This is a genomic window from Streptomyces sp. NPDC030814 (assembly GCF_055572155.1).
On sequence record NZ_JBVIDX010000016.1, the window covers coordinates 57,672 to 114,692 of the forward strand.

Annotated in this window: 51 protein-coding genes and 3 pseudogenes (1 of these 54 cut by a window edge); 15 read left to right on the forward strand and 39 right to left on the reverse strand. The window is 70.5% G+C overall.

Going from position 1 to position 57,021, the window contains the following annotated elements; all coding sequences use genetic code 11:
- A pseudogene (locus ACZ43N_RS28660) lies at window positions 1-113 on the forward strand (sugar phosphate isomerase/epimerase); its annotated part reaches 58 nt to the left of the window's first position; the annotation flags it as partial.
- Window positions 114-122: 9 nt separating this feature from the next.
- On the opposite strand, the gene ACZ43N_RS28665 reads toward ACZ43N_RS28660, so the two are convergent.
- Window positions 123-515: a nuclear transport factor 2 family protein gene (locus ACZ43N_RS28665; RefSeq protein ID WP_468101578.1), complete on the reverse strand. Its 393-nt coding sequence runs from the start codon at window positions 513-515 to the stop codon at window positions 123-125.
- Between the two features lie 144 nt (window positions 516-659).
- Between ACZ43N_RS28665 and ACZ43N_RS28670 the strand changes: the two genes are divergently transcribed.
- Window positions 660-1,235 (forward strand): PadR family transcriptional regulator, encoded by a 576-nt coding sequence (locus ACZ43N_RS28670; protein WP_468101580.1) that lies wholly within the window; start codon window positions 660-662, stop codon window positions 1,233-1,235.
- 62 nt (window positions 1,236-1,297) lie between these two features.
- Here the strand turns inward: ACZ43N_RS28670 and ACZ43N_RS28675 are convergent, their stop codons facing one another.
- Entirely contained in the window at window positions 1,298-2,086 is a 789-nt protein-coding gene (locus ACZ43N_RS28675) for an SGNH/GDSL hydrolase family protein (protein WP_468101581.1), read from the reverse strand.
- Between the two features lie 270 nt (window positions 2,087-2,356).
- Complete coding sequence (locus ACZ43N_RS28680; RefSeq protein ID WP_468101582.1) at window positions 2,357-3,550, reverse strand: PucR family transcriptional regulator; 1,194 nt, start codon at window positions 3,548-3,550, stop codon at window positions 2,357-2,359.
- A gap of 149 nt (window positions 3,551-3,699) precedes the next feature.
- On the opposite strand from ACZ43N_RS28680, the gene ACZ43N_RS28685 reads away from it, so the two are divergent.
- A complete protein-coding gene (locus ACZ43N_RS28685; RefSeq protein WP_468101584.1) occupies window positions 3,700-5,187 on the forward strand; it encodes a long-chain-fatty-acid--CoA ligase in 1,488 nt (495 codons plus the stop codon).
- Between the two features lie 525 nt (window positions 5,188-5,712).
- Here the strand turns inward: ACZ43N_RS28685 and ACZ43N_RS28690 are convergent.
- On the reverse strand, window positions 5,713-6,129 hold the full coding sequence (locus tag ACZ43N_RS28690) for a MarR family winged helix-turn-helix transcriptional regulator (protein ID WP_468101585.1): 417 nt from the start codon (window positions 6,127-6,129) through the stop codon (window positions 5,713-5,715).
- A 182-nt stretch (window positions 6,130-6,311) separates the two neighbouring features.
- Here ACZ43N_RS28690 and ACZ43N_RS28695 point away from each other — a divergent pair, with 182 nt between their 5' ends.
- Both ACZ43N_RS28695 and ACZ43N_RS28700 read left to right on the forward strand, forming a co-directional pair.
- Window positions 6,312-7,820 carry an MFS transporter gene (locus ACZ43N_RS28695; RefSeq protein ID WP_468101587.1) on the forward strand — a complete coding sequence of 503 codons (1,509 nt, stop codon included), beginning with the start codon at window positions 6,312-6,314 and terminating at the stop codon, window positions 7,818-7,820.
- A 202-nt stretch (window positions 7,821-8,022) separates the two neighbouring features.
- Window positions 8,023-8,195: pseudogene (locus ACZ43N_RS28700) on the forward strand (PNPOx family protein); the annotation flags it as partial.
- Between the two features lie 201 nt (window positions 8,196-8,396).
- On the opposite strand, the gene ACZ43N_RS28705 reads toward ACZ43N_RS28700, so the two are convergent.
- Window positions 8,397-9,833, reverse strand: coding sequence for a gamma-aminobutyraldehyde dehydrogenase (locus ACZ43N_RS28705; protein ID WP_468101752.1), 1,437 nt, complete (start codon window positions 9,831-9,833; stop codon window positions 8,397-8,399).
- 178 nt (window positions 9,834-10,011) lie between these two features.
- Here ACZ43N_RS28705 and ACZ43N_RS28710 point away from each other — a divergent pair, with 178 nt between their 5' ends.
- The 7 genes and pseudogenes from ACZ43N_RS28710 (at window position 10,012) to ACZ43N_RS28740 (ending at window position 17,080) form a co-directional block, all read left to right on the forward strand.
- Window positions 10,012-10,548, forward strand: a complete 537-nt coding sequence (locus ACZ43N_RS28710) for an Lrp/AsnC family transcriptional regulator (protein ID WP_468101588.1) — start codon at window positions 10,012-10,014, stop codon at window positions 10,546-10,548.
- A gap of 19 nt (window positions 10,549-10,567) precedes the next feature.
- Window positions 10,568-11,932 carry an aspartate aminotransferase family protein gene (locus tag ACZ43N_RS28715; RefSeq protein ID WP_468101590.1) on the forward strand — a complete coding sequence of 455 codons (1,365 nt, stop codon included), beginning with the start codon at window positions 10,568-10,570 and terminating at the stop codon, window positions 11,930-11,932.
- A gap of 190 nt (window positions 11,933-12,122) precedes the next feature.
- A pseudogene (locus tag ACZ43N_RS28720) lies at window positions 12,123-12,842 on the forward strand (ABC transporter ATP-binding protein); the annotation flags it as partial.
- Between the two features lie 260 nt (window positions 12,843-13,102).
- Window positions 13,103-14,398, forward strand: coding sequence for a hypothetical protein (locus tag ACZ43N_RS28725; protein WP_468101592.1), 1,296 nt, complete (start codon window positions 13,103-13,105; stop codon window positions 14,396-14,398).
- Between the two features lie 151 nt (window positions 14,399-14,549).
- Window positions 14,550-14,957: a VOC family protein gene (locus tag ACZ43N_RS28730; RefSeq protein WP_468101594.1), complete on the forward strand. Its 408-nt coding sequence runs from the start codon at window positions 14,550-14,552 to the stop codon at window positions 14,955-14,957.
- A gap of 91 nt (window positions 14,958-15,048) precedes the next feature.
- Window positions 15,049-16,173 (forward strand): LOG family protein, encoded by a 1,125-nt coding sequence (locus ACZ43N_RS28735; protein WP_468101595.1) that lies wholly within the window; start codon window positions 15,049-15,051, stop codon window positions 16,171-16,173.
- 190 nt (window positions 16,174-16,363) lie between these two features.
- On the forward strand, window positions 16,364-17,080 hold the full coding sequence (locus ACZ43N_RS28740) for an LAETG motif-containing sortase-dependent surface protein (RefSeq protein ID WP_468101597.1): 717 nt from the start codon (window positions 16,364-16,366) through the stop codon (window positions 17,078-17,080).
- A gap of 86 nt (window positions 17,081-17,166) precedes the next feature.
- Here the strand turns inward: ACZ43N_RS28740 and ACZ43N_RS28745 are convergent, their stop codons facing one another.
- From ACZ43N_RS28745 to rlmN, 5 genes are all read right to left on the reverse strand, one after another.
- The gene (locus tag ACZ43N_RS28745; RefSeq protein WP_468101599.1) at window positions 17,167-17,982 is read right to left on the reverse strand and encodes a maleylpyruvate isomerase family mycothiol-dependent enzyme; all 816 of its coding nucleotides are present in this window, start codon (window positions 17,980-17,982) and stop codon (window positions 17,167-17,169) included.
- An 11-nt stretch (window positions 17,983-17,993) separates the two neighbouring features.
- Entirely contained in the window at window positions 17,994-19,028 is a 1,035-nt protein-coding gene (locus tag ACZ43N_RS28750; protein ID WP_468101600.1) for an ABC transporter ATP-binding protein, read from the reverse strand.
- Entirely contained in the window at window positions 19,028-20,770 is a 1,743-nt protein-coding gene (locus ACZ43N_RS28755; RefSeq protein ID WP_468101602.1) for an ABC transporter permease, read from the reverse strand. Before ACZ43N_RS28755 ends, ACZ43N_RS28750 begins: the two co-directional genes overlap by 1 nt.
- Window positions 20,746-21,822 (reverse strand): thiamine ABC transporter substrate-binding protein, encoded by a 1,077-nt coding sequence (locus ACZ43N_RS28760; RefSeq protein WP_468101603.1) that lies wholly within the window; start codon window positions 21,820-21,822, stop codon window positions 20,746-20,748. Before ACZ43N_RS28760 ends, ACZ43N_RS28755 begins: the two co-directional genes overlap by 25 nt.
- Window positions 21,823-22,124: 302 nt before the next feature.
- A complete protein-coding gene (rlmN, locus tag ACZ43N_RS28765) occupies window positions 22,125-23,231 on the reverse strand; it encodes a dual-specificity RNA methyltransferase RlmN (RefSeq protein ID WP_468101605.1) in 1,107 nt (368 codons plus the stop codon).
- 194 nt (window positions 23,232-23,425) lie between these two features.
- On the opposite strand from rlmN, the gene ACZ43N_RS28770 reads away from it, so the two are divergent.
- Entirely contained in the window at window positions 23,426-26,782 is a 3,357-nt protein-coding gene (locus ACZ43N_RS28770) for a S8 family serine peptidase (RefSeq protein ID WP_468101606.1), read from the forward strand.
- 90 nt (window positions 26,783-26,872) lie between these two features.
- Here the strand turns inward: ACZ43N_RS28770 and ACZ43N_RS28775 are convergent, their stop codons facing one another.
- The 6 genes from ACZ43N_RS28775 to rpsB all read right to left on the reverse strand — a co-directional run bounded on the left by ACZ43N_RS28775 (window position 26,873) and on the right by rpsB (window position 32,241).
- Window positions 26,873-27,322, reverse strand: a complete 450-nt coding sequence (locus tag ACZ43N_RS28775) for an SRPBCC family protein (RefSeq protein ID WP_468101608.1) — start codon at window positions 27,320-27,322, stop codon at window positions 26,873-26,875.
- A 231-nt stretch (window positions 27,323-27,553) separates the two neighbouring features.
- Window positions 27,554-28,681, reverse strand: a complete 1,128-nt coding sequence (locus ACZ43N_RS28780) for a phosphatidate cytidylyltransferase (RefSeq protein WP_468101610.1) — start codon at window positions 28,679-28,681, stop codon at window positions 27,554-27,556.
- Complete coding sequence (gene frr / locus ACZ43N_RS28785; protein WP_055517210.1) at window positions 28,681-29,238, reverse strand: ribosome recycling factor; 558 nt, start codon at window positions 29,236-29,238, stop codon at window positions 28,681-28,683. Before frr ends, ACZ43N_RS28780 begins: the two co-directional genes overlap by 1 nt.
- Before the next feature lie 155 nt (window positions 29,239-29,393).
- Window positions 29,394-30,152, reverse strand: coding sequence for a UMP kinase (pyrH, locus tag ACZ43N_RS28790; RefSeq protein WP_055517171.1), 759 nt, complete (start codon window positions 30,150-30,152; stop codon window positions 29,394-29,396).
- Between the two features lie 190 nt (window positions 30,153-30,342).
- On the reverse strand, window positions 30,343-31,179 hold the full coding sequence (gene tsf / locus ACZ43N_RS28795) for a translation elongation factor Ts (RefSeq protein ID WP_468101612.1): 837 nt from the start codon (window positions 31,177-31,179) through the stop codon (window positions 30,343-30,345).
- 180 nt (window positions 31,180-31,359) lie between these two features.
- Entirely contained in the window at window positions 31,360-32,241 is an 882-nt protein-coding gene (gene rpsB, locus ACZ43N_RS28800) for a 30S ribosomal protein S2 (protein WP_468101613.1), read from the reverse strand.
- A gap of 612 nt (window positions 32,242-32,853) precedes the next feature.
- Between rpsB and ACZ43N_RS28805 the strand changes: the two genes are divergently transcribed.
- Complete coding sequence (locus ACZ43N_RS28805; protein ID WP_468101754.1) at window positions 32,854-33,384, forward strand: M23 family metallopeptidase; 531 nt, start codon at window positions 32,854-32,856, stop codon at window positions 33,382-33,384.
- A 275-nt stretch (window positions 33,385-33,659) separates the two neighbouring features.
- Here ACZ43N_RS28805 and ACZ43N_RS28810 read toward each other — a convergent pair whose 3' ends face one another.
- The 18 genes from ACZ43N_RS28810 to proS form a co-directional block, all read right to left on the reverse strand.
- Complete coding sequence (locus ACZ43N_RS28810; RefSeq protein WP_468101756.1) at window positions 33,660-34,217, reverse strand: TetR/AcrR family transcriptional regulator; 558 nt, start codon at window positions 34,215-34,217, stop codon at window positions 33,660-33,662.
- A 111-nt stretch (window positions 34,218-34,328) separates the two neighbouring features.
- Entirely contained in the window at window positions 34,329-35,165 is an 837-nt protein-coding gene (gene whiG, locus ACZ43N_RS28815) for an RNA polymerase sigma factor WhiG (RefSeq protein WP_055541821.1), read from the reverse strand.
- A gap of 272 nt (window positions 35,166-35,437) precedes the next feature.
- The gene (gene dprA / locus ACZ43N_RS28820) at window positions 35,438-36,598 is read right to left on the reverse strand and encodes a DNA-processing protein DprA (protein WP_468101615.1); all 1,161 of its coding nucleotides are present in this window, start codon (window positions 36,596-36,598) and stop codon (window positions 35,438-35,440) included.
- Window positions 36,599-36,632: 34 nt separating this feature from the next.
- A complete protein-coding gene (locus tag ACZ43N_RS28825) occupies window positions 36,633-38,255 on the reverse strand; it encodes a YifB family Mg chelatase-like AAA ATPase (protein WP_468101617.1) in 1,623 nt (540 codons plus the stop codon).
- Window positions 38,255-38,620, reverse strand: a complete 366-nt coding sequence (locus tag ACZ43N_RS28830; RefSeq protein WP_468101619.1) for a YraN family protein — start codon at window positions 38,618-38,620, stop codon at window positions 38,255-38,257. Before ACZ43N_RS28830 ends, ACZ43N_RS28825 begins: the two co-directional genes overlap by 1 nt.
- Before the next feature lie 175 nt (window positions 38,621-38,795).
- Window positions 38,796-39,104, reverse strand: coding sequence for a DUF2469 domain-containing protein (locus tag ACZ43N_RS28835; RefSeq protein ID WP_005311352.1), 309 nt, complete (start codon window positions 39,102-39,104; stop codon window positions 38,796-38,798).
- A 56-nt stretch (window positions 39,105-39,160) separates the two neighbouring features.
- Window positions 39,161-39,637: an NUDIX hydrolase gene (locus ACZ43N_RS28840; RefSeq protein WP_468101758.1), complete on the reverse strand. Its 477-nt coding sequence runs from the start codon at window positions 39,635-39,637 to the stop codon at window positions 39,161-39,163.
- 154 nt (window positions 39,638-39,791) lie between these two features.
- Window positions 39,792-40,535: a signal peptidase I gene (gene lepB, locus ACZ43N_RS28845; RefSeq protein WP_468101621.1), complete on the reverse strand. Its 744-nt coding sequence runs from the start codon at window positions 40,533-40,535 to the stop codon at window positions 39,792-39,794.
- Window positions 40,536-40,616: 81 nt separating this feature from the next.
- Window positions 40,617-41,489 carry a signal peptidase I gene (lepB, locus tag ACZ43N_RS28850; protein ID WP_468101623.1) on the reverse strand — a complete coding sequence of 291 codons (873 nt, stop codon included), beginning with the start codon at window positions 41,487-41,489 and terminating at the stop codon, window positions 40,617-40,619.
- On the reverse strand, window positions 41,473-42,585 hold the full coding sequence (gene lepB / locus ACZ43N_RS28855; RefSeq protein WP_468101625.1) for a signal peptidase I: 1,113 nt from the start codon (window positions 42,583-42,585) through the stop codon (window positions 41,473-41,475). The genes lepB (ACZ43N_RS28850) and lepB (ACZ43N_RS28855) overlap by 17 nt, the downstream gene beginning before the upstream one ends.
- Entirely contained in the window at window positions 42,578-43,324 is a 747-nt protein-coding gene (gene lepB, locus ACZ43N_RS28860; RefSeq protein ID WP_468101627.1) for a signal peptidase I, read from the reverse strand. Before lepB (ACZ43N_RS28860) ends, lepB (ACZ43N_RS28855) begins: the two co-directional genes overlap by 8 nt.
- 46 nt (window positions 43,325-43,370) lie before the next feature.
- Window positions 43,371-43,721 (reverse strand): 50S ribosomal protein L19, encoded by a 351-nt coding sequence (gene rplS / locus ACZ43N_RS28865; RefSeq protein ID WP_053848457.1) that lies wholly within the window; start codon window positions 43,719-43,721, stop codon window positions 43,371-43,373.
- A 134-nt stretch (window positions 43,722-43,855) separates the two neighbouring features.
- Window positions 43,856-44,689: a tRNA (guanosine(37)-N1)-methyltransferase TrmD gene (trmD, locus tag ACZ43N_RS28870; protein ID WP_468101629.1), complete on the reverse strand. Its 834-nt coding sequence runs from the start codon at window positions 44,687-44,689 to the stop codon at window positions 43,856-43,858.
- Window positions 44,689-45,231, reverse strand: a complete 543-nt coding sequence (rimM, locus tag ACZ43N_RS28875; protein WP_468101631.1) for a ribosome maturation factor RimM — start codon at window positions 45,229-45,231, stop codon at window positions 44,689-44,691. The genes trmD and rimM overlap by 1 nt, the downstream gene beginning before the upstream one ends.
- 102 nt (window positions 45,232-45,333) lie before the next feature.
- A complete protein-coding gene (locus ACZ43N_RS28880) occupies window positions 45,334-45,573 on the reverse strand; it encodes an RNA-binding protein (protein ID WP_003973401.1) in 240 nt (79 codons plus the stop codon).
- A 2-nt stretch (window positions 45,574-45,575) separates the two neighbouring features.
- Window positions 45,576-46,004 carry a 30S ribosomal protein S16 gene (gene rpsP, locus ACZ43N_RS28885; protein ID WP_468078786.1) on the reverse strand — a complete coding sequence of 143 codons (429 nt, stop codon included), beginning with the start codon at window positions 46,002-46,004 and terminating at the stop codon, window positions 45,576-45,578.
- 346 nt (window positions 46,005-46,350) lie between these two features.
- Entirely contained in the window at window positions 46,351-46,947 is a 597-nt protein-coding gene (locus ACZ43N_RS28890) for a hypothetical protein (RefSeq protein WP_055517136.1), read from the reverse strand.
- 315 nt (window positions 46,948-47,262) lie between these two features.
- Window positions 47,263-48,678 (reverse strand): proline--tRNA ligase, encoded by a 1,416-nt coding sequence (gene proS / locus ACZ43N_RS28895; RefSeq protein WP_468101633.1) that lies wholly within the window; start codon window positions 48,676-48,678, stop codon window positions 47,263-47,265.
- Between the two features lie 202 nt (window positions 48,679-48,880).
- On the opposite strand from proS, the gene ACZ43N_RS28900 reads away from it, so the two are divergent.
- On the forward strand, window positions 48,881-49,741 hold the full coding sequence (locus ACZ43N_RS28900; RefSeq protein ID WP_468101635.1) for an SAM-dependent methyltransferase: 861 nt from the start codon (window positions 48,881-48,883) through the stop codon (window positions 49,739-49,741).
- 363 nt (window positions 49,742-50,104) lie between these two features.
- Here the strand turns inward: ACZ43N_RS28900 and ffh are convergent, their stop codons facing one another.
- The 5 genes from ffh to ACZ43N_RS28925 all read right to left on the reverse strand — a co-directional run bounded on the left by ffh (window position 50,105) and on the right by ACZ43N_RS28925 (window position 56,905).
- Window positions 50,105-51,667: a signal recognition particle protein gene (ffh, locus tag ACZ43N_RS28905; protein ID WP_468101637.1), complete on the reverse strand. Its 1,563-nt coding sequence runs from the start codon at window positions 51,665-51,667 to the stop codon at window positions 50,105-50,107.
- A gap of 142 nt (window positions 51,668-51,809) precedes the next feature.
- The gene (locus ACZ43N_RS28910) at window positions 51,810-54,269 is read right to left on the reverse strand and encodes a [protein-PII] uridylyltransferase (protein WP_468101639.1); all 2,460 of its coding nucleotides are present in this window, start codon (window positions 54,267-54,269) and stop codon (window positions 51,810-51,812) included.
- Window positions 54,270-54,295: 26 nt separating this feature from the next.
- A complete protein-coding gene (locus tag ACZ43N_RS28915; protein WP_003997576.1) occupies window positions 54,296-54,634 on the reverse strand; it encodes a P-II family nitrogen regulator in 339 nt (112 codons plus the stop codon).
- A complete protein-coding gene (locus ACZ43N_RS28920; RefSeq protein WP_468101640.1) occupies window positions 54,631-55,923 on the reverse strand; it encodes an ammonium transporter in 1,293 nt (430 codons plus the stop codon). Before ACZ43N_RS28920 ends, ACZ43N_RS28915 begins: the two co-directional genes overlap by 4 nt.
- A 340-nt stretch (window positions 55,924-56,263) precedes the next feature.
- On the reverse strand, window positions 56,264-56,905 hold the full coding sequence (locus tag ACZ43N_RS28925) for a hypothetical protein (protein WP_468101642.1): 642 nt from the start codon (window positions 56,903-56,905) through the stop codon (window positions 56,264-56,266).
- Window positions 56,906-57,021: the final 116 nt, after the last annotated feature.

Below are 57,021 nucleotides of genomic sequence, written 5' to 3' on the forward strand. Positions count from 1 at the left end.
CCGCGACCTGACTCGACGGCGTCGTCACGGCGTGCGTCTTGACCTGGGAGGAACATGCCAGGGAGTCCTCGGCGTTCCGGCTGGACCGCAACGCCAAGGAGCTCGCCCGCTGATCCCTCCGGTCACCCCTCGGCGGCCTCGCGGGCGATCCGCTCGAACTGGGCGCCCATGGCCTCGGAGAGCGCCTGGGCGGCGGAGAGCGGTCGCACCATCACCGTGAACTCGTCGATCCTGCCGTGCTCGTCGAAGTGCAGGAAGTCGCAGCCCTGGAGCTGCTTGCCGGCCACGGTGGCGGTGAAGACGAGGGCGTGGTCCCGGCCGTCGGGGTTGGCGATCTCGCGGACGTAGGTGAAGTCCTCGAAGACCCGGGACACGGCGCGCAGGATCGCGGCAGTGATGGCCTTGCCCGGGTACGGCTTGAAGGCGACGGGGCTGGTGAAGACGACCTCGTCGGCCAGCAGGGCGGCGACGGCGTCCATGTCACCGCTCTCGACGGCCTTGCGGAAGGGATGCATGAAGCCAGCCTTTCATATTCAAAAAATTGACTACCTGAAGGGAGGCTAGAGGGTGCGTTCCACCTCTGTCTACAGAGTGTCTACGGGGCGAGAGCGGTAAATGGTCACCTCGTTGAGTACTCACAGCGGTGTTAGCGTGGGTCCATGGCTTTGCGGAACGCGGTGATGGCCGCGCTGCTGGAGGGCGAGGCGTCCGGGTACGACCTCGCGAAGGCGTTTGACGCGTCGGTCGCGAACTTCTGGATGTCGACCCCCCAGCAGCTCTACCGGGAGCTGGAGCGCATGGAGACCGAAGGGCTGGTCGCGGCCCGCGTCATCGAGCAGGAACGCCGCCCCAACAAGCGGCTGTTCTCTCTGACGGAGGCCGGGCGCGCGGCCGTGCACGCCTACACCGTCGAGCCCCTGGGCAAACCGTCGGTGATCCGGGACGAGTTGATGGTCAAGGTGCAGTGCGTGGACGCGGGCGACATCGAGGCCGTACGCAAGGCCGTCGCCGAGCGCATGGAGTGGGCCACGGCCAAGTTGGCCCGTTACGAACGACTTCGCCGGCGCCTGCTCGACGGGCGCTCGGAGGAGGCGTACTTCGCCGAGGCCGAGCGCGTCGGCCCGTACCTCACCCTGCTGCGCGGCATGTCCTTCGAGCGGGAGAACCTCCAGTGGGGCGACATGGCGCTCCGCCGTCTCGACCAGCGCGCGAACGCGCTCCGCGGCGAGGGCTGACCACGAAGGTCCCACCCGGCCGACGACGCCCTACGCACGCTGGTACTCAACAAGGTGAGTGCTCACGGGGTGGCGGCAGTCACCGGCAGCAGGTCGGGGCGCTTGGGTCGGCGGCCGTCGCCGGAGGACCGGCCGCGGAGTCGACGGACGAGCCAGGGGCCGAGGAAGGTGCCGGCCCAGTGCAGCTCGGTGCCCACGGCCCGCAGTCCCGAGGCCGCCGCCCCGTCGACCGGCAGCGGCAGCGTCCATCGGTCGTCGCTGCCGGGCAGGCCGAGCGCGTAGGCGACGGCGTCCGCGATGCGGGCGTGGCCGAGCGGACCGGCGTGCAGCCGGTCGGCGCTCCACAACCGCGGGTCGGTCACCACCGGGTGCGCGGCCGTCTCCGCCACCACCACCTGGTGCCGTGCGGCGGCCGCCCGGATGCGCTCGTTGAGGGCGAGGACCCGGTGGCCGAGCGGGCGGGCCACCGGAGTGATGCGCCCGACGTCGGGAAACATGAGCGTCGCGACGGTGGCGCCCTGTGCGGTGAGCGCGGCGAACATCGCCTCCAGATGACCGGCCACCTCGTCGAGGTCACAGCTCGGGCGCAGCACGTCGTTGACACCGGCCACCACGGTGGCGAGGTCGGGGCGCATCGCGAGCGCCGGGGCGAGCTGCTCCGCCCGCACCTGGCCCGCCTTGCGTCCGCGCACGGCGAGGTTGGCGTAGAGCAGGCCGGGGCTGCGCTGGGCGACCCGCTCGGCCAGCCGGTCCGCCCACCCGCGAAGCCCGTGCACGTCGTCGCCGTCCCCGACCCCCTCGGTGTGGCTGTCCCCCAGGGCGACGTACCGCAGATACGCACCGCTCGACATGGGCCGACCGCCTCCTTGTCCAAGCCGCCCTCAAAGGCGGCGCCCCGTCGGCCTGATACCCAACTATCGACCTAGGTGCATTGTTGACTATGACGATAGCGTCGAGCCAGGCGCCCCCACAACCAGCGCCGAACGGTCGCGGGCCGTCGCGGGGGCGCCGGCCGTCGCGGGCCGTCACCGGCCGTCGTGGGGGGGGCGGGCCGTCGCGGGGGGGCGCGGGCCGTCGCGGGCCCTCGTCACCGGACACGGCCGGGGCGGCAGCAGAAGTGCTCAGTCGAGTCGGTGAACGACGTCGCTGGATGACGCGTTCGTCCGGCGGACCGCCAGGAGCGCCGCGCCGATGTCCGCGGCCGCTCGCGGATCGGACAGGGAGCGGGCCGTGAGCTGCTCGACGCGGCGCAGCCGGTAGCGGACGGTGTTGGGGTGGACGAACAGGCTCCGCGCCGCGTCGGTGGCGGACCCCGCGGCGGCATACCAGTGCTCCAGGGTTTCCAGGAGTCGAGCGCGCTCCGCGACCGGGAGGTCGAGCAGGGGCTGGAGGACCACCTCCACGAGGTGCGCCGCCTCGGCGGGGGCCGCGGCGACGACCATCGCCAGCGGGGCGTCGTCGAACCGCGCGACGCCGGGACCGGTTCCCTGCAGGCCGGCCAGAGCCAGGCGGGCGAAGCGCAGGGCCCGGGTGGTGTCCCGCAGCGAGTGGAAGCACGGGCTGACACCGACGCGGGCACCCGCTCGGCGCAGGATGCGCAGGCAGGTGCTCTCCAGCGCCGCAGAGGGCAGGGCGGCCAGGCCGATCTGCTGGTCGGGCAGCAGCCGCCAGACGAAGTGGACCTGGGCCTGGCGCAGCGCCGCTTCCACCCCCGCCAGCGGCTCCTCACCGGGAGCCTCGGCCGCCGCGGCGGCGACGACATAGGGACCGCGGTCGGGCAGACCCAGCTCGCGGGCGGCCTCCCACAGCGTGCGATCGGCGATGACACCGGTGAACAGCGCGTCCATCAGCGCCGAGCGACGCGCCTGACGACGCGCGGTCAGCTCGGCGCTCGTCTCACGGTAGGCCGCCGCCACGGCCTCCGCGTAGCGGCCGAAGAGGGCCCAGATCTCAGCGGACTGGGACACCAGTTGGGCGTCGTCGACCTCGGGATGAGTGCGCGCCTCGGCAAGGATCTCCGTCCATACGAGCTCGAAGCCGATCCGGTACGCGTGCAGGGTGTCCGCCAGCGGCACGCCCTGCTCGGCGCGGACACGGCCGGTCTCCCGCGCCGGGCTCGGGGCCTGCGCGTCCGCGTGGCCGAGCTGGTTCAGCAGCAGCTCCGCGTTGGCGGTGCACGAACGGCGCAGCGAGTCGAAGGGGATCAGTGACTCGTTCTGGTAGGCGTCGACATCCGAGCGGATGCGCTGCGCCACCCGTTCGCCCAGTTCCGGCAGTCTCGCCTGAAGCGCCGAGACCACCCCTGAGACCTTCATTCCCGCAGCGTAACGCGCCCGCTTTGTTCCTGGGAACAAGCCGGGAGGGCGGACGCTGTCCTACCGCACATAGGCCGTCGCCACGGAGATCTGCACGATGTCGTCAACGTGAACAGCGGATTTCAACGGTGACTTTCGTGGAGGCGATCATGGCCAATCTGGCTCAGTTCCTGGTGGAGACGGCACAGCGGCAGCCGGAGCGCCCCGCGCTGCGACTCGGGGACCGGGTCACCAGCTACGCGGAGCTCGACGAGCGCAGCGCTCGCGCCGCCGCGCTGCTGCGGGCGAAGGGCGTACGACCGGGAGACCGGGTCGCTCTGATGCTGCCCAACGTTCCCGAGTTCGTCGCCCTCTACTACGGCGTGCTGCGCGCCGGAGCGGTCGTCGTCCCGCTGAACCCGCTGCTGAAGACCCGCGAGACCGAGTACCACCTGCGGGACTCCGGCGCGGTGCTGCTCTTCGAGTGGCACCAGGCGCCCGGCGAGGGCGCACAGGGCGCGGCCGCCGCCGGCGTGCGGCACATGGCCGTCGAGCCCGCCGCCTTCGCGGACCTGCTGGCCGGACACGAGCCGCTGCCCGGGGTGAGCGCGCCGGACGGCGAGGACGTGGCGGTGCTGCTGTACACCTCCGGCACCACCGGCCGACCCAAGGGCGCCACCCTCACGCACGCCGGACTGCGGCACAACACCGAGGTCAACGCGGTCTACGTGCAGCAGATGACGGCGGACGACGTGGTCGTGGGCTGCCTGCCGCTGTTCCACATCTTCGGCCAGATCTGCACGATGAGCGTGACTGTCCGCGCCGGTGCCTCGCTCACCCTGATCCCCCGCTTCGATCCGCAGACCGTCCTGGACGCCATCGCCCGGGACGGGGCGACGATCTTCGAGGGCGTGCCGACCATGTACGCCGCACTGCTCCAGCACCCGTCGGAAGCCGATGTGTCCACACTGCGGATGTGTGTCTCCGGCGGAGCCTCCCTGCCGGTGGAGATCCTGCACGGCTTCGAGCGGCGCTTCGGTTGCATGGTGCTGGAGGGCTTCGGCATGTCCGAGACCAGTCCCGTCGTCACCTTCAATCACCCCGACCGGCCGCGCAAGGCCGGATCCATCGGCACCCCGATCAAGGACGTCGAGGTGCGGCTCGTCGACGACAAGGGTCAGGACGTGGCTCCCGGCGAGGTCGGCGAACTGGCCGTCCGCGGGCCGAACGTGATGAAGGGTTACTGGAACCGCCCGGAGGAGACGGCCGCCACCATCCCGGACGGCTGGCTGCGCAGCGGCGATCTCGCACGCCGGGACGAGGACGGCCACCTCTACATCGTCGACCGCAAGAAAGACATGATCATCCGCGGCGGCTACAACGTCTATCCGCGCGAGATCGAGGAGGTACTCCACGAGCACCCGGCCGTCGCGCTGGCCGCGGTGGTGGGCGTGCCCGACGCGCATCTGGGCGAGGAGATCGCGGCCGCGGTGGTGCTGCGCCCGAAGGCCGAGGCCACGCCCGAAGAGCTCCAGCGGTTCGTCAAGGAGCGCGTGGCAGCGTACAAGTACCCGCGCCAGGTGTGGCTCGTGGACACACTGCCGACCGGCCCCAGCGGCAAGATCCTCAAGAGAGAGATCACCGCGCCGGCAGGCTGAACGCCGACGGCTGAAGCGAACGGCCCCTGGCCGGGCGGCTCGATGAGACGGCCTCACCGAAGGGGCACCCGGATGTCCCTTCGGTGAGGCCGCCCCGCGCCTCGGCATCCGCGCGCCACCTCAGCGTCACCTTTCAGCGAATCGCTGCGCCAGGAACTGGCACGTCCGCACGGCCGCGTGTCCGTCGTCGAACCGGGCAGCGTCGACACCGTCGGCCGCATCGTCACCCGTCCCCGGCATACCGCCGCCACCGAACCCGACGGCCGACACCATCGTCCGCGCCTGTGACGGCAGCGACGCTCCACCGTCAGGGAGCGTCTGAGGCACCGGCGGGCAGTCCGACCTGCGCCGCCGCGTCCGGCATCCCGCACCGTCCCCGCCGCACACCTGCCCGTCCGCAAACGGCCGACGTACCGCGAGTCCGCTTTCACCACCGTCCGCCTGCGCCCGAAGATCACTCGCGGAACCTCCGTCGGCCTGGTCACCGCCCGATCCTCCGGCGGGCCAACACCCGCACAGCATGCGTCAGCGCGGGAAGACGACCGTCAGCAGGCGGAAGAGTTCGGCGCGCTCCTCGTCGGACAGCTGGTCCAGGCCGGTCTGCGTCTGCTCCATCCGCTCACGGATCGCGTCGATCGCCTTCTCGCCCCCCTCGGTGAGGGCGACGTTCTTCACACGGCGGTCGGTGGCGCTGACCTCGCGGCGGACCAGGTCGCGCTTTTCGAGCCGGTCGATGATCCCGGTCATGTTCGACGCGTCACAGGCGAGGGTGTGCGCCAGCGACCGCATCGAGGCGGGTGCGCGACGCAGCACCGTGAGGGTCTTCGCCTGGCTGGAGGTCAGGCCCATGTCAGCGGCGGCTGACGTGAAGTCGGCGTAGTGCGTACCGACCGAATGGGCGAGCAACTCCATGAGCTGCGCCTTGGACGGGATGGGGGACATACGTCGAGGGTACCGCGAAAAGCTTGAACCTCCCAACCTTTGACATCCACCAGCTCTTATTATTTGATGCCTTCAAGCATCGAGTACCTCAATGGTTTGACTCCTCGACCATCGATGCACCCATCCTTCGGGCTCCCCTTCCCTTCCCTTCCCTTCCCTTCCCTTCCACAGGAAAGAACACCGTGAAGTCCTCTGCTGCCACCGCCCCGGAGCACCGCACCGGCCGCCTCAGCCTCGTGCTGGTCCTGGGCCTCGCCGCCATGGTCGTGTCGATGATGCAGACCCTGGTCATCCCGATCCTCGGCATCATCCAGAACGACCTCGGCGCCACCACTGCCCAGGTCAGCTGGGTCACCACCGCCACGCTGCTGTCGGCCGCGGTCTTCACCCCGCTGCTCGGCCGCTTCGGCGACCAGCACGGCACGAAGCCGACCCTGCTCGGCGTGCTGGTGGTGATGGTCGCGGGATCCGTACTCGCGGCGACCACGAGTTCCCTGCTGTGGCTCATCGTGGCCCGCGTGATGCAGGGCGCCGCCACCGCGATCTTCCCGCTTGCGCTGTCCGTGCTGCGGACAGAGGTCGAGCCGTCGCGGCTGCCCGGCGCCATGGCCCTGGTCAGCGGAACGCTCGGGTTCGGCAGCGGCCTCGCCCTGGTGAGCGCCGGGCTTCTCTCCCAGGGTGCCGACCCCGACTACCACCAGGTCTTCTGGCTGGCCGCCGCGCTCGCCACCGCAGCACTCATCGCGGTCGCGGTCGCCGTCCCCGCGCCCCGCATCCGGACAGGCGGGCGCACGGACTGGCTCGGCGCGGCCGGTCTCGCCCTGGTGCTCGTCCTGCTCCTGCTGCCCATTTCGCAGGGCCACACCTGGGGCTGGACCTCGCCCCGCACGCTCGCCCTCTTCGCGGGCGCCGTCGTCATGACCGTCATCTGGGTCCTCGTCGAACGCGGGGTCCGCGACCCCCTGGTGGACATGAAGATGTTCGTCCACCGCCCGGTGCTGTTCACCAACGTCGCCGGAGTCCTCGTCGGATTCGCCATGTTCGCGCAGTTCATCGGTGTCTCCTACCTCGTCCAGACGCCCGCTGACATCGCCGGCTACGGCTTCGGCGCCTCCGTCCTGCGCGCCTCCGTCGTCTACCTGCTTCCCTCCGCCCTCGTCTCACTCGTCGCCGCCCAGTTCGGAGGCATGCTGGTACGCCGCATCGGCGCGCGTCTCACCCTCGCCACCGGCGCCACCTTCGGCGTCATCGGTTTCGCCTGGCTGACCCTCGCCCACGACACCACCGCTTCGGTGATCCTGGCCGGCATGGTCGTCGGCATCGCCATCAGCTTCGGCTACGCCGCGATGCCCGCGCTGATCGTGGCCGGCGTCCCGCACCACCAGACCGGCATCGCCAACGGCATCAACTCCATCTCCCGCTCCGCCGGCAGTGCCATCGGCAGCGCGGTCGTCACCTCCCTGCTCGCCTCCCAGACGCTCGACAACCTGCCCGCCGGAGTTCCCGCGCTGCCCGCCGAGAGCCAGTACACCCTGAGCTTCGCCCTCGCCGGCATGGCCTTCCTGCTGGTCATCGGCGTGGCCATGGTCGGCCTGGCGATCCGCCGCAGGTCCCCCTCGCCCGCCACGGACACGCCCGCCTCGTCGGGCGACGCCGAGATCACACCCGACCGCGCGGCCGTCACGGTCTGACCGCGGCGCACGCAACAAACGTTCCCTACCTCCGGATGCCCACGACCTTTCCCTCCAGACCGTCAGACCGTCAGACCGTCAGACCGTCAGACCGTCAGACCGTCAGACCGTCAGACCGAAGATCCTCTTCCGCCCCGGCCGCATCCAGCCGCCGGCGTCGCGCCGACAGCAGCCGACCCGCCTGGGCGACCAGAAACGCCTCATGGACGACACGCTGGAGCGGCTCGGCGCCGGCACGTGCATGCTGGTCACCTGCTACCGCAAGGACGGCACCCCCGTCGTCACCCCGGTGTGGGTGGTCCGCGACGGCGACACGCTGGGCGTTGCGGACCAGCCGACTCCTGGAAGGTCAAGCGGATCCGGGCACGCGGCGACGGAGCGGACATCACCGCGGCATGCCGCCCGACCTCGACCCGCTGTAACACGGGCTGCTTGCAAGCACTGTGGGCCGCAAAGCACCAAAAGGGGGCGCGGGGAACGCGCGACGGGCCACCACGCGCCCGCAACCGTCGACGAACCCGCGCCGACCTACGGACCGGCGGTCCCCGGAACGGGAACCGGCCGGCCCTCCGCCTCTCAGTCCAGCGACGTCATCACGTGCTTGATCCGCGTGTAGTCGTCGAACCCGTAGCCCGAGAGGTCCTTGCCGTAGCCGGACTTCTTGAACCCGCCGTGCGGCATCTCCGCGACCAGCGGAATGTGGGTGTTGATCCACACGCACCCGAAGTCCAGTGCCTTGGACATCCGCATCGCCCGCCCGTGGTCCTTCGTCCACACCGACGACGCGAGGGCGTACTCGACGCCGTTCGCCCACTCGACGGCCTGGGCCTCGTCGGTGAACGACTGCACCGTGATGACCGGACCGAAGACCTCCTTCTGAATGATCTCGTCGTCCTGCTTCAGCCCGGAGACGACGGTCGGCGCGAAGAAGTAGCCCTTGTCACCGACCTGCTTGCCCCCGGCCTCCACACGTGCGTGCGCCGGCAGCCGCTCGATGAACCCGGAGACCTGCTTGAGCTGGTTGGGGTTGTTCAGCGGCCCGAACAGCACGTCCTCGTCGTCCGGCTGCCCGGTCTTCGTGTCGGCGGCGGCCTTGGCCAGCGCGGTCACGAACTCGTCGTGGATCGACTCCTGCACCAGCACCCGCGTGGCCGCCGTACAGTCCTGCCCGGCGTTGAAGAAGCCCGCCACGGAGATGTCCTCGACGGCCTTGGCGATGTCGGTGTCCTCGAAGACGACGACCGGCGCCTTGCCGCCCAGCTCCAGGTGGACCCGCTTGAGGTCCTTGGACGCGGACTCGGCGACCTGCATGCCCGCCCGTACCGAACCGGTGATGGACGCCATGGCGGGCACCGGGTGCTCGACCATCAGGCGGCCCGTGTCACGGTCACCGGTGATGACGTTGAAGACGCCCTTCGGGAGGATCGCCCCGATGATCTCGGCCATCAGGACGGTCGACGCCGGCGTGGTGTCCGACGGCTTCAGGACGACCGTGTTGCCCGCGGCGATCGCCGGGGCGAACTTCCACACGGCCATCATCATCGGGTAGTTCCAGGGCGCGACCTGGGCGCAGACACCGACCGGCTCGCGGCGGACGATGGAGGTCATGCCCTCCATGTACTCGCCGGCCGAGCGGCCCTCCAGCATCCGGGCCGCACCCGCGAAGAAGCGGATCTGGTCGACCATCGGCGGGATCTCCTCGGACCGCGTGAGCCCGATCGGCTTGCCGGTGTTCTCCACCTCGGCCGCGATGAGCTCCTCGGCCCGCTCCTCGAACGCGTCCGCGATCTTGAGCAGGGCCTTCTGGCGCTCGGCCGGGGTGGTGTCCCTCCAGCCGGGGAACGCGGCCGCGGCGGCGGCCATGGCCGCGTCGACGTCGGCCTCGCCGGACAGGGGCGCGGTCGCGTAGGCCTCGCCGGTCGCGGGGTTGACCACCTCGGTGGTCCGTCCGTCGACCGCGTCGCGGAACTCCCCGTCGATGTAGTTACGCAGACGACGCAGCTCGGTGCTCACTGCCGTGCCCTCCAGATGTGGGTTCCAGATGGTGGTGTCCATCCTTTGAGACACCACCCTAATCCGCCGCCCGACGTTTTCAACACCCCCGACACCAGACTTGCTGCGAAATCCGCAAGCTACAGCACAGTAAACAACGAATTTCATCGATCCGGCCTTGCGGAACTGTCGATACCTCGTGCAGAGTGAGCTCGTGGCCAGTCGAAGCGCAGAGCAGAGAGACTCCAGGGAGCCCAGGAGGGACTCCAAGGAGCCCAGGAACGGCACTCCCCAGTTGGACGCCGTCTCCCTCGCCATCGTCGAGCAGCTGCAGGAGGACGGCCGCCGGCCGTACGCCGCGATCGGCAAGGCCGTCGGCCTCTCCGAGGCGGCCGTGCGCCAGCGCGTCCAGAAGCTGCTGGACCAGGGCGTGATGCAGATCGTCGCCGTCACCGACCCGCTCACCGTGGGCTTCCGGCGGCAGGCGATGCTCGGCATCAATGTCGACGGTGACCTCGATCCGGTCGCGGACGCGCTGACGGCCATGTCTGAGGTCGAGTACATCGTGATCACCGCGGGCTCGTTCGACCTCATGGTGGAGGTCGTCTGCGAGGACGACGACCACCTCCTCGAGGTGATCAACAAACGCATCCGGACCCTGCCCGGCGTGCGCTCCACCGAGAGCTTCGTCTACCTCAAGCTCAAGAAGCAGACCTACATGTGGGGAACCCGATAACCGTGAGGACGCGATAACCGTGAGCCCCAAGGACCTCAGCAAGACCGCGTACGACCACCTGTGGATGCACTTCACCCGCATGTCGTCGTACGAGAACACCCCGGTCCCCACCATCGTCCGGGGCGAGGGCACGTACATCTACGACGACAAGGGCAAGCGGTACCTCGACGGTCTCGCCGGTCTCTTCGTGGTCCAGGCGGGCCACGGCCGCACCGAGCTCGCGGAGACAGCGCTCAAGCAGGCGCAGGAGCTGGCCTTCTTCCCGGTGTGGTCCTACGCCCACCCGAAGGCCGTCGAGCTGGCCGAACGCCTCGCCCACCATGCCCCCGGCGACCTGAACAAGGTCTTCTTCACCACCGGCGGCGGCGAGGCGGTCGAGACCGCCTGGAAGCTCGCCAAGCAGTACTTCAAGCTCGTCGGCAAGCCGACCAAGTACAAGGTCATCTCCCGCGCGGTCGCCTACCACGGCACCCCGCAGGGCGCCCTGTCGATCACCGGCCTGCCCGGTCTCAAGGCCCCGTTCGAGCCGCTGGTCCCCGGCGCGCACAAGGTCCCGAACACCAACATCTACCGCGCCCCGCTCTTCGGCGACGACCCCGAGGCATTCGGCCGCTGGGCCGCCGACCAGATCGAGCAGCAGATCCTCTTCGAGGGCCCGGAGACGGTCGCGGCCGTCTTCCTGGAGCCGGTGCAGAACGCCGGAGGCTGCTTCCCGCCGCCGCCCGGCTACTTCCAGCGGGTCCGCGAGATCTGCGACCAGTACGACGTACTGCTCGTCTCCGACGAGGTCATCTGCGCCTTCGGCCGGCTCGGCACCATGTTCGCCTGCGACAAGTTCGGCTACGTCCCGGACATGATCACCTGCGCCAAGGGCATGACCTCGGGCTACTCCCCGATCGGCGCCTGCGTGATCTCCGACCGCATAGCCGAGCCCTTCTACAAGGGCGACAACACCTTCCTGCACGGCTACACGTTCGGCGGCCACCCGGTCTCCGCGGCGGTCGGCCTCGCCAACCTCGACCTGTTCGAGCGCGAGGGCCTCAACCAGCACGTCCTCGACAACGAGGGGGCGTTCCGCTCGACGCTGGAGAAGCTCCACGACCTGCCGATCGTCGGCGACGTCCGCGGCAACGGCTACTTCTACGGAATCGAGCTGGTCAAGGACAAGACGACGAAGGAGAGCTTCGACGCGGACGAGACCGAGCGGATCCTCTACGGCTTCCTGTCGAAGAAGCTGTTCGAGAACGGCCTGTACTGCCGCGCCGACGACAGGGGCGACCCGGTCGTCCAGCTCGCCCCGCCGCTGATCTCCGACCAGTCGACCTTCGACGAGATCGAGCAGATCCTGCGCGCCACGCTGACGGAGGCGTGGACCCTGCTGTAAACCGCCCGTCCGGCGCCTCGACGGCCCGGGATGCCCCCGTACGAGTGAGATGGGGGCGTCCCGGGCCGCGTGCCGTCGGGCCCCGCCACCCGTCGTGCCTAGCGTGCCTGGTAACCGATCAGCCCTGCTTTCGTTCCCCCGGACGGGGACTCCCCACGGCAATTCCTGATCCGAACCGAGGTGTACGCCCATGGAGGCCCCGCCGGACAACGACGTGCTCTGGGCACGCGGTCTCACCTACGCGCACGACGGCTCGCCCGCGCTCCAAGGCGTGTCGATGAGCGTACGGGTGGGCGAGATCGTCGCCGTGACCGGTCCACGCGGCAGCGGCAAGACCACGCTCCTGCGCTGTCTGTCCGGACAGCTGCGGCCCCTGAAGGGCGAGGTGTGGTTCAACAGCGTCCCGGTGCACACCATGGGGGCGGTCTCACGCGAGCGGCTGCGCCGTGACCGCTTCGGCTGGATCGACCCGGAGCCCGCGCTCGTCCCCGAGCTGAACGTCTGGGAGAACACCGCTCTGCCGCTGATGCTGCGCGGCACGGGCCGCCGGGCCGCCAAGTCCGCCGCGCTGGAGTGGCTGGAGCGCCTCGACATCCGCGACGCGGCCCGCAAACGGCCGCACGCTCTGCTGCAGGCCGAGCGGCAGCGGGTGGTCGTCGCCCGCGCCCTGGTCGCCGCGCCGACCGTGCTCTTCGCCGACGAGCCGACCGCCTCGCTGCATCGCGCCGAGCGCTCCCATGTCCTGCGCACTCTCATCACGGCGGCCCGCTCCCACGACATCACGGTCGTCCTCGCCACCTACGACCCGGAGACCGCCGCCCTCGCCGACCGCTCGGTGACCCTGCTGGACGGCCGGTGCGTGAGGACCGTGCACCTCCCGTCCGCCGCCCACGGCGCAGCCCGGACCGCTGTGCGCCGTGCGGCCCGGCCCCCCGCACGGGGAGACGCCCGGACCCCCTACGAGGACGAGCGCCTCGCCGCCGCCGTCGGCGGAACCCGGCACACCGCCGGGGCCGGAGGGCGGCCCGCCACCGAAGCCGGGAAGCCCGTCGCCGCCCACGGCGGGGAACCGGTCGCCGTCGAAGGCGATGGGCCGGCCGCCGCCGAGGGGGACGGCAGCTCCGGCCCAGGGGACCGCCCGTCCACCGCCGAGGGAGGAGGCCGGGCCGCGTGCTCGCTCTCCGCCTAGCCCGCCGGGCCCACCCGGTCGTCCAGCTCCGCCGGTTGCTGGTCGTCGCGGCCTCCGGCGGCACGGGTTTCCTGCTGCTGTGCGCGCTGGGGCACGCCCTGTCCCATCAGCACGCACCCTCCGGCTCGCTGCTCCGACTGCTCTGGTGCCTCGCGCCCGCCGCCGCCACGGTCCACTTCGCGGTGGCGGTCGCCCGCACCGACCCCGGCACCCGGCCACGCCCCGGCCTCTCCGCCATCGGCCTCGGCCCCGTCCGGCTCATGGCCGTCTCCGCCGTGACGACCGCCCTGTCCACCACCCTCGGCTCCCTGCTCGCCCTGCTCTTCTTCCTCCATCTGCGAGGCGATCTCACCGGCATGCCCTTCGACGGCTCCGCCGCCGACGCCCTCGCCGCCGACCGCCCCCTGCCCCTCCCGGCGGCCCTCACCCTCCTCGCCCTGGTCCCGGCCGCGGCCTCCGTGACCACGGCTCTGGTCCTGCGCCCCCACGGCATCCGGCCCCGCGCCGTCGGCCCCAGCACGCGCTTCATGGCGTACGACACCTTCGACACCCGCCGCCGCCAGGTGCTGGAACCGGCGGGTGCGACGAGGTTCGAGGAGGAGCCGGAGCCCCAGCCCGAGGAGGAGGCCGCCGCGACCGCCGAGTCCCTGCAGCCACCGGCCCCGCGCCCCGCGCCCGGCGGCCTGCCGTGGGGCATCGCCGTGCTCGCCGTCGGCATCGCCGCCGAGACCTACGCCGGGCAGTCCGGCGCCGGCTCACCCCTCACCCTCCCCGGCGGCTTCGCCGACAGCCCCGCCGGGGTACTCGGCGGCTGGCTGCTGACCGCGCTGGGGCTGGTCCTCTCCGGGCCCGGGCTCACCCACCTCACCGGCCGGCTGCTCCAGGCCGTACGGCCGGGGGCGTTGCGGCTGCTGTCCGGGCGGGTCCTGCAGGCGGAGGCCCGGCGGATCGGGCGTCCGCTGGGCGTGGTGTGCGCGGTGGCCTCCGGCACGTACGCCATGGCGACGCTGTCCACCCCCGGCGCACGCCCCGCGGTCGGTCCGCTCACCCTGCTGGGCGCCGCCGTCGTGGCGGGCTGCACCGTCCTCACCCTCGCCACGGCCGCCATCGAGGCCCGGCAGGCGCACGCCGACACCACGGCCGCGCTGCTGCGACTGGGGGCGCCCGCCGCGCTGCCCCGCCGGGCGGCCCTGCTCCGGGCGGGCGCTCTGCTCGCTGTCTTCGGCCCGCTCACCTGGACGGTCGCGGAGCTCGCGGCACATCCGCTGGCCTCCTGACCTGCGTCCCGCGGCGGCTTCGAGGGCGGCCGGAGAACTCGTACGAAAAAAATCCGGGACCGGCGATGAGTTCCGCGGAGGGCCCCGGTCTACCCATGCGAACGGACCGAAGCCCACGACGGACCGACCGACGCCTACGGGAGAGACTCGCATGTACCAGCAAATGATCTTCGTGAACCTGCCCGTGAACGACCTCGACGCCTCCAAGAAGTTCTTCACGGAACTCGGGTACTCGATCAACCCCCAGTTCAGCGACGAGAACGCCGCCTCGGTCGTGATCAGCGACACCATCGTGGCGATGCTGCTGACCAAGCCGTTCTACGCGACCTTCACCAAGAAGGAGATCGCGGACGCCACCCGGACCAGCGAGGTGCTGCTGTGTCTGAGCGCCGAGAGCCGCGAGAAGGTGGACGAGTTGGTGGAGAAGGCGGTCGCCGCCGGCGGTACGGCGTCGGAGAAGGTCCAGGACATGGACTTCATGTACGGCCGCGCCTTCGACGACCTCGACGGCCACACCTGGGAGGTCGTGTGGATGAACCCCGATGTCATCGAGGGCTGATTCCCGGCGGTATGACCGCGTCCCCGGGTGGCTCGCGGTGGATCGCCGTGACACCGCGGAGCTCCACCGGCAGGGTGCCTAGCATGGGCGGGTGCAGACGATGCCCGCCCATGCGGCCCACCACAACGACCGCGAGATCGAGACGATCGAGGAGTTCGACGCGACCGTCTCGGCACGCGGCACCCTCTCCGGATACCGCGTCCAGGCCGTCGACCTGACGGACCGTACGCGCGAACTGCTCGCCACCGACACGGCGGGCGCCGTCTTCCTCGGCTGCCCGATGCGCGACGACGCGGCGGCGAAGATCCGCGCGGACGGCGCCATGGTCTTCCCGCCCATACCGGATCTGCCCTTCGACCCGTACCGCGGTCTGCTCTACTCCCCCGATGAACTCTTCGCGTCCCTGTCGGACGGCGGTTACGAGGCGACACCGGACGCCCGCTCGTACGCCTGGTTCCAGCGGACCAAGGCCGACCGGGACGTCTTCGCCTCCACACTGCGCGCCGTCCATGACGACTCCGTCTCCGACGCGCTCGACGAACTCCTCGTGGGCGCACGGGTGGTGGGGGTGATGGGCGGCCACGCGATGGCCCGTGGCACCGAGGCGTACGAGGGCGCCGCCCGCCTCGGCCGGAGCCTCGCCCGATCCGGTCTCACGGTCGCCACCGGCGGCGGCCCGGGCGCGATGGAGGCCGCCAACCTCGGCGCCTACGCCGCCCCGTACGACGACGAGATGCTCGCGGAGGCCCAGCAACTGCTGGCGAAGGCACCGAGGTTCACACCGTCGATCACCGACTGGGCGGGCGCCGCATTCGAGGTGCGCGCCCGCTGGCCCAAGGGCGGCACCTCCGTGGGCATCCCCACCTGGTTCTACGGCCATGAGCCGCCCAACCCGTTCGCCTCCCACATCGCCAAGTACTTCGCCAACGCCACCCGTGAGGACGGCCTCCTCGCCCGCTGCGACAACGGCGTCGTCTTCCTTCCCGGCGCCGCCGGCACCGTGCAGGAAATCTTCGACAACGCCACCCCCAACTACTACGAGTCCCGTGGCGAACCCACCCCGATGGTCCTCGTCGACCGCACCCACTGGACGGAGAGACTCCCCACCTGGCCCCTCCTCCGTTCCCTGGCCCGTGGCCGCTCCATGGAGTCCCGCATCGCCCTGGTCGACCGGATCGAGGACGTCCCGGAGGCGTTGGAGCAGCTCCGGGGATGAGGGGGCGCATGGCGGAACGGGAGTGGCGGTGGGGGCTGTTCATCACTGAGCAAAGCCAACGGCTCGGACGCTTCTTCGGATTGACAGTACTTATGGCACGCTTATAAACCTGTGAGGCACATGGGGAAGCCGCTCCACCCGCGGCGCCTCCGTCACCCCCACCCCCCTGTGCTCCCCGTGAAGGGCAAACGTGTCCACATCTCCCCGAATCGCGCGAGCAGCGCGTCGTCTCGGTGTCGCCTCCGCTTCCGCCGCACTCGTGGTCGGCGTCGCGGGCAACGCCATGGCCTCCAGCATCAAGGACTTCTCCGCCGTGGCGGAGTGCGACGGCGACAAGGGCGTCATCCGCGTGACCGACGTGGACCCGCTGGGCGTCCCGGCCGAGGTCACCGTCTACCTGGAGAACAACGGTGCCGACCTGCGCAAGGTCGGCACCCAGGTCATCGAGGACTCGACCGCCGAGGGTGTGACCGTCACCTTCGACGAGAAGTGGAAGCCGAAGGCCGAGTACCGCATCCACATCGCGGCGGACGAGTACGTCGACGAGGACCTGCCGATCCTGGTCACGCCCGACGAGTCCTGCAAACAGGCCGACACCCCGCCCGCCGCCTCCGGGAAGACGGAGAAGCCCGGCAAACCCGCGAACCCCGGCAAACCCGGCAAGCCCGTGGAGAAGGAGCCCGCCAAGGCCGGCAAGTCCCCCACCCCGGCGGCCTCGGAGAGCGACACGCCCGCGGGTTCGAGCGGCAACAACAACGTCCCGTCCTCCGAGGGCGACTCCAACCTCGCGGAGACCGGCGCCGACTCCCACACCGGTCCCACAGCCGCCATCGCGGCGGCCCTGGTCGCCCTCGGCGCCGGTGCCGTGCACTACAGCATGCGGCGTCGCGGATCCTCCATGCGCTGACCGTGCTCGTACGGGCGGCGGCCCGCGCTCCTCGCTGAGGGGGCGGGCCGCACGCGTGTCGGGGTGCTGACATCGACGGCTCAGGCTCACCCGAAGGTCGCCCGCTCCAGCCAGAAGTCCAGCAGTTCCCGGTCCCCCAGGACCTCCAGCCGCCCGCCGTCCGGCGGCAGTCGGCGGTAGAAGGCCAGCAGCACGTCGGTGAGCGGGCCCCGCAGCACGACGGTCGCCTTCTCGTGTCCCCGCCGCCAGAGCACGCCCTCCTCGGTCAGCTCGACGAACCACTCGGCCGTCACCCCGGCGGCGGTGTCCGTGGCGTGGAGGTGGATGCTGCGGCCGGGGCCGCGCAGTTCATTGGCCGCGTCGTGCGGCATGGTCCGCTGGGCGAACTCGACGATCTCCAGCCACTCGTCGATCGCGTCGGCGGCGATCTCCGGCGCCACCTCGAACGGCAGCCCGGCGGCGAGCGTCGCGTCGGCCCGGTGGACGACCAGCTCATGGGTCATCCGGCGGGCCCAGAACCCGGCGGACCGCTCCCAGCCCCAGGTCCACACCGGCGCCCGGGGCCCGGCCTCCCGCAGCGTGGCGAGGAGCGCCTGACCGGACTGAGCGAGCCAGGCGTCCAGGGCGGCCGGGTCCCCCCGCTTCCCGGGGCCGTCGTACAGCGGCACCCGCTCCTCGGGCACCTCTTCCTCCGCCCGGGTCCGTACGGTGAGTTCGACCCAGCGCAGGGCACCGCCGGTGTGCCGGACGAGCTCTTCCAGCGACCAGTCGGGGCAGGTCGGCACGGTCGCCGACAGGTCCGCACCGGAGGTCACGACGTCCCTCAACTGCCTCACCTGGCGGTCGATCTCGGCGCAGTAGCGGTCATGACGGTCCTGGGGCTCTTGTGTACGCAGCGTCATGATTCCGGACCTTATGCGGGCGGGCCGTCACCGAGCACAAGGATTTCAGCGGCGTCGAAGGCCACGCCGACCCGGTCGCCGGGTTCCGGCGCGTCCCGCAGCGCGCACGCCGCCTCCAGGCGCGGGGCGCCCTCGGGCTGGAGGTGGACGGCGACATGGGTGCCCCGGAAGGTACGCGCGGCCACGATGCAGCGCAGCCCTTCGGCGGCGTCGACCAGCCGTACACCGGCGGGCCGCACCAGCAGTGTGCCCGGCCCCTGCCGCGAGGCCTCGGGCACCGGCACCTTGCCCCAGGGGGTGTCGGCGGCCTGCCCGGTCACCGTCGCGTCGACCACGTTGTCGAAGCCGAGGAAGCGGGCCACGAACTCGTCCGCCGGCCGCTGCCACACTTCCAGGGGCGTACCGGACTGGGCGATCCGCCCGTCCCGCATCACCACGACCCGGTCGGCCAGCGCGAAAGCCTCCCCCTGATCGTGCGTGACCGCCAGCACGGTCGTACCCAACTCCGCGAACAGCTCGCGGAGTTCGACGACCAGCCGCTCGCGCAGCGAGCGGTCCAGCTGGCCGAGGGGCTCGTCGAGCATGAGCAGCCGGGGGCGTGGCGCGAGGGCCCGGGCCAGCGCGACCCGCTGCTGCTCACCACCGGACAGCTCCCCGACCCGGCGGCGCGCGGCCCCGGGGAGTCCGACCAGCTCCAGCAACTCCCCCACAAGGGCGGCACGTTCGTCCTTGGCGGCGCCGTGCATCCGCGGCCCGAAGGCGACGTTGCCGGCGACGTCCCGCTGGGGGAAGAGCTGATGGTCCTGGAACATCAGGCCGACCCCGCGCTTGTGTGCCGGCACGCCCGACTGGTCGCGCCCGTCCAGTGACACCCTTCCGGCGTCGAGCGGCTGGAGCCCTGCGACCACCCGCAGCAGGGTCGACTTGCCGCTGCCGCTCGGCCCCAGCACGCACACGATCTCGTGCTCGGCCATGTCCAGATCGACCCCGTCGAGCACGGGCCGCCCGTCGAACCGTACGGTCGCGTCCTCGATCCTCAGCAACATCAGAACTCCCCCGTGCCGTCGGTGCGGAGGCGCTCCAGCACCAGCAGGGCCACCGCGCACACCACCATCAGAATCGTCGAAAGAGCCATGGCCTGACCGTAGTTGAGGTCGCCGGGCCGCCCGAGCAGCCGGGCCACGGCGACCGGCAGGGTCGGGTTGTCGGCGCGCGCGATGAACACGGTCGCCCCGAACTCACCGAGCGAGACGGCGAAGGCGAACCCGGCCGCGATCAGCAGCGCCCGCCGTACGAGCGGCAGGTCGACCTCTCGCCACACCCGCCACGGCGACGCCCCGAGCACGGCCGCCGCCTCCCGCAGCCGATCGTCCACCGCCCGCAGCACGGGCAGCAGGGTCCGTACGACGAAGGGGACGCCGACCAGGGCCTGGGCGAGGGGCACCAGAATCCAGGAGCTGCGCAGGTCGAGCGGCGGTTCGTCCAGCGCGATCAGGAAGCCGAAGCCGACGGTCACGGCGGACACCCCGAGCGGCAGCATGAGCAGTGCGTCGAAGCCCCGGACGAGACGGTCGGTGACGGGGGTTCCGCCGTTCCCGCGGGGGCGGGAGCGCAGGGTGAGGGCTGTCGCCGCGAGCCCGCCCACGAGGACGGCGAGGGCGGTCGCGGCGCACGCGTAGGTGAGCGAGTTTCCGATCGCCTCGATCGGCGCCACCAGGAAGACCCCACTGTCGTCGCTGGTCAACGCCTTGTAGTAGCCGAACCCGGGGGCGTCGAGCGACCGCTGGACCAGCACGCCCAGCGGCAGCAGGATCAGCACGACCACCGTGGCGAGGACCCCGGCGAGCAGCGCCCACTGCCCGCCCCCGCGGGGCCGCCGTGCCGTGAGCGACGCGTCGACCAGACGCAGCGCGGCCTCCCGCCGCCGCACCGTCCAGGCGTGCACGGCGAGGATCAGCCCGACCGCGACGAACTGCACGAGCGTCAGCACGGCTGCCGTCGTCAGGTCGAAGATCTCCGAGGTCTGCCGGTAGATCTCCACTTCGAGCGTGGAGAAGGTCGGCCCGCCGAGGATCTGCACCACCCCGAACGAGGTGAAGGTGAAGAGGAACACCATCAGGGCGGCGGCGGCCACGGCGGGCGCGAGAGCCGGCAGGGTCACCTTCCGCCAGGCCGCGAGCGGGGACGCCCCCAGCATGCGCGCGGCCTCCTCCTGCCGCGGGTCGAGCTGCGCCCACAGCCCGCCGACCGTCCGTACGACGACCGCGTAGTTGAAGAACACATGTGCGAGCAGGATCGCCCACACGGTGGTGTCCAGCCGTACGCCCCACAGCTCGTCGAGCAGCCCACCACGCCCGACCAGCGCGAGGAACGCCGTACCGACGACCACGGTGGGCAGCACGAACGGTACGGTCACGACCGCCCGCAGGATGTCCTTGCCCCTGAATGCGAAGCGCGCGAACACATACGCGCCGGGGAGCGCGATCAGCAGGGTGAGGGCGGTCGAGACGAGCGCCTGCCAGGTGGTGAACCACAGCACGTGACGGATCCCGGAGTCCCCCAGTACCTCAGCCATCCGCCCGAACTGCCAGCTTCCGCCGCGGTCGCCGGCCTTCAGTCCCCGCACGACGATCGCCGCGACGGGGTAGGCGAAGAACACCCCGAAGAACGCGACAGGCAGGGCCATCAGCCCGAGCCGCGCCGCGCTCCCCCTACGGGCCACCCGCCGGGGCACGGCGTTCGCCGTCCCGGGAGGCTTCTTCGCTACTTCAGTACGAGCGAGGTCCATGACTTGACCCACTCGTCACGGTTCTCGGCGATCTTCGCCGGCTCCATGGTCTCCGGGTCCTTCGCGGCGGGGCCGTACTCGGCGAAATCGGCGGGCACGGACGCGCCGTCGACGACCGGGTACACGAACATGTTGAGCGGCATGTCCTCCTGGAACCTCTTCGAGATCAGGAAGTCGATGAGCGCCTTGCCGCCCTCGGCGTTCCGCGCGTTGCTCAGCAGCCCCGCGAACTCGATCTGCCGGAAGCAGGTGCCGGTGGCGACGCCGGTGGGCGCGGTCTTCGGACGCGGCTTGGCGTAGATGACCTCGGCGGGCGGCGAGGAGGCGTACGACACGACGAGCGGCCGGTCGCCACCGGCCTTCTTGCCGTCGGCGGAGCCGGAGAACTCCTGGTAGTAGGCCTGCTCCCAGCCGTCGACGACCTTGACGCCGTTGGCCTTGAGCTTCTTCCAGTACGCCTGCCAGCCGTCGTCGCCGTACTTCGCGGCCGTGCCGAGGACGAATCCGAGGCCGGGCGAGGAGGTGGAGGCGTTCTCGGTGACGAGCAGGTTCTTGTACTCGGGCTTGATCAGGTCGTCGAACGACTGCGGCGGCTCGATCTTCTTCCCGCTGAAGTACGCCTTGTCGTAGTTGACGCAGATGTCACCGGAGTCGATCGGCGTGACCCGGTGCTCGTCCTTGTCGAGCTGGTACGCGGCGCCGACCTTGTCGAGGCCCTTCGCCTCGTACGACTGGAAGAGCCCGTTGTCGAGCGCGCGGGACAGCAGGGTGTTGTCGACGCCGAAGAAGACGTCGCCCTGCGGGTTGTCCTTGGTCAGGATCGCCTGGTTGACGGCCTGGCCCGCGTCGCCGCTCTTGAGGACCTTGACCTTGTAGCCGGACTCCTTCTCGAACGCCTTCAGCACGTCCTTGGAGTAACCGAAGGAGCCGTGGCTGACAAGCGTGACCGTCTTGGAGCCGCCCGATCCGGTGCCGTCCGACGACGAACCGCACGCGGACAGCGTGACGAGGCCGAGGCCGACGGCCGCGGCGACGAACGTTCTGATGTGCACTGATGTCCTCCTGGGGGTGACCAGGAAGAGACGCGGCCCTGCCCGGGACTCCCTTGGCGGGTTCCCGGGCAGGGCGCAACAGCTTGAGTGAAGACCGAACTTCCTACCCAGAATGACCTGGGCGAGGTTCAGAGGGTCTGCGGCCTGGATGCCGCACTCTCAGCGCTGTGGCGCTCCCCTGTCGGAATATGCAGATGTGTACGAAGGTCACACTACCCCGTGGCCGGATTCCGACTCCTGGGTGGTGGGGGTTGGGCCGACGGCTGCTGCCCGGCGTCGTGACCCGGCTGGTACGGGCCTTGCTACCGCTCGGTGGCCGCGAGCTGGCCGCAGGCCCCGTCGATCTCCTGACCCCGGGTGTCCCGGATGGTCACCGGTACCCCGTGGGCGGCGATGGCCTCCACGAAAGCCTTCTCGTCCTCGGGCCGCGACGCGGTCCACTTCGAGCCGGGCGTCGGGTTCAGCGGGATGAGGTTGACGTGCACCGGCCTGCCCTTGAGCAGCCGGCCCAGCCGGTCACCACGCCACGCCTGGTCGTTGATGTCCCGGATCAGCGCGTACTCGATGGACAGCCGCCGCCCGGACTTCGCTGTGTACTCCCATCCGGCGTCGAGGACCTCGCGCACCTTCCACCGGGTGTTGACCGGTACGAGGGTGTCGCGCAGCTCGTCGTCCGGGGCGTGCAGCGAGATCGCGAGCCGGCATTTGAAGCCCTCGTCGGCGAACCGGTGGATGGCCGGCACCAGCCCGACCGTCGACACGGTGATCCCACGCTGCGAGAGCCCGAGCCCGTCCGGCTCCGAATCGGTGAGCCGCCGGATGGCACCGACGACCCGGTTGTAGTTCGCCAGCGGCTCGCCCATCCCCATGAAGACGATGTTGGAGAGCCGAGCGGGCCCACCGGGGATCTCCCCGTCCCGCAGCGCCCGCATCCCGTCCACGATCTGGTGGACGATCTCGGCGGTGGACAGATTCCGGTCCAGCCCGGCCTGCCCGGTGGCGCAGAAGGGGCAGTTCATCCCGCACCCGGCCTGCGAGCTGATGCACATGGTGACCCGGTCCGGGTACCGCATCAGCACCGACTCGACGAGCGTCCCGTCGAACAGCCGCCACAGCGTCTTGCGGGTGGTGTCCTGGTCCGTCGACAGATGCCGTACGACCGTCATCAGCTCCGGAAGCAGCGCCTCCTGGAGCTTGGTGCGCGCACCGGCGGGGATGTCGGTCCACTGCTCCGGGTCGTGCGCGTACCGCGCGAAGTAGTGCTGCGAGAGCTGCTTGGCACGAAACGGCTTCTCCCCGATCGCCGCCACCGCGTCCTTGCGCTCGGCGGGCGTGAGATCGGCAAGGTGCCGCGGCGGCTTCTTGGCTCCGCGGGGGGCGACGAAAGTGAGTTCTCCGGGTGCAGGCATAACCCACCCAGTGTCGCAGATCGACTCGGGTGCCCGGCGGCCGGAGGTCCGGCCTCCGCGGCCTCTGAGTCTCCCGCTCCCGCCGTTCCCCCTCGCACGGGTGTGCGTGCACCGAGAACCGAACACCTCCCTGGGGCGTGATACCGGAGAACGCACACGGGAACGGGGGGACGCGAGTGGGATCCGCATTACGCATGAGACCGGTGGTGCTGGCCGCTGCCGTGGCCGGGGCCATGGTCACGGGGGCGGTGTCGGCGGACGCCGGGCAGCCGGCGCCGGCCGCCGCCTCCGCCGCGCCGGACGGGGCCGGGACCACCACGGAGGCGAAGGCCGGGGCCGGGCCGGCGGCGACCGTCACATTGATCACCGGCGACCGTGTGGCCGTCGGTTCCGACGGCCAGGTCGTCGAACTGATGCGCGGCAAGGGCCGCGAGAAGATCGGCTTCTCCGTGCGGCGCGCGGCCGGTCACACCTATGTCGTCCCGCAGGACGCCCTGCGTCCGATCGCCGACGGACTGCTCGACCGGCGGCTCTTCGACGTCCGGCGGCTGGTCGAGGACGGATACGACGACGCGCGCCGCGGCACGCTGCCGCTGATCGTCGGCTACCGGAAGAGCACGGGGGCGAAGGCCCCCGCCGACGCCGACGACCCGTTCGCAGGCGTGGCCGTCCGGGAGCGGCGTGCGCTGCCCGCCGTCGGCGGTGAGTCCTTCGAGGCGCCCAAGGCCGATGCCCCGGCGCTGTGGGCGGCCGTGACCGGCCGCTCCCCGGCCCGCACGGCAGGCGGCTCGGCCACTCACGAGCGGCCCCTCGCCCATGTCTGGCTGGACGCGAGGGTCCGGGCCGCCCTCGCCGAGAGCGTGCCCCAGATCGGCGCGCCCGCCATGTGGAAGTCCGGCTACACCGGCAAGGGCGTCAAGGTGGCGGTCCTGGACTCGGGTGTCGACCAGACCCACGCGGACCTCAAGGGCGTCGAGATCGCACAGAAGAACTTCAGCGGCTCCCCCGACGTCAGGGACCGCTACGGGCACGGTACGCACGTGGCCTCCATCGTGGCCGGCAGCGGCGCGAAGTCCGGCGGCCGCTACAAGGGCGTGGCGCCCGAAGTGAGGGTGCTCGACGGCAAGGTCCTGGGCGACGACGGCTACGGCGACGTCTCCGGCATCGTCGCCGGCATGCAGTGGGCCGTGGACCAGGGCGCGCAGGTCGTCAACATGAGTCTGGGCGCCCTGGACGAACCGGGGGTCGACCCGATGGAGGCTGCCGTCGCCCGGCTCTCCGGCAGGGCCCTGTTCGTGGTGGCCGCGGGCAACAAGGGCGCGGACGGACCCGGCACCGTCCAGTCGCCCGGCAGCGCCGCCGCGGCGCTCACCGTCGGTGCCGTCGACAAGCAGGACCAGATCGCCGACTTCTCCGGCCGGGGCCCGAACCTCGACGGCACGCCCAAGCCGGACATCACCGGCCCGGGCGTCGAGATCACCGCCGCCCTGACCACGCAGAGCGAACAGCCCTCCAGTGAGGGTTACGTCGCGCAGACCGGCACGTCGATGGCCGCCCCGCACGTCGCGGGCGCCGCCGCCCTGGTGCTCCAGCAGCACCCGGACTGGAGCGGGGCCCGGCTGAAGTCGCTCCTGACCGGCTCGGCCGAGCCTCACCCGCGGCTGCACGCCCACCAGCAGGGCGCGGGCCGGGTCGACCTGGAGCGCGCCGCCAGGGCCCACACGGTCTCCGAGCCCGGCTCCCTCGGCTTCGGCCTGCAGTCCTGGCCGCACTCCGACGACAAGCCGGTCGTCAAGACCCTCGCCTACCGCAACTACGGCACCCGGGCCGTCACCCTGAAGCTGACCGTCACGGGGACCGATCCGTCGGGCGGCCCCGCCCCCGCCGACATGTTCAAAGTCAACGACGCCCAGCTCACTGTTCCGGCCGGCGGTACCGCGAAGACCACCGTCACCGCCGACACCCGCAAGGGCACCGTCGACGGCGTGTTCGGCGGCACCGTGCTGGCGTCGGGAGACGGCCAGCAGGTACGCACCGGTCTGGTGGTCGAGCGCGAGGTGGAGTCGTACGACGTCACCGTGCGGCACATCGACGCCGACGGGGCGAACGCGGACACCTACTCGACGATGATCACCCGCCGAGACGGGGACGGCGGCTACGTGGAGCTGCCGAGCCGCCCGAACGGCACGGTGGTCCAGCGGCTGCGCAAGGGCTCCTACCACCTGGAGAGCCTGGTCTTCGCGGAGGACAACGAGCTGGGCTTCTTCGTGCAGCCGGTGCTGGAGATGAACAAGGACCTGACGGTCACCCTCGACTCCCGCAAGGCCAAGCCCCTCGCCGTGAAGGCACCGGACAAAGCCGCGAAGCTCGTCACGTCCGTCGTCGGTTACTACGACGAGACCCTGGGCACGGGCAACTACTGGTTCACCGACGGGGTGCCGCCGATCCGCACGGCCGCCCTCGGCGCGGCGTCCGCCACGATGCGGGCCCAGTTCAACGGCGTGTGGAAGAAGCCGGGCGCGGCCGGGAAGAACGTCGACTACCGGCTCGCCTTCCACCGCAAGGGCAGCTTCTTCACCGGCCTGAACCGTACGGTCACCCGGGCCGAGGTCGCCGAGGTCAAGCTGGGCTTCGGTGCCTCCGTCACCGGCACCAAGGGCCGGGTCCACATCAGGCCGCTGGACGAACTCGGGAACAGCATCGGCATCCAGGAGCCACAGGAGCAGAAGCTGCCGCAGTCCACCACGCACTACCTCAGCACTGAAGGGGTGCGCTGGTCCTGGACGGCCGCGCAGCTCAATGCCCGTGGCGAGGCGCGCGTGCGGTACCTGAAGGAGCGGGTGGCCTACAAGCCGGGCTCCAGCCACACCCTGAGGTTCAACACCGGTGTGGTCGGCCCCGACCTCTCTGCTGCGGGGGTTGACGGGCAGGGCGCCGAGCGGACCGGTGACCACGTCAGCGCCATGATCCCGCTGTTCAACGACGGCGGCGGCAACCGCGGAAACTCGATCGTCACCAGCGGCTTCGCCCGGCTGGAGTCCGGCGGGCGGACCCTCGGCGAGGGCGCGGCGACGGACATGCTGACCGCCGAGGTCCCCGCCGCCTCCGCCTCGTACCGTCTGACGGTCGAAGCGAGCCGCTCCACCGCGGACACCTCCACCAGCACCAAGGTGGCAGGGGTGTGGACGTTCACGTCGGGCCGCCCGGCCCAGAACCGTACGGTGAGGCTGCCGCTGTCGACGGTGCGTTTCACGCCGAAGCTGAGCCTGAGCGGGACCGCCCCTGCGGGCGGCACCCTCAACGTGCCGCTGAAGCTGACGGGCGCCGCCGCGGCGGCCGGGCAGGTCGCCACGCTGACCGTGAAGGTCTCCTTCAACGGGGGCAAGACCTGGAAGACGCTGTCCGTGAAGACCGACGCGAAGGGGGCGCGCTCGGTCACCGTGAAGCATCCGGCGGCCGCCAAGGCTGTGACCTTCCGGGTGGACCTCAGGGACAAGGGCGGCAACGCGGTACGCCAGACGATCACCAACGCCTACCGGCTCGCACCGTGAGGTGATTCCGGGGCGGCGACCGTCGCCCGCGGCACCGTCCGCTCCGGCCCGGCTCCCGCACCACGGGAGCCGGGCCGGCCCCGTGGGCGGCTATGCGGACGCGTGCTCCAGACGGTCCTTCAGATGCATCTCGTTGCGCGGCAGCTCCTTGCGGATCTGGGGCCGCACGACGAGGGGGACGAGGACCTTGCCGATGCCCCGGCCGTCGAAGCCGACCTCGACGGTGACACGGGAGCGGCGGCCGTCGTCGAGCGGGGTGATCTCCCCGTGCACATGGGTGCGGACGGGCCCGTCGATGCCCTCCAGGCTCCAGGCACGCGGCGGCTCGTACTCGGTGAACTGCATGGTCATCGGAATGTTCCGGCGGCCGAAGTGCCGGGTGACCCGCACCCGGGAGCCGACACCGACGGGGTCGGTGTCCAGCGGCTCGCTCGCGACCGCGCTCTCCTGCCACTCGGGCAGATGGGAGAGGTCACTGACATACGCCCAGACGTCCTCCGGGCGGCGGTCGATGTCGATCGATTCACGGAAGTCGGACATGAAGCCCGCCCCCTTTCGGCTTGATCCCCCTGGGAAAATCGTCCCACTCGACCGGCAGCGCGGCCACGGCTCGGCCTGCGCACGGGGGAGGACAGAAGGGCGAAGACCACAGCTCCTCGGCGGGCGTCCGGAACAGCCCGTTTCGTGGGTAGGTCTCCGAACGGCGAAGGGCCCCCGCCCTGTCGCCAGGTCGGGGGCCCGCGTACACCGCGTACCCGTGGGGCGTTCCGGTCAGCCGGAACCCACGAACAACACCAGCAGCAGCCAGACCAACGGAGCCGTCGGCAGCAGTGAGTCCAGCCGGTCCATGATCCCGCCGTGGCCCGGCAGCAGCGTGCCCATGTCCTTGATGCCGAGGTCCCGCTTGATCATCGACTCGCCGAGGTCACCGAGGGTGGCACTGCCGGCGACCGCGAGGCCCAGGAGCAGACCCTGCCACCAGGTGCCGTCGTCGATGACGAACTGCATGAGCAGAGCGCCCGCGACCATGGCGAAGGCGACCGCGCCGAGCAGTCCCTCACGGGTCTTGCCCGGGCTGATGCGCGGGGCGAGCTTGTGCTTGCCGAAGCGCCAGCCGACGGCGTACGCGCCCGTGTCGCTGACCACGGTCAGCACCAGGAAGGTGAGGACCCGCTGCGGTCCGTCGTCCGCGCTGAGCATCAGTGCGACGAACGTGGCGAGGAACGGCACGTAGAACGCGGCGAAGACACCCGCTGTGACGTCCTTGAGGTAGTTGTCCGGCGGTTCCGTCATCCGCCACACGAGAACGGCGAGTGCGGTCAGCGCCATGGCCACCCATGCGCCCTCCGGGCCCCGCACATACCCGGTGACCACCATGGCGGCGCCGCCGACCGCGAGCGGCACGAGCGGCGCCTTGATGCCCTTGCGTTCCTGCAGGCGGGAGGTGAGCTCCCACAGGCCGACGACGACGGCGACCGCTATCACGCCGACGAAGACGGCCTTGACGATGAACAGCGACGCGACGATGACCGCGCCGAGCCCGACACCGACCCCTATGGCGGCGCTCAGGTCACGGCCCGCGCTCTTCTTCTGCGGGGCGGGCTGAGGGGCGTCGGGCATGGGCTCCGGCTTCTGCGGCGCCTCCCCTCGGGGGTGCGCCGACGGCGTCTCGTCGCGGAACGGGGGGCCGGCTGGCCGAGCGGCCCCCCGGTCGTCGTCCTGGTTCCCGCCATGCGCGGGTACGTCGGGCACGATGGGCATGGGCTGAGTCTGCATCGGATGCTGGGCCTCAGGCGCATCGTACGGGGGACCCGCCGGGGCATGTCCCTGGACAGGTCCCCGGTCGGTCGGCGCCCAGTACCCGGCTTGTGGCGGCGCTCCCCAGGAAGAGTCGTTCATCAGACCTCGAGGAGCTCGGCTTCCTTGTGCTTGAGCAGCTCGTCCACCTGGGCGACGTACTTCGCGGTGGTGTCGTCGAGCTCCTTCTCCGCACGGCGGCCCTCGTCCTCGCCGACCTCGCCGTCCTTGACGAGCTTGTCGATGGCGTCCTTGGCCTTGCGGCGCACGGAACGGATCGAGACCTTGGCGTCCTCACCCTTGGTCTTGGCGACCTTGATGAACTCGCGGCGGCGCTCCTCGGTGAGCTCGGGGAACACCACGCGGATGATGTTGCCGTCGTTGCTGGGGTTGACGCCCAGGTCCGAGTCGCGGATCGCCTGCTCGATGTTGCGCAGCGCGGTCTTGTCGAACGGGGTCACCACGGCCATGCGCGGCTCCGGCACGGAGAACGAAGCCAGCTGGTTGATCGGCGTCAGCGCACCGTAGTAGTCGGCCACGATCTTGTTGAACATCGCCGGGTGCGCACGACCGGTGCGGATCGCGGCGAAGTCGTCCTTGGCGACCACGACGGCCTTCTCCATCTTCTCCTCGGCCTCGAGGAGGGTCTCTTCGATCACCACTTGCTCCTGCGTGTCTTGAGTAGGCCCGGCTGCTGTACTTGGTCACGTCGGCGGCCGGCTGCGTCGCGTCTTATTCCTGCACGGTTCCCGACCGGCAGGACATTGTCCATCCCCCGGTCAGGCTCCGTCCCCCGGGCAGGGGAAGGACCCGGTCAGGCCCGGCTTCCCTGATCACCCACGAGAGTGCCGATCTTCTCACCCTTGACGGCCCGCGCGATATTGCCCTCCTTGAGAAGCTCGAACACGAGGATCGGGAGCTTGTTGTCGCGGCAGAGCGTGATGGCGGTGGCGTCCGCGACCTTGAGTTCGCGGGTGATGACCTCGCCGTAGCCGAGGGAGTCGAACTTGACCGCGTCCGGGTTGGTCTTGGGGTCGGAGTCGTAGACCCCGTCCACGCCGTTCTTGCCCATCAGCAGCGCCTGGGCGTCGATCTCGAGGGCGCGCTGGGCGGCGGTGGTGTCGGTGGAGAAGTACGGCATGCCCATACCGGCGCCGAAGATGACCACACGGCCCTTCTCCAGGTGGCGCACGGCGCGCAGCGGGATGTAGGGCTCGGCGACCTGCCCCATGGTGATGGCGGTCTGGACCCGGCTGTCGATGCCCTCCTTCTCCAGGAAGTCCTGGAGGGCGAGGCAGTTCATGACCGTGCCGAGCATGCCCATGTAGTCGGAGCGGGCCCGGTCCATGCCGCGCTGCTGGAGTTCGGCGCCGCGGAAGAAGTTGCCGCCGCCGATGACGACCGCGATCTCCGCGCCGTCACGGACCACGGCCGCGATCTCCCGGGCGATGGCGTGCACCACGTCCGGGTCGACGCCGAGGCCACCGCCCCCGGAGAACGCCTCTCCGGACAGCTTCAGCAGAAACCGGCCGTGTACTTTGCCGTCGTCGCTCTTCTCGGGCTTGGTGGTCATGGAGATCTCGCCTCTTTACGTGTCGCACATACGAAGAAGGCCATTGCCGGTGGGGTGATGTTCGCATCCCATGCGCGGCAATGGCCTCCTCGTCAGATCTGCTGTCGTCCGTCACACGCGCGCGTGCGACGGCGTACGCGAACGACTGCTTCCGACCCTATAGGGACCGGACGTCCGTCGCGGTACGGACTCAGATGCCGACCTTGATGCGCGTGAAGCGCTTCAGGGTGACACCGGCCTCGTCCAGAACCTTCTGGACCGACTTCTTGTTGTCGAGCGCGTACGGCTGGCCGAGCAGCGTGGCGTCCTTGAAGAAGCCGTTGAGGCGACCCTCGACGATCTTCGGCAGGGCGGCCTCGGGCTTGCCCTCGGCGCGGGTGGTCTCCTCGGCGACGCGGCGCTCGGACTCGACGACCTCGGCCGGCACGTCCTCCTTGGAGAGGTACTTCGGCGCGAAGGCGGCGATGTGCTGGGCAACGCCCTTGGCCAGGTCGGCGTCGGCCTTGTCCAGCTCGACCAGGACACCGATCTGCGGGGGCAGGTCGGGCATGGTGCGGTGCATGTAGGCGTAGACGAAACCGTCGGCGAACTGCGCGAAGCGGTCCAGGACGATCTTCTCGCCGAGGTTGGCGTTGGCCTCGTCCACGAACGCCTGGACGGTCTTGCCGGCCTCGATCTCGGAGCCGAGCAGGGCCTCGATGTCGGCGGGGGAGGTCGCGGCGACGTGCGCGGCGATCGCGTTCGCCACGGCCTGGAACTTGTCACCCTTGGCGACGAAGTCCGTCTCGCACTTCAGCTCGACCAGGACACCGGAGGTGTTGTCGTCGGCGATGAGGGAGACGACGGCGCCGTTCTCGGCGGAGCGGCCCTCACGCTTGGCGACGCCCTTCTGGCCCTTGATGCGGAGCGCCTCGACGGCCTTGTCGACGTTGCCCTCGGCCTCGTCCAGCGCCTTCTTGCAGTCCATCATGCCGGCGCCGGTGAGCTCGCGGAGCTTCTTGACGTCGGCGGCGGTGTAGTTCGCCATGAGTCTGTGAGTCTTTCTCGAAGTCTGGGAGATCGGAGATCCGCGCGGTCCGGGATCCGCATCGGGATGTCGGTACCCATCCAGATGCAGCTCTCCGACTCGGCGCTGACCTACGGGTGAACGGCGGGAGCGGAGTTCATGTCACCGCTCCCGCCGTCAACACGACGGATGCTGACCGGGTCAGGCCTGCTCGGCCTCGGCGGCCGGGGCCTCGGCAGCGGCCTCAGCGGGGGCCTCGGCCGGAGCCTCAGCCGGAGCCTCGGCAGCGGCCGGGGCCTCCTCCGCCTTCTTCTCGCCCTCGAGCAGGTCGCGCTCCCACTCGGCGAGGGGCTCGCCCGCGGCCTTCTCGCCCTTCTCACCGGTGGCGACGCCGGAACGGGCGATGAGGCCCTCGGCGACGGCGTCGGCGATCACACGGGTGAGCAGGGTGACGGAGCGGATCGCGTCGTCGTTGCCCGGGATCTTGTAGTCGACCTCGTCGGGGTCGCAGTTGGTGTCGAGGATGGCGACGACCGGGATGTTGAGCTTCCGGGCCTCGCCGACCGCGATGTGCTCCTTCTTGGTGTCCACGATCCAGACGGCGCTGGGCACCTTCTGCATCTCGCGGATACCGCCGAGGGTCTTCTCCAGCTTGGCCTTCTCACGCGAGAGGACCAGGAGCTCCTTCTTGGTCAGACCCGACGACGCGACGTCCTCGAAGTCGATCTGCTCGAGCTCCTTGAGGCGCTGCAGACGCTTGTAGACGGTCGAGAAGTTGGTGAGCATGCCGCCCAGCCAGCGCTGGTTGACGTAGGGCATGCCGACGCGGGTGGCCTGCTCGGCGATGGCCTCCTGCGCCTGCTTCTTCGTGCCGACGAACATGACCGTGCCGCCGTGGGCCACGGTCTCCTTGACGAACTCGTAGGCACGGTCGATGTACGACAGCGACTGGAGCAGGTCGATGATGTAGATGCCGTTGCGCTCGGTGAAGATGAAGCGCTTCATCTTCGGGTTCCAGCGACGGGTCTGGTGACCGAAGTGGACGCCGCTCTCCAGCAGCTCCCGCATCGTGACGACGGCCATGGCCGTTCTCCTTGATTTTTCTCGGTTGTGCCGCGGACACCGGACGGCATCCGCGCCTGACGCCCGCAATGCGCCGTTGCCGCTAAGGACCGAGGGGCGCTGATACGGACCGCTGAGGGCCACGTACCGGGGCGTGCGAAGTCGACCCGGTGACCCGGATCGCCTTCAGAAGTGTACGGGACCCGGGAGGCGCCGGGTGACGCCGATATCCACAACCGGTCAGTACTCCACAGATCCCAGCCATGATCGCTCCGCTCGGGGGACGCTTCGGGCATGTCTGACGAGCAAAGCGAGCGAGGAACTCACCGGGGGCGTCCTGGCCGGTCGGGACGGATGGGCCGGGCAGGACGGATGGGCCGGGCGGGACGGACGGGGGTGGGCTGGGCGGGACGGATGGGCGGATCGGTGCCGCCCAGGGGATCGGGCCCGCCGGGACCGGTGGGACGGACTAGGTGGGGAGCGAGGTCGGACAGGTCGGTGCCGGCAAGCGGGCGACTGCGGCCGGGTGGGGCGGTGGGGCAAGGCAGGGCGGGGCGGCAGGGCGGGGCATTACGGCGAGGGAGGCCGGGCCGGTCGGCGGTGTTGGCGGGCTTCTTGGCCGTGCTGCTGACCATGGGCTGGATGTCGGCGCCGCGTGCGGTGCCGGCCGCACCGGGCCCGTCCGGTGGCGCGGCTGAGGCGGGCGGGGCGGACACGGTCCCCGCAGTCGGCCGGGCATGGCCCGTGGGCCTGCGGCCCCTGGTGGTACGGGCCTGGGAGCCCCCGCCGACCGCCTACGCCCGGGGTCATCGGGGGGTCGACCTGTCGGCCCCCGCAGGTTCCCCTGTACGGGCCGTCGCCCCGGGCGTGGTGTCCTTCGCAGGCCGGGTGGCGGGCAGAGGAGTCATTTCGGTCGAACTGGCGAACACGGGCGACCCGCCCCTCCGGACGACCTATGAACCGGTACGGGCATCCGTACGAAAGGGCGACGCGGTGGTCCCGGGAGACATCCTGGGCACCCTGGAAGCCTCCCCCTCCCACTGCCCCACAGCCTGCCTCCACTGGGGTCTGCGCAGAGCCGACACCTACCTGAACCCCTTGCTCCTGCTCCCGCCCTGGCTACTCCGCAAGGGCCCGTCCCGCCTGCTCCCGGTACCGGGGTAGCGGTTCACACGAGGAGGGCACGTCCCCGGCCCCGCCCGGCCGGCCGACCTGGGTGACGGCGGGCATCGAGGGGAGCCGCTCACCGCCGCACCCCGCTGCCGTCAGCCGCACAGTGCCGGGCCCGTCGGGCCACACCGGGCACGGCAAGTGCCCGCCCGTACCCTCGGCGCGGCCGGGTCGCGAGTGGACGCTGCCCATGTCCCCGAGCCGGTCGGCGAAAGCGGCCCCGTCCGGTGGCAACGCCGGGCGGCATCCCAGCGGGCGGGCCTGCGCGGTCAGCCCCGGACGCCTCGCAAGGCCATCGCGACCGCCGCGTCGGTGATGGCGGTCGGCTCCTCCGCCGCCCCCAGCTCGATCCGCCGCACAGCCGCGTCGACCACGCCCTGGAGCAACATCGCGGCCAACCGGGGCTCCGCCTGTCCCAACGCCGCCAGCGCCTCGACGATCATCGCGACCAGCCCGCCGTGCGCGGCGCGGATCTTCTCCCGGGCACCCGCGTCCAGTTCGCTCGCCGAGATCGCCACGACAGCCCGGTGCCGTCGGTCCCCGACCAGCTCCAGTTGCTTGCGGACGTACACCTCGATCTTCTCCTCGGGCCGGTCGACGGCCGCCATCGCCGCCTCGACCTCCGCCGCCCAGAGGGGAAAGTCGACCTCGCACAGCTCCTCGACCACGGCTGCCCGGGATCGGAAGTACTCGTAGACGGACGACCGCGCCAGCCCCGTGCGCTCGGCGAGGGCCGGGAACGTCAACGCCTCCGTTCCCCCCTCGGACAGCAGGGACCGCGCCGCGTCCAGCAGGGCGGCTCGCTGCATCGACCGGTGCTCGGCCACGGAGGCCGCTCGAATCCTTGGCACGTCAACCACTGTACGGACGGACCGCCACCCACGGGAGTGCCTTCCCCCGACCGGCCGTCCCCCGGCACCGGCCCCCGTCGCTCGGGCTCAACGGCCGAAACTCGCCAGCTTCGCCCGCAGCTGCAGCACCGACTTCGTGTGGATCTGGCTCACCCGGCTCTCGGTCACCCCGAGCACATTGCCGATCTCGGCGAGGGTGAGCCCCTCGTAGTAGTACAGGGTGACGACGGTCTTCTCCCGCTCGGGCAGCGTGTTGATGGCCCGCGCCAGAAACCTCCGCAGTTCCCGGTCCTCCGCCACCTCGACCGGGTTGTCCGCGGCGGTGTCCTCCAGCGTGTCCATCAGACTCAGCCGGTCACCGCCCTCACCCCCCACGTGCAGCAACTCCTCCAGTGCCACCACGTTGGCCAGCGACAACTGGCTGAAGACGGAGTGGAGTTCGTCGACGGGGATGCCCATCTCGGCGGCCACCTCCCCCTCGGACGGGGTCCGTCTGAGGCGGGACTCCAGAGTGGCGTAGGCCCGCTCCACGTTGCGGGCCTTCTGCCGCACGGAGCGCGGGATCCAGTCCAGCGCGCGCAGTTCGTCGATCATCGCGCCGCGGATCCGGGTGATCGCGTACGTCTCGAACTTGATCTCCCGGTCGATGTCGAACTTCTCGATCGCGTCGATGAGCCCGAAAACCCCGGAGGAGACGAAGTCCGCCTGCTCGACGTTGGCCGGCAGGCCGACGCTCACCCGGCCCGCGACATACTTCACCAAGGGTGAGTAGTGGAGGATCAGCTGCTCGCGCAGTCGTTCGTCGTTCGTCGTCTTGTACGTCCGCCACAGCTCGTCGAGTGTCGAGGGGGCGGGCGGGCGCACGGTGCCGCGAGCGGCGGACGGTACCGCCGCCCGGTCAGACCCGGAGGTGTGCTGGGGCATTCGTCGCCTTGTGCCGTTCTGCCGTGAACTGGGGGTGCCTGGGTGAGCTGTCGGTCTGATGTCGAGATGCCTGCCTGATTCGGAATCCTCGTGAGCGTAGCGTGACTGAGGTGTCGCAGTGCGCGAACGGCGAGGGATCACCCGGGCGCAGATACGTTCCGCTGGGCGCGCTCCGGGGGTGCAACGGTCGCACACCGTGACGGACGCATGGTGCCCAACTACCGGAAACCGCAAGGCTGTCGGCGTTCCCCCGGACGGCCGAACACGCTCGGTCAACCCGGCCTCCGATCCGAAGAAACGGAGATCATCGCCTGGCGTGTCAACTTCCAGGTGTCGCCGTGTCGTTCGACGTAACCAAGTGCGCGGAGTTCGTACAGTCTCCCGACCGCGTCGTCCACCGTCGTCCCGGCACCTCTGGCCACCGCGTCGACGGCCGCCGCGCCCCGCCCCGGCAGGGCGGCGAGCACCGCTCGCGCGCCGGGTTCGAGCAGGTCACGGGGGAGGACCGGGCCCCGCTTGTCGGGCGCGAACTCGCCCATGTCGCCGACCAGCTCGACGACTTCCGCGGCGTCCGACACGAGCACGGCGTCGCCCCGCAGCAGCTCGTGCACCCCCGCCGACAGGGCCGAGGTCGCCGGTCCGGGCACGCCCATCGTGAACCGTCCCAGCCGCTGCGCGGCCCGCGCCGTGACCAGGGCGCCGCTGCGATGGGCCGCCTCTACGACCACAGTGCCCCTGGTGAGGGCGGCGATCACTCTGTTCCGCAGGAGGAAACGGCTCTGGGTGGGGTGCTCCCCCGGCGGCAATTCCCCCACGACGAGCCCCTGTTCGGCGATCCTGCTGATCAACTGGGCATGCCCCCGTGGATACGGCCGGTCCACCCCGCAGGCCAGCACGGCGACGGTGGCCCCGCCGACCCCGAGCACACCTCGGTGAGCGGCCCCGTCCACGCCGTAGGCCCCGCCGGACACCACCACCCAGCCCCGCTCGGCCAACCCCGCACCCAGCACGGCCGCCATGTGGGCCCCGTATTCCGTGCAAGCCCTTGCCCCGACAACGGCCACGGACCTCAGAGCCCACATCCGCGCATTGACCTTGCCCTGCACCCAGAGCCCGAGGGGCCGTCCGTCCCCGAGGTCATCCAACTGCCCCGGCCACTCCGCGTCCCCGGGCACCAGAAACCTGACCCCGGCCGCGCGCGCCTGTGCCAGGTCCCTCTGTGGATCGGCACGTCCGGCGCGGGACTGCAGCCCCGCCCACCGCTTCTCCGACGCGCCCGGCAGCGGCCCGCCGCCCCCGGAGAGCCGCCGTACCGTCTCCCTGGCCCCGAGTTCCCGCAGCCATCGCCCGGCGAGCTCGTCGCCTGGTTCGATGACGCGGGCGAGGAAGGCCCGGTCGATGCGCTCGGCGTCGGGCGCGCCGCCCTCGGTCATGACCCACCCACCGACGCGTCGCGGCGCTCCGGCCTCATACCAGGGCTCCGATCGCCATGGGTACTCCACGCGGAACGCCGGTGCGCAGTTGGAGAGCCAGATTGACGTCCGCCGCATCGGGACGCTCGTGGCCGACGAGGTCCGAGATCGTCCACGCGACCCGCAGAACCCGATCCAGTCCGCGTGCGGTCAGAATGCCCCTCTCCAGACTCCGCTCGGCCTCGTCCATGGCACCGGGCGCCGCATGCCACCGACAACGCAGCTCACGCCCCGGGATCTCGCTGTTCGTACGCCACGGCGTGCCCGCCAGCCGCAGCGCGGCGCGCTCCCTGGCCGCCCGCACCCGTTCGGCCACCGTCGCTGTGGATTCGCCGCGGGCGCCTCGCCGGGTGAGTTCGGACCGGCCGACCCGGTCGACCTCGACACGGAGGTCGACCCGGTCCAGCAGCGGCCCGGACAGCCTGGCCTGATACCGGCGGATCGAGGCGGGCGGACACTCGCACAGGTCGTCGGTCCGGGAGAAGCGCCCGCACGGGCACGGGTTCGCGGCGAGCACCATGAGGAACTTCGCCGGGAAGCGGACGACCCCGGCACTGCGTGCGATCACGACGTGCCCCGCCTCCAGTGGCTGGCGCAGGGCATCGAGCGCCTGGCCGCTGAACTCGGGTGTCTCGTCGAGGAAGAGCACCCCACGGTGGGCCAGTGACACCGCGCCGGGCCTCGCGATGCCCTGACCGCCCCCGACGAGGGACTGCATCGTCGCCGAGTGATGCGGCGCGCAGTAGGGCGCCGCATCGACCAGCGGCTTGCCCGCCGGCAGGAGACCGGCGATCGAGTGGACTGCCGTGACCTCCAAGGACTCCTCTCTGCCCAGCTTCGGCAGGATGGCGGGCAGACGCTCCGCGAGCATCGTCTTGCCCGCTCCCGGTGGGCCTTCCAGGAAGAGGTGGTGCCCTCCGGCCGCCGCCACCTCCACCGCGGTCCGCGCCGCGAGCTGCCCGACGACATCGGCCAGGTCATGCCCTTGGTCGTGCTGGGCGGCGCCGGTGGTGTGGATACCGGTGGCCGCTCCCGTGCCCGGCATGCGCAGGCCCGCCAGCAGGGGATCCGGACGTCCCTCGTCGGGTTCCTCGTCCGGCACGGGCTCGTCGGCGAGGACGGCGATCAGCTGCCGCAGGGTGCGGACGCCGAGGACGGACACGCCGGGGACCAAGGACGCCTCCGCGGCGGAGCACTCCGGCACGACCACCTGTTCGTAGCCGGCCTCGGTGGCGGCCAGTACGGCCGGCAGGATGCCGCGCACCGGACGGACCCTCCCGTCGAGTCCCAGCTCACCGATCATCACGATGTCGGAGAGGACTCGCGGATCGATCCGCTCGGAGGCACCCAGGACCGCGCATGCGACCGCGAGGTCGAAGCCACTTCCGGCCTTGGGCACCGACGCGGGGCTGAGCCCCACCGTCAGCTTCTTCTGGGGCCACTCGGCGCCGGAGTTCACCACCGCCGCCCTGACCCGGTCCTTGCTCTCCGTCAGGCTCTTGTCCGGCAACCCCACCAGCGTGAAGGCGGCCACGCCCGGTTCGAGGTCCGCCTGGACCTCGACGACGACGCCCTCCACGCCCACGAGGGCCACGGAGCAGGTGCGGGCGAATCCCATCAGGCCACCCCCCGTACGTGTTCGACGACGGGCGCCCCGCGAGGGGGCAGGACGACTCCGACGACGTCGATGCGGACGCCGCCCGGTGGGGCCCCTCCGTGTTCCTGGAGCCAGCGTTCGGCGAGGCCGCGCAGGCGTTCCGCCTTGGTGGTCGTGACGGCCGCCATCGGGTGTTCGAAGGGGCCGGCCCTTCGGGTCTTGACCTCGCAGACGACCAGCGCGTCCCCGTCCCGGGCCACGATGTCGATCTCACCGGTCCTGCCGCAGCGCCAGTTGCGCTCCAGGACCGTCATCCCGGCCTCGGCCAGCCGCCGTGCGGCCAGCTCCTCGCCGTACCTGCCGAGTGCTCCTCGTGCGTTGCCCATGTCGGCACCACCTCCGGCGCCAACACTGAGGGCATCTCGGCCCGCTATTGGATCTTGGTGGAAAAGTCCACGGTTGTGGACAACCTCGTCACCCGCCGGGATGACGACCGACGGACGGCCACCCCGCTGGGGAGGGGCAGACGAGGGGCAGCCGCAGCCGGCGTCCCGCCCGGCCTCAGCTGCCCGGCAACTCCAGATCGCTCTTGTTGAGCTCCTCGATGTTCACGTCCTTGAACGTGAGCACCCGCACCTGCTTCACGAACCGGGCCGGCCGGTACATGTCCCACACCCAGGCGTCCGCCATGGACACCTCGAAGAACACCTCGCCCTGCACCGAGTGCACCTGCATCTCGTAGTCATTGGTGAGATAGAAGCGTCGCTCGGTCTCGATCACGTATTTGAACAGACCGACGACATCGCGGTACTCCCGGTAGAGCTTCAGCTCCATCTCGGTCTCGTACTTCTCGAGGTCCTCGGCGCTCATGGCATGTTCCCCTTCAGCCGTGCGATCCCACCATTGTGCGCCAGCCCCGCACGCCTCTAGACAATTTCGGTCTCGAGGACCACGGGCTGAGCCGGGGGACCCTCGTCGAGCAGCGTGCGCAGCAGTTCGGCGAGTCTGGTCGGGTACACAGTCTCATGCGTGCGGGTGAGTTCCCCGCACGTCCACCAGCGTGCTCCCGCGACACTGCGTCGTTCCAGTTGGGTCAACCCCGCCGCACCGGGCAGCGGCTGGTGGGCGACGGCCGTACGGGCCAGGTAGTACCACTCGTCCTGGTCCCAGCGGCGCCCGGCGAAGGGGAAGGAGCACCTACGCCGCCAGAGGACCTGACCGAGCTCGGCGTCCGTGATCCCGGTCTCCTCGGCGAGCTCCCGCAGCGCGGCCTCCTCCAGCCTCTCCGCGCCCTCGACGCCTCCGCCGGGGGTGAACCACCAGTCGTTCGACGGGTCGTCCGGTTCATGGCCGTGCAGCAGCAGGATCCGGTCCCGGGGGTCCAGCAGGATCACCCGCGCCACCTTGCGGAGCCCGCCCTCGTAGGTGTCCTCGGCCGCGCCCTGGGCATCCCGGTCGCCACCGCCGTACGGGCTGTACGAAGCCCCGTACGACGAGGCCGGTGGCCGCGCGGACGACGGACCCGACGACGCACCGAGCGACGGCTCCCGCGACGGCTCAGCCGACACCGGCGGGCTCCGTCCGCACGCGGTCGCGGCCACCGAGCCGCTTGGCCACGGGGCCGTAGGCCGCACCGACCAGGACGAGCAGCATGCCCACGACGAGCGCGGCGGTGATCAGCCGCAGCGGGCCGGGAGAGGACAGCGCGCCCAGTTTCTCGAAGCCCGTGGGGCGGGCCAGCATGCCGTCCATCGGCCAGACGACGGCGTCCACGCGCGCGTCGACGTTGCCCCGCGGCACCGTGCCCTGGCCGGCTTCGGTGAGGTGGGCGGTGGAGTCCAGGGAGCCGCTGCGCTCGTCGCCGAGCAGGAAGAGCCTGCCCTTGGGGACCGTGATCTCAGGGATGCCGGTCAGCTCGGCGTCCTGGCCCTTCGGCAGATACGCCTCGTCGACCTTCTTGCCGTTGACGGTCAGCTTGCCGTCGGTGCAGCAGGCGACGGTGTCACCGCCGACCGCGACGACTCGCTTGACCATGGGCGAGTTGCCCCAGGCCTCCTCCCGGAAGACCACGACGTCACCGCGCTTGATCTCGGCGCCGTCGATCCGCTGGGCCAGGATGCGGTCCCCGGAGGTGATGGTGGGAGCCATGGAGTCGGTCGGCACGGTGTAGGGCTGGTAGACGACGGCGCCCCAGAGGAAGCCGCCGAGGAAGAGCACACAGCCGAGGGCCACGGCCAGCCCCGACAGCTTGCTGCCGAGCCGTCCGCGGCCCTCGTCCGTACGGCCTGTCGTCCCGCTCATCCCAGTGCTCCCCCAGGTCGGAGATTCGATCGCCCGGGCGCCGTGCGGCGCCACGGATGATCGGCGATCTGGGACGGCACCCTACCCGGCGGTACGCGCGTCAGAAACCCTCGGGCCGTCGGCCGCGAGGAGGCGGCGCCGGCGCCAGAGCACCAGCGGAACCGCGCCCGCGAGACCGAGCGCGCCGGGTGCGGCGGCGCTCAGGTTCTGGTCGAAGGTGTCGGGAATCGGCAGCGTGGACCAGCGGGTGGGCGGCCAGGCGACCACGATGGCACGGCCGACGACGCTGTCCACCGGGACCATGCCCTTGTTCTTGTCGTTCTGGTGGTAGCGGGAGTCCAGCGAGTTCTGACGGTGGTCACCCATGACCCAGATTTTGCCCTCGGGTACCTTCACCTTGAACTGACCGCCGGTGTCGTCGACGGTGCAGGGGGTGTTGCCCGGGTACACGTAGGGCTCGTTCAGCGCCTTGCCGTTGACCTTGAGCGGGCCTGTGCCCTTGCACTCCACGGTGTCGCCGGCGACGCCGATGACGCGTTTGATGAGGTCCTTCTCCTCCGCGGACGGCATCAGGCCGATCCAGCCGAGGACCCGCTGCACCGGGTTGGGCTCCAGGGTGGGCTCGCCCTTGAGCCAGCCGGCCGGGTCGTGGAAGACGACGACCTCGCCGCGCTCCGGCTCGGAGCCGAACCAGGGAGTGAGCTTGTCGACCAGGACCCGGTCGCCCTCCTGCAGGGTGTTCTGCATCGAGTCCGACGGGATCGAGAACGCCTGCACCAGGAAGGTCTTGATCAGCAGCGCGAGGACCAGCGCGATACCGATCAGGATCGGCAGCTCCTTCCAGAAGGAGCGCTGTTTCTTCTTGGGCGTCCGGTTCTGCTCGCCGTCGTCCGTCGAGGTCTGGGCACCTTCCCCGCTGTCCGCCCCGTCCGGGTGGTCACTCCCGTCGGACACGGAACCGTCGGCGAGGTTCTCCGCGGCCGGGGAAGCCGCCTCGTCGGACTGCTCGGGCCGTTCCTCGGAACCACCGTGCCCGGACCGTGCGCCGACCGCCAAATCCCCCACATCCACTCCTCACGCCGTACCGCCGCCCACGCCACATCCGGTGCAGGCCCACCACTCCCATAACGAGCGGGAGTTCCGCAGGGGTCGGGAGGGGGATCAATCCGTTTCGATCCGCGGGGGCCACCCTATGCGAAGCGCCGAGGGCGGTGGGCGACCCGCTCGGCACGGCGGAGAACGTGTCCGGCTCCTCCAGCTGCTCCCAGTGGCCGACCGGCCAGGCGATGACGACGGCCCTGCCGACGACGGCGTCCTCGGGGACCGTACCGCTGAACCGGGCGGTCTTCGAGTCGTCCGACTGGTGGGCGCGCGAATCGGCCGAATCCTCACGGTGGTCGCCCATGACCCAGAGCCGTCCCTGGGGCACGGTGACCTGGAACTCCTGGGTGGAGGGCTTGTTGCCCGGGTGGATGTAGGCCGTCTCCTCGAGCGGCATCCCGTTGACGGTGACGCGCCCCTGGAGGTCACAGCACTTGACGGTGTCGCCGCCGACCGCGACGACCCGCTTGATCAGGTCCTTCTCGTCGTCGGACGGGAGCAGTCCGATGAACTGCAGGCCCTCCTTGATCTGCTTGATGACGATGGGGTCCTCGGTCGTGGGCGTGGTCTGCTCGTCCTCCAGCCAGCCACCGGGGTCCTTGAAGACGACGACGTCCCCCCGGGTCGGTTTCGAGCCGAACCACGGGGTGAGCTTGTCGACCAGGACGCGGTCGCCGATCTGGATCGTCTGCTCCATGGAGCCCGACGGGATCACGAACGCCTGGACGAGGAAGGTCTTGAGGACCAGCGCTATCACGACGGCGACACCGACCAGGAGCGGGATCTCCTTGACCGCCGAGCGGCGCCTGCGTCGCTTGATCTTTCGGGCGAGCTTGCGCCGTTCGACCCGGCTCGGCCGGGCCGCGCCGCCGGCCCGCCGGGTGCCGGTGGGCAGCAGATTGTCGGACGGGGCGCTGGCGGCACCGCGGGGCCTGCCACGGTTACCCATGCGCACCGCCGGCGGCGGGCACGCGTGCGTAGGCGTCGGGGCGGTGCAGACGCGTCCAGTGGTCCGCGGGCCAGGCGATCCAGTCGGCCCGGCCGATCACGGCGTCGAGGGGGATCATGCCGCCGCCCGGGGAGCCCAGGTGGTTGCGGGAGTCGCTGGAGTCGCCGCGGTGGTCGCCGAGGAGGAACAGGCGCCCCTCGGGTACGACCACGTCGAAGGGCACGCTCGACGGGCTGTCCCCCGGGTACAGAAACGACGACTCGTCGACCGACCGGCCGTTCACCTCAAGCCTCCCCTCCTGGTCGCAGCAGACCACCCGATCTCCCCCCACGCCGACAACGCGCTTGATGTAGTCGGCGTTCCCGAAGTAGCCGGTGCCGTCGAAGACGACGACGTCACCTCGCCGCGGCTCAGAACCGAAACGGTACGCCAACTTATTTACGAGAACGCGGTCCCCGATCCTCAATGAACGCTCCATCGAGCTGCTGGGAATCTGGAACGGCTGCATCACGAAGTTGCTGAAGAGCGTCAGAAAAAGCAGGCAGACCAGTACAGCAAGGGTGTATCGCCCGCCCGGAACGGACTCGGCGGCCCTGCCCGCCCACACGAAACGCGACCGCCCCTCCGGCCGCTCTGTCTCCGAGGTCTCCTCGGAACCGGCCGGGACGGGGGACGTCCCGGCTTCAGAAGGGCGGGGGGAGCGGTCGCGCTCCATGTACTGCTGTGCCTCGGTGTCCATCGGGGCCAGATCGTATCCGGCCCCTCTGTGACACGTGAGCGCGCGCTCAGTTCTCGCGCTTCTCCTTGATCTTCGCCGCCTTGCCGCGCAGCTCGCGCAGGTAGTACAGCTTGGCGCGACGGACGTCACCGCGGGTGACGAGCTCGATCTTCTCGACGATCGGGGTGTGCACCGGGAAGGTGCGCTCGACGCCGACGGAGAACGAGACCTTGCGGACCGTGAAGGTCTCGCGGACACCGGCGCCCTGGCGGCGGATCACCACGCCCTTGAACTGCTGCACACGCGAGCGGTTGCCCTCGATGACGCGGACGTGGACGTTGACGGTGTCACCCGGGCGGAAGGCCGGGATGTCGCTGCGCAGCGACGCGGAGTCGACGGAGTCGAGCAGGTGAGACATTGCGTCTGCTTTCTTCGCCCATGCCACAGGTCATAGGCGGGAGCTAGGTTTTCCAAGAGGATGCTGTCCGTGTCGGGGCGGGCGTCGTGTCCCCCTGTGGCAGGGGCGCACGCCGGACGACGCACAACAGCGGCCTATTCTTCCACGCCCTCCAGCCGACGCCAAAATCGGCCGTGGGTCTCACCCTCGGGGTCGGGGGCCCAGCCCAGGATGGAGAGCATCTCGCGGTCCTTCTTGTCGAAGGCCTTGGGGTCGCAGCGCTCGATGAGGTCGGGCCGGTTGACCGTCGTGCGCCTCAGCGCCTCGTCCCGCCGCCAGCGCGCGATCTTGCCGTGGTGGCCGCTGAGCAGGACCTCGGGGATGTCCCGGCCGCGCCACTCGGGCGGCTTCGTGTAGACCGGCCCCTCCAGGAGGTTGGCCATGGCGCCGGGCGCGAAGGAGTCGTCCCGGTGGGACTCGGCGTTGCCGAGGACGCCGGGCAGCAGACGGGCGACTGCCTCCGTCATGACGAGGACGGCCGCCTCGCCGCCGGCGAGCACGTAGTCGCCGATGGACACCTCGTACACGGGCATCCGGGTGGCGTACTCGTCGATGACGCGCCGGTCGATGCCCTCGTAGCGGGCCGGGGTGAAGAGCAGCCAGGGGCGCTCGGAGAGTTCGACGGCGAGGGTCTGGGTGAAGGGGCGGCCGCTGGGCGTGGGGACGACCAGGGCGGGCCGGCGGGCCCCGGTCTCGTAGCCGTGGGCGAGGACGGAGTCCAGCGCGTCGCCCCAGGGCTCGGTTTTCATGACCATGCCCGGGCCGCCGCCGTACGGCGTGTCGTCGACGGTGTTGTGCCGGTCGTAGGTCCAGGCGCGCAGATCATGCACGTGCACGTTCAGCTGTCCGCGCGCGCGTGCCTTCCCGACGAGGGAGACGTTCAGGGGGTCGAGGTACTCGGGGAAGATCGTGACGACGTCGAGCCGCATCAGGCCTCATCCCGGGACGACGCGATCTCGGCGCGGTCGTCGACCAGTCCCGGCGGCGGGTCGATGACCGCGCGCTGTTCCTTCAGGTCGATCTCGGTGACGATCTCCTCGACGAAGGGGATCATCACCTCGCTGCCGTCGGGCCGCTCGACGATGAAGAGGTCCTGCGAGGGCAGGTGCGAGATCTCGCTGATCCGGCCGACCTCGACTCCGTCCTTGGTGACCACGTCGAGATCGATCAGCTGGTGGTCGTAGTACTCGTCCTCTTCCTCGGGCAGTTCGTCCGGGTCCACCTCGGCGATCAGCAGGGTGTTGCGCAGCGCCTCCGCGGCGTTGCGGTCCTTCACACCCTCGAAGCGCAGCAGGAGGCGGCCGCTGTGCACCCGGCCGGTCTCGATGGTGAGGGGCCCCGCCGAGGCGGGGTCGGTGGCCAGTACGGCGCCGGGCGCGAGCCTCAGCTCCGGCTCGTCGGTACGTACCTCGACGGTGACCTCGCCCTTGATGCCGTGGGCGCGGCCGATCCGTGCGACTACCAGCTGCACTGTGCTTGATCTCCTGTCATCGGACGGTCCGGCCGACCGTACGACGTCGGGCCGGGGACGGCTCGATGGCCCTCCCCGGCCCGAGCCGGTGCTGCGAATTACTCAGCGGACGTGGTCCACGTCGACGAGGTCGACACGGACTCCGCGGCCGCCGATGGCACCCACGACGGTGCGCAGGGCGCGGGCGGTACGGCCGTTGCGGCCGATCACCTTGCCGAGGTCGTCGGGGTGGACCCGGACCTCGAGGACGCGCCCGCGGCGCAGGTTGCGCGAGGCGACCTGTACGTCGTCGGGGTTGTCGACGATGCCCTTGACGAGGTGCTCGAGAGCCTCCTCGAGCATGCTCAGGCCTCGGTCGACTCAGACGAGGAAGACTCGGCGGCCGCCTCGTCCTTCTTCTCAGCCTTCTTCTTCTGGGTGATGGCCTCACCCTTGCCCTCGTCGTCGCCGCCGAGGGACTCGAACGACGGACGCGTGGACTTCGGCTCGGCGACGAGGAGCGGCGCCGGGGCGGGCTCGCCCTTGAACTTCTGCCAGTCGCCGGTCTTCTTCAGGATGGCGAGCACGGGCTCGGTCGGCTGCGCGCCGACACCCAGCCAGTAGGCGACACGGTCCGCGTCGACCTCGATGACCGACGGGTTGTACGTCGGGTGGTACTTGCCGATCTCCTCGATCGCACGACCGTCACGACGGGTACGGGAGTCGGCGACGACGATGCGGTAGTGAGGCGAACGGATCTTGCCCAGACGCTTCAGCTTGATCTTGACTGCCACGGGAGTGGGTTCTCCTGGATTTGACGTGGTTGGGCACGGCGAGAATGCCGCGTGGGGTTGCGGTACCCGAGTGCCCGATGGACGCGTCAGCCGGAGGAGAGAGGGGTCCTGTGCGGCTGTCGAGTACAGCTAGCCATTGTGCCACACCCCGCGGGTCGCGCTTGCCGCGAGGGGGCGCGTGCGGCCATGACTGAGCGGCACCCCGCGCCAGGGGTGCGTTGCGCTCACCGCCGCGTGGAGGATGCCGCCGGGACGGCACCCTCCACTCCCGACGTGACGTACGGCTCGACGTACGACTCACTGGTACGGCCGCCACGAGCAGCCGTCTGTTCAGTTCGCCGTCGCGTCACGCCGCGCCCACGACCTCCGGGATACGGAAGGGCTTTCCGCAGCCGCCGCAGACGATGGGCGCCTGGGCGAGCACGGAGGGGACGACCCGGACGTTGCGTCCGCAGTCGCAGACCGCCTTGACCCGTACGCCGCCGCCGGAGGAGCCGTGACGGGCGGCCGGGCCCCGGAAGCTGCGGGCGGTGTCGGCGGAGGTGGCCGCCGTGTGGGCCTTCAGGGCGCGTTGCAGTCTCTCGATGGTGGGGCGGTAGCGACGCTTCGCCTCGGGGTTGAGGGTGACCAGCGAGAAGCCGCTGCTGGGATGCGGTTCCTCGGGGTGGTCCAGGCCCAGTTCCTCGGCGATCGCGAGGAATCTCCGGTTGTGGTAGCGGCCGGCTCGGGAGGTGTCGCGGACTCCGCGGGCGGCGGCGATGCCGTGGACTGCTTCATGGAGCAGTCGCTCGAAGGAGAGTTCGTGCCCGCAGGCGGACGACGACTCCCCGATCAGGGACTCGGGTGCGGCAAGATCCGGCAGCTCGGGGTGGTACCGCTGAATGTCGGCCCACGCCTGTGCCAGTTCTGCGGCGAGAACGGGTGGTGTCTGTGTCGTGCTCACGTAATGAGAACGAGCCTGAGGGCCCCTGTGTTCCGATTCCGGGGCATCCCAAATAATTTGCACGTACCCGTCAGTTGCCACTAGTGCGTCCCGACGAGGGCGGGTGCGCTGATCTGCGGAGAAGCCTCGCAGCTCCACTCAAGGCGGTACGTAGTAACACGTACGTCCCCCGCCTCCCGCACCCATCCTCAACCGAGGCCCTGTCGGGTCGCCCCTCTTGACAGGGCGCGGAGCCGAGGTCCGCGCGCCGGGGCACCTGTGGTCGTCAGATGCGCAAGGGGCGATTCGGTCGCTCTCGCGACGGAACGGGTCGCTCTAGTAAGCGCGCGCCACGACCGCGACGTTACCGGGTGCGTCGTAGGAGTCGGGCACCGACCCGTCCTCGGCGACCAGACACCGTACGGTCGCGGCGTGCTCCGCGAGCTCGGCCTCGCCCTTCTCGCCGAGGGTGGACCACGGGATGCGAGCCCAGCCGCCGGCGCGTGCGGCCTCGATGGCCTCGCCGATGGTCGAGACCTCGGTCGTACGCGATTCCCGGCGCTCGCGCGACTGCTTCAGGAGCAGCGCCTGGTCCTCCTCGAGGACCGTGGGCAGCAGCCTCACGACGGAGTCGACGGCAACCGCTTCCTTGCCCCCGGGGATGCGGCGGGCGAGGATCGCGGTGCCGTTCTCCAGGTCGCGGGGGCCGATCTCGATCCGTACGGGGACGCCCTTGAGTTCCCAGTCGACGGCACGGCGGCCGAACGGGATGTCCGTGCGGTCGTCCACATGGACACGTACGCCCGCGGCCCTGAGCCGGTCGCCGAGCTCTCGAACCTTGGCCAGAACCGCGTCGTCGCCCTTGATCGCGAGTACGACGGCCTGGATGTGGGCGAGCCGGGGCGGGACCCGCAGGCCCTTGTCGTCGCCGTGCATCATCACCAGGGCGCCGATCATGCGGGTGGTGGAGCCCCAGGAGGTCTGCCAGACGAGCTCCTGCTTGCCCTCTCTGGACAGGTACTGGGTGTTGAAGGCCTTGGCGAAGTTCTGGCCCAGCTCATGACTGGTGGCCATCTGGAGGGCCTTGCCGTCGCCCATCATGCCTTCGAGGGTCAGGGTGTTGATGGCTCCGGCGAAGCGCTCCTTCACCGTCTTGCGGCCGGGGACGACGTCCATCGCAAGGACGTTCACCATGAAGTCCTCGTAGACCTGCCGATGGATGTGCGCGGCGAAGTCGCGCGCCTCCTCGTACGTCGCGTGCGCCGTGTGGCCCTCCTGCCAGAGGAACTCGGTGGTGCGGAGGAACAGACGGGGACGCAGTTCCCAACGGACCACGTTCGCCCACTGGTTGATCAGCAAGGGGAGGTCCCGGTAACTCTGGACCCACTTCGAGAAGTAGTCGTTGATGATCATCTCTGAGGTGGGGCGGACCACGGCGGGCTCTTCGAGGTCCTTGCCGCCGCCGTGCGTCACCACGGCCAGTTCGGGCGCGAAGCCCTCGACGTGCTCGGCCTCCCTGGTCAGGTACGACTGCGGGATCAGGAGGGGGAAATAGGCGTTCTGGGTACCCGTCTCCTTGATCCGGGCGTCCATCTCCTGCTGCATCCGCTCCCACAGCCCGTACCCGTACGGTCGGATGACCATGGTGCCGCGCACCGGGCCGTTGTCGGCCAGCTCCGCCTTGGTGATCAGGTCCTGGTACCAGCGCGGGAAGTCGTCCGCCTGGGGCGTGAGAACGGGTGCCTTTGCCATGGCGCGATCGTACGGGGCCACGTTGCGGGGATGTGAATTCTTTTGCCCGCGCACAGACAGACCACAAGCCGGTGTCCGAGACCCCTGGACGGCGCGCCGGGTGCGGAGTTATCTGGCATACGGGGGGAGTGCGAGCGCACTGTCACGGGGGCCCTGAAAACGGGCACAGCGACGACTCTCGGCGGATTGGGGCGCTTTCGATATGACACCTACGCTCGTGCGGCAGCAACTGCCTCGCCCGGGGGCCACGCCCCGTGTGGACCAGTGTGCACGCGCGCGTGACTGGGCCGAGATCCAGGAACGGATGCTGGTCCCGCTCTATGAGGCGGTCTACCGCCGGCTCGAGGTGGGCACCGGTACCCGGCTGCTGGGCATCGGCTGCGGGTCGGGGCTGGCACTGGTGATGGCGGCGTCGCGGGGCGCCGCGGTCACCGGCGTCGACGCCTCCTCGCCCGAGAGAACGGCTCTCGCGCGGGAACGGCTGCGGCCGGAGGGTTGGGGCGGTCACGCGCGTGCCGTCGCCCGGATCGTGGAGGGCGCTCCCGAGGACGCGGCCGGGGGCCCGAGTGCCCCGCCGTACAACCTGGTGACCGCCTTCGAGCCGATCGGCTGCCTGGCCGGCGACTCCGAGGGCCTGGGCGAGCTGCTGGCCCGCACGACCCCGCTGGTGGAGCCCGGCGCCCCCGTGGTCCTCGTGGGATGGGGTCCCCCGGAGCGCTGCACGACGTCCAAGGTCCTCCGTGTCGCCACGAAGCTCGCGGATCCCCTGCGCGGCACCGGCGGCTGGCGCATCGCGCTGCGGGACGACCTGGAGGAGGTCGCCCAGCGGGCCGGGCTGCGACCCGACGGCTCCGGACGCGTGGCCTGCCCCTTCGGCTACGCGAACGTGGACAACGCGGTGCGGGGGCTGCTGTCGACGGGGCTGTTCGACGCGGCGATCGCGGCCACGGACCAGGTCCAGGTGAACAAGGAAGTGTCCGAGGCCCTGCACCCCTACCGCCGCCAGGACGGCACGGTGTGGATGCCGAACGTGTTCCGGTACCTGATCGCCCGGACGCCCTGAGAAGCATGAACGGCCCCGAGATGGGCGCGCTGAGAAGGTCTTCGACACTTTCGGCCGATGCGCGTGTGAATGGTGTGGAGAAAGCGGTACGGCCCGCCTCAGGCTTCGCCAAGTGAAGGACGATCCTCATAGCCTGACGCACCGTCCAGCCGAGCCACGCACTCGGATGCCGACAACCACTCATGTGGCGTCCACGCACGGCACGGGCGTCGCGCGCCCCGGCCACACCCCCCGGCCGACCGCGCGGCGCCCGCCGCCACACCTGACACGCCACTGGGGGCGCCCTCCTCACGGAGGGCGCCCCCAGTGGCGTGCGCGGATTCTGAACCGTATACGGCCGCGAACGCGGACGCGGACGGACCGTCAGCCCATGAACTTCTTGAAATCGTCGGGCAGTTCGAAGTCCTGCCCGCTTTGCTGGCCCGGCAGACCGAAGGCACCACCCGGAGCACCGCCCTGGGCGGCGGCTGCCCGGCGGGCGGCCTCCTCCTGCTCCTGCTGCTTGCGCTTCATCGGGTTGCCGGAGCGCTGCTTGCCCTTGGCCTTCTTGGGCTGCTTCTTGGACCGGCCGGGACCGCCACCCATGCCGGGCATTCCCGGCATCCCGGGCATGCCGCCGCCCTGGGCCATGCGGGACATCATCTTGCGGGCCTCGAAGAACCGCTCGACCAGGTTCTTCACGGCGCTGACCTCGACACCGGAACCCTTGGCGATACGGGCCCGGCGGGAACCGTTGATGATCGTCGGGTCCTGGCGCTCGCCCGGGGTCATCGACTTGATGATCGCGGCGGTGCGGTCGACGTCACGCTCGTCGATGTTGTTGATCTGGTCCTTGATCTGGCCCATGCCGGGCAGCATGCCGAGCAGCTTGCTGATGCTGCCCATCTTCCTGACCTGCTCCATCTGGGCCAGGAAGTCGTCGAGGGTGAAGTCCTGGCCCTTCTTGGACGCCAGTTTGGAGGCCATCTTGGCGGCCTCTTCCTGGCTGAAGGTCTTCTCCGCCTGCTCGATCAGGGTGAGCAGGTCACCCATGTCGAGGATGCGGGAGGCCATCCGGTCCGGGTGGAACTGGTCGAAGTCGTCGAGCTTCTCGCCGTTCGACGCGAACATGATCGGCTTGCCGGTGACCTGGCGGATCGACAGGGCGGCACCACCGCGGGCATCACCGTCGAGTTTGGAGAGCACCACACCGTCGAAGCCGACGCCGTCGCGGAAGGCCTCGGCGGTGTTGACCGCGTCCTGACCGATCATCGCGTCGACGACGAAGAGGATCTCGTCCGGCGAGACGGCGTCCCTGATGTCCGCCGCCTGCTGCATCATCTCCTGGTCGATACCCAGGCGACCGGCCGTGTCGACGACCACGATGTCGTGGACCTTCGACTTCGCGAACTCGATGGAGTCCTTGGCGACCTTGACCGGGTCGCCCACGCCGTTGCCCGGCTCGGGGGCGTAGACCGCCACACCCGCGCGCTCGGCGACGACGCTCAGCTGGTTCACCGCGTTCGGCCGCTGGAGGTCACAGGCGACCAGCAGCGGGGAGTGGCCCTGCTCCTTCAGCCACCTGCCGAGCTTGCCCGCGAGGGTCGTCTTACCGGCACCCTGGAGACCCGCGAGCATGATCACGGTCGGCGGGTTCTTGGCGAAGCGGAGGCGGCGGGTCTCGCCGCCGAGGATCCCGACCAGCTCCTCGTTGACGATCTTGAGGACCTGCTGGGCGGGGTTCAGCGCCTTGGAGACCTCGGCGCCGAGCGCCCGCTCCTTGACGTTCTTGATGAAGCCCCGGACCACCGGCAGCGCCACGTCCGCCTCGAGGAGCGCGATGCGGATCTCGCGTGCCGTGGCGTCGATGTCCGCCTCGGAGAGGCGTCCCTTACCCCGCAGGTTCTTGAAAGTCGCTGAGAGGCGATCGGAGAGCGTATCGAACACGGCGGTGTCGGTCCTCGGAGTCGGGGGCAGTCTGACGTGCCCTCCAGGGTATCTGTCTGGGTGTGGTCGGGTCTCCACCCCTGTGGACAACAGTGCCCGACCCGGGGCCACGGGGGCGGTGCCGACCCCGTGACCCCGTGGTTCAACCGCGCAGCGTCTCCTCGAGTTTCCGTGCCAGCGAGGCAGCATCGTCGCCCGGGAGGGGGGCGCCGTCGCGGCCGGTGACGTAGAAGGCGTCCACCGCGTTGGCACCGAGCGTGCTGACGTGGGCGCTGCGCACGCGTACCCGCGCGTCCTCCAGCGCCCGCCCGATGCGGTGCAGCAGGCCGGGGGCGTCCTGGGCGCGGACCTCGATGACCGTCGCGTGGCGGGAGGCGGCCGCGGCCACCGTGACGCGCGGCGGGGGCGCGACCACGCCCCGGCGCCGTGGGTAGGCGGCGTCGCGCTCGGCGAGCCGCCCGGCGATGTCCAGCGAGCCCTCCAGCGCCCGTACCAGGTCGGCGCGGAGCCGGGCCGCCTGGGGCAGCGAGCCGTACTCGGCGGCGACCCGCCAGTCCAGCAGCAGGACGGAGCCCTGGACGCCGTCCGGCAGGTCGAGCGCCCGCAGCTCCGCCGTGCGCACCGTGAGCCGGTGCATCGCGAGGACACCGGCGAGGGCGGGCAGCACACCCGGCTGGTCGGGCACCGCGATGAGGAGCTCCACGCCGAGCGGCTCCGGGTCGGCCTTCTCGTCCTTCTCCTCGGTCGCCACGGTGACGTCGTCGGGCCGGGCGCGCAGCGACAGCACCGGGCCGCCGGTGCGGAACGCCTCGATGGCGAGCCGCTCCTGTTCGGCGGTGGGGGCGGCGGGCTCCGGCTCCTCCGGGACGTCTCCGGCGAACACCGCGGCAACCCGCTGGACCAGGTCGGACACGAGCGAGGCCCGCCACGACGACCAGGCGGCCGGCCCGGTCGCCAGCGCGTCGGACTCGGTGAGGGCGTGCAGCAGTTCGAGCGTGCCCGGCGACCCGACGGCCTCGGCCACGGACCGCACGGTGGCGGGGTCCTCCAGGTCACGCCGGGTGGCGGTGTCGACGAGCAGCAGGTGATGACGGACGAGGGTGGAGAGCACGGCCACGTCCTCGCGGTCGAAGCCGATCCTGGTCGCCACGTCCTTGGCGATGATCTCCCCGGCCACGGAGTGGTCGCCGGGCCAGCCCTTGCCGATGTCGTGCAGCAGCGCGGCGACGAGGAGGAGGTCGGGGCGGTGGACCCGGCGGGTCAGCGCGGAGGCCCGGACGGCGGTCTCGATGAGGTGCCGGTCGACGGTCCAGATGTGGACGGCGTTGCGCTGCGGACGGCAGCGGACCCGCTCCCAGTCGGGCAGCAGGCGGGTGATGAGCCCCTCGGCCTCCAGGGCCTCCCAGACGTCCACGGTCGGCCGCCCGGAGCCCAGCAGCGTGACGAGCTGCTCCCTGGCCTCGGCGGGCCAGGGAGTGGGCAGCGCCCGGGCGGTGGCCGCGAGCCGCCGCACGGCGTGCAGGGACAGCGGCAGTCCGGCCTGGGCCGCGGCGGCGGCGGCGCGCAGCGGCAGCACCGGGTCGCGTTCGGGCCGGGCGGCACGGGCGAGCACGACCTCGCCGTCCTGCTCGACCACGCCCTCGGCCAGCGGTGACCGCTCGGCGACCGGCTTGCCGCCGCCAAGCATGGCGCGCAGCCGGGGCCGCACAGCGCGCGAACGCAACACGCGCCCCACTTCACGCCAGGTGACATCGCTGGCGTACGAGATGACCCGTGCGGCCTCGTACACCTGGCGCAGCAGGGTGTCGGCGTCCAGCAGCCCCAGGTCGGCCGCGACCTGGTCCTGTTCCTGGAGCGCGAGCCGGTCGGTGGCGCGCCCGGTGGTGAGGTGCAGCGCGTCCCTTACGTCGAGGAGGCGGCGCCGGGCGTCGGCGAGTCCCTCGCGCGGGGCGTCGGCGAGCCAGGAGGCGGCGACCGCGCGGAGGGCGGTGGCGTCGCGCAGCCCGCCGCGCGCTTCCTTCAGATCGGGTTCGAGGAGGTACTGCAGCTCCCCCTGCCGCTCGGCGCGCTCGGCGCACAGTTCCTGGAGCTCGGGGAGGCGTTTGGGCGCCTGGTTGCGCCAGTCGGCGAGGACGGCGGTGCGCAGTCCGGCGGTGAGACCGAGGTCACCGGCGAGATGCCGCGCGTCCAGCAGTCCCAACTGCACCTTGAGGTCCTCGCCGGCGGTCTTGCGGGCCTCGGCGGGGGTGCGCACCGAGTGGTCCAGGGCGAGACCCAGGTCCCAGACCGGGTACCAGACGCGGTCGGCTAGGGCGGCCACGGCCTTCTCGTCGGAGCCGTCGTGCAGGAGCAGCAGATCGAGGTCGCTGCGCGGGGAGAGCTCGCCGCGCCCGTAGCCCCCTACGGCCACGAGGGAGACTCCACGCAGCTCACCGGCGCCCGCGCCGAAGAGTCCGGCGAGCCAGTCGTCGGTCAGCTCGGCGAGGGCGGCACGGCGCGGCGGCCCGGACCGCGCCTCCTGCTGGAGGAGGCGCAGCCGGGCCGCCGCGTAGCCGCTGGGTCCCGAGTCCTCTGCATCCGTACGTACGTCCGTACTCGTCACCCAGTGACTCCTGTTCTTCTGTGCGGTCAGAGCGCGTCCGGGCCGCGCTCGCCCGTCCGGACCCGTACGGCCGTCTCGACCGGGAGGGACCAGACCTTGCCGTCACCGATCTTGCCGGTGCGGGCGGCCTTGACGATGACGTCGATCAACTGCTCGGCGTCGTCGTCCTCGGCCAGTACCTCGATCCGGATCTTGGGAACCAGGTCGACCGTGTACTCGGCGCCGCGGTACACCTCGGTGTGTCCCCGCTGCCGACCGTACCCACTGGCCTCGGTGACCGTCAGTCCGTGCACCCCGAAGGCCTGCAGCGCTTCCTTGATCTCGTCGAGCCGGTGCGGCTTGACGACGGCGGTGATCAGCTTCATGCCTCGACCTTCTTGCTCTGGGTGGCGGGGGCCACGGTGCTCGTGGCGCTGGAGATGTGCGAACCGGCGGCCGAGCTGAAGTCGTACGCGGTCTCGGCGTGCAGGGCCTGGTCGACACCGGTGACCTCGTCCTCCTCGGAGGCGCGGAAGCCGATCGTCTTCTGGATGGCGAAGGCGATGATCCAGGTCACCACGAAGGTGTAGCCCATCACGGAGAAGGCGCCCGTGGCCTGCTTGCCGAACTGGTCGAGGCCGCCCACGCCGCCGGTGGCCAGGAATCCGACCATCAGGGTGCCGAGGACACCGCCGACCAGGTGAACACCGACGACGTCGAGGGAGTCGTCGTAGCCGAGCTTGTACTTGAGGCTGACGGCCCAGGAGCAGACGGCACCGGCGACGACACCGATGAGGATGGCGCCGAAGGCGTTGACGTGACCGCCGGACGGGGTGATCGCGACCAGGCCGGCGACGGCGCCGGAGCAGGCACCGAGGGTGGTGAACGCCCCGTGACGGATGCGCTCGTAGATCAGCCAGCCGATGATGGCCGCGGCGGTCGCGACCTGCGTGTTGATCGCCATGCGGGCAGTGGTGCCGTCGACGCCGAGCCACGAACCGGCGTTGAAGCCGAACCAGCCGAACCACAGCAGGGCGGTGCCGATCAGGACCAGCGGCAGGCTGTGCGGCCGCATCGGGTCCTTCTTGAAGCCGATCCGCTTGCCCACGACCAGGACCGCCGCGAGCGCGCCGATACCGGCGTTGATGTGGACCGCGGTACCACCGGCGAAGTCGATGACGCCCATCTCGAAGAGCCAGCCGCCGGGCGCCCAGACCCAGTGGGCGACCGGGAAGTACGCCAGGGTGACCCAGAGAGCGACGAAGATCATCCAGGCGCTGAACTTGACTCGGTCGGCGAGTGCGCCGCTCATCAGGGCCGGGGTGATCACCGCGAACAGCATCTGGAAGAGGATGAACGCGAAGGCGGCGATCTGGTGCGGCTTGTCGTTGGCGCCGGTGACGAAGCTGTCAACGGTGCTCGTGATGTCGATGCCCTTCAGGCCGATCGCGTCCAGGTTGCCGATGAAGCCGCCCTGGTCACCGCTGAAGGACAGTGAGTAGCCGTACAGCACCCACAGGATGCTGACGATGCCCAGCGAGATGAAGGACATCATCAGCATGTTCAGCACGCTCTTGGCCCTGACCATGCCGCCGTAGAAGAGCGCGAGGCCCGGCGTCATCACCATGACGAGCGCCGCACTGATCAATACGAATCCGGTATCTGTGCCGTTCAATGCCGGTATCTCCTCGTGGTCGGAACGGCCCGTGCGGATGCTGAAGCTTGGGGGAGCTATCGGGGAGGGCCGACTGTGCTCAGGAGATTGGCGCAGCACCGTTTCACGGGGAGATTGGAATTGTTTCCCGCACGTGACGAACGCGCATGTCGCGTTACGAGCGCGTGAAACGTAGGTCACGGCGGATTGAGGGCGCGCGGGGCCCGGCCCCTGCGGACGTGTTGCCGGGCATCGGCTTCGTATCCGATGGAACTCGGGACACGGGCCGGCCGCGGCCGGGGGGAGCGAGCTGCCTCCGGTCCGGCCCGGCCGCGGTTGGTCCTACCGGCTCACGGTCGGGTCAGCGCTTGACGCAGACCCTGACGGTCTTGTTCCAGGAGTCGGACGCGCCCTTCACATACGCCGTGACCTCCGGCCGCGCGGAGAGACACAGCTTCTCCTTCTTGAGGGAGACGCGGACCATTCCGTCGAAGCTCGCCGGACGGCCGCTGTTGCTCTGGGTGTACTTCCAGAGGTTCTCGTTGTAGGTGGTGGCGCGCGTCGCGGCCTTGCGCCGGCCGCACTCCAGGGTCGGGGTGACGGAGATGCTCCACACGCCCACCGCGACCTTGGCGTTCATCTTGCACTTGGTGCTCTCGTACCAGCGCTGGGTCAGCTCCAGCTTGGTGAGCTTGGCCCGCTTGCCGCCCGAGCAGCTGGTGTAGGTGGTGGCCGTCATGCTCGGGTCCTTGAGCTTGACGTCCGTGTAGGCGTGGTCCTTGGCGCCCTTCATCTGCCAGTAGTAGTGCTTGAACTCGATCCGGCCGGTGAGCTTCACATAGACGCAGCGCTTGAGCGGCTTGGACCACATCGCGACGGTCGCGCTGTACGGCTTGCTGTGTGAGGTCTTTGCGACCGCACCCGCATTGGGCGCCATGCCCATGACGAGCGCAAGCGAGGACGCACCCACCGCGACGGCGGACGCGACTGACTTGACCTGCATGTCCGGTTACCCCGTTTCCCCGTGGTTTTCCTGGCCGTAACACCAACTGTGCGTACGACCGTTGGAGTTGGAGGCCGCCCCGGTCGGGCGGCGCAGACGCAACTCTAGTCACCAGG

Excerpts from the sequence above, each read along its gene's own strand:
- ACZ43N_RS28665 (WP_468101578.1), bottom strand. The coding sequence starts at position 515 with ATGCATCCCTTCCGCAAGGCCGTCGAGAGCGGTGACATGGACGCCGTC.
- ACZ43N_RS28670 (WP_468101580.1), top strand. The coding sequence starts at position 660 with ATGGCTTTGCGGAACGCGGTGATGGCCGCGCTGCTGGAGGGCGAGGCG.
- ACZ43N_RS28675 (WP_468101581.1), bottom strand. The coding sequence starts at position 2,086 with ATGTCGAGCGGTGCGTATCTGCGGTACGTCGCCCTGGGGGACAGCCAC.
- ACZ43N_RS28680 (WP_468101582.1), bottom strand. The coding sequence starts at position 3,550 with ATGAAGGTCTCAGGGGTGGTCTCGGCGCTTCAGGCGAGACTGCCGGAA.
- ACZ43N_RS28685 (WP_468101584.1), top strand. The coding sequence starts at position 3,700 with ATGGCCAATCTGGCTCAGTTCCTGGTGGAGACGGCACAGCGGCAGCCG.
- ACZ43N_RS28690 (WP_468101585.1), bottom strand. The coding sequence starts at position 6,129 with ATGTCCCCCATCCCGTCCAAGGCGCAGCTCATGGAGTTGCTCGCCCAT.
- ACZ43N_RS28730 (WP_468101594.1), top strand. The coding sequence starts at position 14,550 with ATGTACCAGCAAATGATCTTCGTGAACCTGCCCGTGAACGACCTCGAC.
- ACZ43N_RS28745 (WP_468101599.1), bottom strand. The coding sequence starts at position 17,982 with ATGACGCTGCGTACACAAGAGCCCCAGGACCGTCATGACCGCTACTGC.
- ACZ43N_RS28750 (WP_468101600.1), bottom strand. The coding sequence starts at position 19,028 with ATGTTGCTGAGGATCGAGGACGCGACCGTACGGTTCGACGGGCGGCCC.
- ACZ43N_RS28755 (WP_468101602.1), bottom strand. The coding sequence starts at position 20,770 with ATGGACCTCGCTCGTACTGAAGTAGCGAAGAAGCCTCCCGGGACGGCG.
- rlmN (WP_468101605.1), bottom strand. The coding sequence starts at position 23,231 with ATGCCTGCACCCGGAGAACTCACTTTCGTCGCCCCCCGCGGAGCCAAG.
- ACZ43N_RS28770 (WP_468101606.1), top strand. The coding sequence starts at position 23,426 with ATGAGACCGGTGGTGCTGGCCGCTGCCGTGGCCGGGGCCATGGTCACG.
- ACZ43N_RS28775 (WP_468101608.1), bottom strand. The coding sequence starts at position 27,322 with ATGTCCGACTTCCGTGAATCGATCGACATCGACCGCCGCCCGGAGGAC.
- ACZ43N_RS28780 (WP_468101610.1), bottom strand. The coding sequence starts at position 28,681 with ATGAACGACTCTTCCTGGGGAGCGCCGCCACAAGCCGGGTACTGGGCG.
- pyrH (WP_055517171.1), bottom strand. The coding sequence starts at position 30,152 with ATGACCACCAAGCCCGAGAAGAGCGACGACGGCAAAGTACACGGCCGG.
- tsf (WP_468101612.1), bottom strand. The coding sequence starts at position 31,179 with ATGGCGAACTACACCGCCGCCGACGTCAAGAAGCTCCGCGAGCTCACC.
- rpsB (WP_468101613.1), bottom strand. The coding sequence starts at position 32,241 with ATGGCCGTCGTCACGATGCGGGAGCTGCTGGAGAGCGGCGTCCACTTC.
- ACZ43N_RS28805 (WP_468101754.1), top strand. The coding sequence starts at position 32,854 with ATGGGCTGGATGTCGGCGCCGCGTGCGGTGCCGGCCGCACCGGGCCCG.
- whiG (WP_055541821.1), bottom strand. The coding sequence starts at position 35,165 with ATGCCCCAGCACACCTCCGGGTCTGACCGGGCGGCGGTACCGTCCGCC.
- dprA (WP_468101615.1), bottom strand. The coding sequence starts at position 36,598 with ATGACCGAGGGCGGCGCGCCCGACGCCGAGCGCATCGACCGGGCCTTC.
- ACZ43N_RS28825 (WP_468101617.1), bottom strand. The coding sequence starts at position 38,255 with ATGGGATTCGCCCGCACCTGCTCCGTGGCCCTCGTGGGCGTGGAGGGC.
- ACZ43N_RS28830 (WP_468101619.1), bottom strand. The coding sequence starts at position 38,620 with ATGGGCAACGCACGAGGAGCACTCGGCAGGTACGGCGAGGAGCTGGCC.
- ACZ43N_RS28835 (WP_005311352.1), bottom strand. The coding sequence starts at position 39,104 with ATGAGCGCCGAGGACCTCGAGAAGTACGAGACCGAGATGGAGCTGAAG.
- lepB (WP_468101621.1), bottom strand. The coding sequence starts at position 40,535 with ATGAGCGGGACGACAGGCCGTACGGACGAGGGCCGCGGACGGCTCGGC.
- lepB (WP_468101625.1), bottom strand. The coding sequence starts at position 42,585 with ATGGGTAACCGTGGCAGGCCCCGCGGTGCCGCCAGCGCCCCGTCCGAC.
- lepB (WP_468101627.1), bottom strand. The coding sequence starts at position 43,324 with ATGGACACCGAGGCACAGCAGTACATGGAGCGCGACCGCTCCCCCCGC.
- rplS (WP_053848457.1), bottom strand. The coding sequence starts at position 43,721 with ATGTCTCACCTGCTCGACTCCGTCGACTCCGCGTCGCTGCGCAGCGAC.
- trmD (WP_468101629.1), bottom strand. The coding sequence starts at position 44,689 with ATGCGGCTCGACGTCGTCACGATCTTCCCCGAGTACCTCGACCCCCTG.
- ACZ43N_RS28880 (WP_003973401.1), bottom strand. The coding sequence starts at position 45,573 with ATGCTCGAGGAGGCTCTCGAGCACCTCGTCAAGGGCATCGTCGACAAC.
- proS (WP_468101633.1), bottom strand. The coding sequence starts at position 48,678 with ATGGCAAAGGCACCCGTTCTCACGCCCCAGGCGGACGACTTCCCGCGC.
- ACZ43N_RS28900 (WP_468101635.1), top strand. The coding sequence starts at position 48,881 with ATGACACCTACGCTCGTGCGGCAGCAACTGCCTCGCCCGGGGGCCACG.
- ACZ43N_RS28915 (WP_003997576.1), bottom strand. The coding sequence starts at position 54,634 with ATGAAGCTGATCACCGCCGTCGTCAAGCCGCACCGGCTCGACGAGATC.
- ACZ43N_RS28925 (WP_468101642.1), bottom strand. The coding sequence starts at position 56,905 with ATGCAGGTCAAGTCAGTCGCGTCCGCCGTCGCGGTGGGTGCGTCCTCG.